The organism is bacterium (genome assembly GCA_019637795.1).
Classification (GTDB): domain Bacteria; phylum Desulfobacterota; class Binatia; order HRBIN30; family CADEER01; genus JAHBUY01.
Genome location: JAHBUY010000002.1, coordinates 286,686 through 344,356 on the forward strand (window position 1 = coordinate 286,686; position 57,671 = coordinate 344,356).

Annotated in this window: 42 protein-coding genes and 3 pseudogenes (2 of these 45 cut by a window edge); 24 read left to right on the forward strand and 21 right to left on the reverse strand. The window is 73.0% G+C overall.

The genetic code is table 11. The features are described 5' to 3' along the window. Positions 1 to 86: pseudogene (locus KF840_06585) on the reverse strand (tyrosine-type recombinase/integrase); it reaches 283 nt to the left of the window's first position. A 75-nt stretch (positions 87 to 161) separates the two neighbouring features. Beyond that, complete coding sequence (locus KF840_06590; protein ID MBX3024561.1) at positions 162 to 2,324, reverse strand: hypothetical protein; 2,163 nt, start codon at positions 2,322 to 2,324, stop codon at positions 162 to 164. Between the two features lie 431 nt (positions 2,325 to 2,755). Between KF840_06590 and KF840_06595 the strand changes: the two genes are divergently transcribed. The 4 genes from KF840_06595 to KF840_06610 are packed head-to-tail and all read left to right on the forward strand — an operon-like array spanning position 2,756 to position 7,776. Then, positions 2,756 to 3,475, forward strand: coding sequence for a hypothetical protein (locus KF840_06595; GenBank protein ID MBX3024562.1), 720 nt, complete (start codon positions 2,756 to 2,758; stop codon positions 3,473 to 3,475). Between the two features lie 10 nt (positions 3,476 to 3,485). Next, positions 3,486 to 4,523, forward strand: coding sequence for a polyprenyl synthetase family protein (locus tag KF840_06600; protein ID MBX3024563.1), 1,038 nt, complete (start codon positions 3,486 to 3,488; stop codon positions 4,521 to 4,523). 14 nt (positions 4,524 to 4,537) lie between these two features. After that, positions 4,538 to 6,715 (forward strand): NAD(P)-binding protein, encoded by a 2,178-nt coding sequence (locus KF840_06605; protein MBX3024564.1) that lies wholly within the window; start codon positions 4,538 to 4,540, stop codon positions 6,713 to 6,715. 2 nt (positions 6,716 to 6,717) lie between these two features. Further along, the gene (locus KF840_06610) at positions 6,718 to 7,776 is read left to right on the forward strand and encodes a saccharopine dehydrogenase NADP-binding domain-containing protein (protein ID MBX3024565.1); all 1,059 of its coding nucleotides are present in this window, start codon (positions 6,718 to 6,720) and stop codon (positions 7,774 to 7,776) included. Between the two features lie 54 nt (positions 7,777 to 7,830). Here the strand turns inward: KF840_06610 and KF840_06615 are convergent, their stop codons facing one another. From KF840_06615 to KF840_06640, 6 genes and pseudogenes are all read right to left on the reverse strand, one after another. Next, positions 7,831 to 11,031, reverse strand: coding sequence for an AAA family ATPase (locus tag KF840_06615; protein ID MBX3024566.1), 3,201 nt, complete (start codon positions 11,029 to 11,031; stop codon positions 7,831 to 7,833). A gap of 5 nt (positions 11,032 to 11,036) precedes the next feature. Continuing rightward, complete coding sequence (locus tag KF840_06620; GenBank protein ID MBX3024567.1) at positions 11,037 to 14,069, reverse strand: hypothetical protein; 3,033 nt, start codon at positions 14,067 to 14,069, stop codon at positions 11,037 to 11,039. A gap of 91 nt (positions 14,070 to 14,160) precedes the next feature. Beyond that, positions 14,161 to 14,431 (reverse strand): annotated as a pseudogene (locus KF840_06625) (hypothetical protein). A 53-nt stretch (positions 14,432 to 14,484) separates the two neighbouring features. Next, positions 14,485 to 15,696, reverse strand: coding sequence for an ATP-binding protein (locus tag KF840_06630; GenBank protein MBX3024568.1), 1,212 nt, complete (start codon positions 15,694 to 15,696; stop codon positions 14,485 to 14,487). A 42-nt stretch (positions 15,697 to 15,738) separates the two neighbouring features. Further along, a pseudogene (locus KF840_06635) lies at positions 15,739 to 15,822 on the reverse strand (type I restriction-modification system subunit M N-terminal domain-containing protein). Between the two features lie 361 nt (positions 15,823 to 16,183). Then, entirely contained in the window at positions 16,184 to 18,028 is a 1,845-nt protein-coding gene (locus tag KF840_06640; protein ID MBX3024569.1) for a DUF483 domain-containing protein, read from the reverse strand. A 59-nt stretch (positions 18,029 to 18,087) separates the two neighbouring features. On the opposite strand from KF840_06640, the gene KF840_06645 reads away from it, so the two are divergent. From KF840_06645 to KF840_06660, 4 genes are all read left to right on the forward strand, one after another. Beyond that, positions 18,088 to 19,944, forward strand: coding sequence for a hypothetical protein (locus tag KF840_06645; GenBank protein ID MBX3024570.1), 1,857 nt, complete (start codon positions 18,088 to 18,090; stop codon positions 19,942 to 19,944). A 119-nt stretch (positions 19,945 to 20,063) separates the two neighbouring features. Further along, entirely contained in the window at positions 20,064 to 22,061 is a 1,998-nt protein-coding gene (locus KF840_06650) for a radical SAM protein (protein MBX3024571.1), read from the forward strand. Between the two features lie 54 nt (positions 22,062 to 22,115). Then, positions 22,116 to 25,094, forward strand: a complete 2,979-nt coding sequence (locus tag KF840_06655) for a radical SAM protein (protein ID MBX3024572.1) — start codon at positions 22,116 to 22,118, stop codon at positions 25,092 to 25,094. Between the two features lie 209 nt (positions 25,095 to 25,303). Next, positions 25,304 to 27,148 carry a hypothetical protein gene (locus KF840_06660; protein ID MBX3024573.1) on the forward strand — a complete coding sequence of 615 codons (1,845 nt, stop codon included), beginning with the start codon at positions 25,304 to 25,306 and terminating at the stop codon, positions 27,146 to 27,148. Between the two features lie 493 nt (positions 27,149 to 27,641). Here KF840_06660 and KF840_06665 read toward each other — a convergent pair whose 3' ends face one another. Continuing rightward, on the reverse strand, positions 27,642 to 28,208 hold the full coding sequence (locus KF840_06665; protein MBX3024574.1) for a hypothetical protein: 567 nt from the start codon (positions 28,206 to 28,208) through the stop codon (positions 27,642 to 27,644). Continuing rightward, positions 28,205 to 28,483: a hypothetical protein gene (locus KF840_06670; protein MBX3024575.1), complete on the reverse strand. Its 279-nt coding sequence runs from the start codon at positions 28,481 to 28,483 to the stop codon at positions 28,205 to 28,207. The genes KF840_06665 and KF840_06670 overlap by 4 nt, the downstream gene beginning before the upstream one ends. Positions 28,484 to 28,706: 223 nt before the next feature. Here KF840_06670 and KF840_06675 point away from each other — a divergent pair, with 223 nt between their 5' ends. Genes KF840_06675 through KF840_06685 form a run of 3 tightly spaced genes read left to right on the forward strand, consistent with a single transcriptional unit; the run spans position 28,707 to position 29,949 of the window. Then, positions 28,707 to 29,066, forward strand: coding sequence for a hypothetical protein (locus KF840_06675; protein MBX3024576.1), 360 nt, complete (start codon positions 28,707 to 28,709; stop codon positions 29,064 to 29,066). A gap of 28 nt (positions 29,067 to 29,094) precedes the next feature. After that, positions 29,095 to 29,742: a hypothetical protein gene (locus KF840_06680; GenBank protein ID MBX3024577.1), complete on the forward strand. Its 648-nt coding sequence runs from the start codon at positions 29,095 to 29,097 to the stop codon at positions 29,740 to 29,742. 12 nt (positions 29,743 to 29,754) lie between these two features. Continuing rightward, complete coding sequence (locus KF840_06685) at positions 29,755 to 29,949, forward strand: hypothetical protein (protein MBX3024578.1); 195 nt, start codon at positions 29,755 to 29,757, stop codon at positions 29,947 to 29,949. A gap of 42 nt (positions 29,950 to 29,991) precedes the next feature. Here the strand turns inward: KF840_06685 and KF840_06690 are convergent, their stop codons facing one another. From KF840_06690 to KF840_06710, 5 genes are read right to left on the reverse strand one after another with little or no spacing between them, the layout of a single operon-like run. Further along, positions 29,992 to 30,963, reverse strand: coding sequence for a hypothetical protein (locus KF840_06690; GenBank protein ID MBX3024579.1), 972 nt, complete (start codon positions 30,961 to 30,963; stop codon positions 29,992 to 29,994). Between the two features lie 8 nt (positions 30,964 to 30,971). Then, on the reverse strand, positions 30,972 to 32,783 hold the full coding sequence (locus KF840_06695) for a hypothetical protein (protein ID MBX3024580.1): 1,812 nt from the start codon (positions 32,781 to 32,783) through the stop codon (positions 30,972 to 30,974). Next, complete coding sequence (gene asnB, locus KF840_06700) at positions 32,765 to 34,603, reverse strand: asparagine synthase (glutamine-hydrolyzing) (protein MBX3024581.1); 1,839 nt, start codon at positions 34,601 to 34,603, stop codon at positions 32,765 to 32,767. Before asnB ends, KF840_06695 begins: the two co-directional genes overlap by 19 nt. 7 nt (positions 34,604 to 34,610) lie before the next feature. Next, positions 34,611 to 35,486, reverse strand: a complete 876-nt coding sequence (locus KF840_06705; GenBank protein MBX3024582.1) for a glycosyltransferase family 2 protein — start codon at positions 35,484 to 35,486, stop codon at positions 34,611 to 34,613. Then, entirely contained in the window at positions 35,483 to 36,862 is a 1,380-nt protein-coding gene (locus KF840_06710) for a radical SAM protein (protein ID MBX3024583.1), read from the reverse strand. The genes KF840_06705 and KF840_06710 overlap by 4 nt, the downstream gene beginning before the upstream one ends. Before the next feature lie 454 nt (positions 36,863 to 37,316). Here KF840_06710 and KF840_06715 point away from each other — a divergent pair, with 454 nt between their 5' ends. Next, positions 37,317 to 40,877, forward strand: a complete 3,561-nt coding sequence (locus KF840_06715; GenBank protein ID MBX3024584.1) for a PD40 domain-containing protein — start codon at positions 37,317 to 37,319, stop codon at positions 40,875 to 40,877. A 358-nt stretch (positions 40,878 to 41,235) separates the two neighbouring features. Here the strand turns inward: KF840_06715 and KF840_06720 are convergent, their stop codons facing one another. Beyond that, positions 41,236 to 41,952: a hypothetical protein gene (locus KF840_06720; protein MBX3024585.1), complete on the reverse strand. Its 717-nt coding sequence runs from the start codon at positions 41,950 to 41,952 to the stop codon at positions 41,236 to 41,238. A 54-nt stretch (positions 41,953 to 42,006) separates the two neighbouring features. On the opposite strand from KF840_06720, the gene KF840_06725 reads away from it, so the two are divergent. Next, the gene (locus KF840_06725) at positions 42,007 to 42,693 is read left to right on the forward strand and encodes a TetR/AcrR family transcriptional regulator (protein ID MBX3024586.1); all 687 of its coding nucleotides are present in this window, start codon (positions 42,007 to 42,009) and stop codon (positions 42,691 to 42,693) included. 91 nt (positions 42,694 to 42,784) lie between these two features. Here KF840_06725 and KF840_06730 read toward each other — a convergent pair whose 3' ends face one another. After that, positions 42,785 to 43,684, reverse strand: a complete 900-nt coding sequence (locus tag KF840_06730; GenBank protein ID MBX3024587.1) for a hypothetical protein — start codon at positions 43,682 to 43,684, stop codon at positions 42,785 to 42,787. 185 nt (positions 43,685 to 43,869) lie between these two features. Further along, positions 43,870 to 45,057, reverse strand: coding sequence for an NADH:flavin oxidoreductase (locus KF840_06735; GenBank protein ID MBX3024588.1), 1,188 nt, complete (start codon positions 45,055 to 45,057; stop codon positions 43,870 to 43,872). Between the two features lie 90 nt (positions 45,058 to 45,147). Here KF840_06735 and KF840_06740 point away from each other — a divergent pair, with 90 nt between their 5' ends. The 8 genes from KF840_06740 to KF840_06775 all read left to right on the forward strand — a co-directional run bounded on the left by KF840_06740 (position 45,148) and on the right by KF840_06775 (position 52,864). Then, positions 45,148 to 46,926 (forward strand): family 1 glycosylhydrolase, encoded by a 1,779-nt coding sequence (locus KF840_06740; protein ID MBX3024589.1) that lies wholly within the window; start codon positions 45,148 to 45,150, stop codon positions 46,924 to 46,926. A 220-nt stretch (positions 46,927 to 47,146) separates the two neighbouring features. Then, positions 47,147 to 48,313: a Fic family protein gene (locus tag KF840_06745; protein ID MBX3024590.1), complete on the forward strand. Its 1,167-nt coding sequence runs from the start codon at positions 47,147 to 47,149 to the stop codon at positions 48,311 to 48,313. A 36-nt stretch (positions 48,314 to 48,349) separates the two neighbouring features. Then, positions 48,350 to 48,886, forward strand: coding sequence for a YaeQ family protein (locus KF840_06750; protein MBX3024591.1), 537 nt, complete (start codon positions 48,350 to 48,352; stop codon positions 48,884 to 48,886). An 82-nt stretch (positions 48,887 to 48,968) separates the two neighbouring features. Next, the gene (locus KF840_06755; GenBank protein MBX3024592.1) at positions 48,969 to 49,376 is read left to right on the forward strand and encodes a GFA family protein; all 408 of its coding nucleotides are present in this window, start codon (positions 48,969 to 48,971) and stop codon (positions 49,374 to 49,376) included. Next, positions 49,373 to 50,017 carry a GNAT family N-acetyltransferase gene (locus KF840_06760; GenBank protein ID MBX3024593.1) on the forward strand — a complete coding sequence of 215 codons (645 nt, stop codon included), beginning with the start codon at positions 49,373 to 49,375 and terminating at the stop codon, positions 50,015 to 50,017. Before KF840_06755 ends, KF840_06760 begins: the two co-directional genes overlap by 4 nt. Positions 50,018 to 50,210: 193 nt before the next feature. Then, a complete protein-coding gene (locus tag KF840_06765) occupies positions 50,211 to 50,828 on the forward strand; it encodes an FMN-binding negative transcriptional regulator (GenBank protein ID MBX3024594.1) in 618 nt (205 codons plus the stop codon). 68 nt (positions 50,829 to 50,896) lie between these two features. Continuing rightward, on the forward strand, positions 50,897 to 51,439 hold the full coding sequence (locus tag KF840_06770; GenBank protein ID MBX3024595.1) for a hypothetical protein: 543 nt from the start codon (positions 50,897 to 50,899) through the stop codon (positions 51,437 to 51,439). A 78-nt stretch (positions 51,440 to 51,517) separates the two neighbouring features. Further along, positions 51,518 to 52,864, forward strand: a complete 1,347-nt coding sequence (locus tag KF840_06775; GenBank protein ID MBX3024596.1) for an FAD-dependent oxidoreductase — start codon at positions 51,518 to 51,520, stop codon at positions 52,862 to 52,864. A 341-nt stretch (positions 52,865 to 53,205) separates the two neighbouring features. Here KF840_06775 and KF840_06780 read toward each other — a convergent pair whose 3' ends face one another. Genes KF840_06780 through KF840_06790 form a run of 3 tightly spaced genes read right to left on the reverse strand, consistent with a single transcriptional unit; the run spans position 53,206 to position 55,321 of the window. Then, positions 53,206 to 53,580, reverse strand: a complete 375-nt coding sequence (locus KF840_06780; GenBank protein MBX3024597.1) for a diacylglycerol kinase family protein — start codon at positions 53,578 to 53,580, stop codon at positions 53,206 to 53,208. 8 nt (positions 53,581 to 53,588) lie between these two features. After that, positions 53,589 to 54,110 (reverse strand): hypothetical protein, encoded by a 522-nt coding sequence (locus KF840_06785; GenBank protein MBX3024598.1) that lies wholly within the window; start codon positions 54,108 to 54,110, stop codon positions 53,589 to 53,591. Next, positions 54,110 to 55,321, reverse strand: coding sequence for a CoA transferase (locus KF840_06790; protein MBX3024599.1), 1,212 nt, complete (start codon positions 55,319 to 55,321; stop codon positions 54,110 to 54,112). Before KF840_06790 ends, KF840_06785 begins: the two co-directional genes overlap by 1 nt. 304 nt (positions 55,322 to 55,625) lie before the next feature. Here KF840_06790 and KF840_06795 point away from each other — a divergent pair, with 304 nt between their 5' ends. The 3 genes from KF840_06795 to KF840_06805 form a co-directional block, all read left to right on the forward strand. After that, positions 55,626 to 56,306, forward strand: coding sequence for a tetratricopeptide repeat protein (locus KF840_06795; GenBank protein MBX3024600.1), 681 nt, complete (start codon positions 55,626 to 55,628; stop codon positions 56,304 to 56,306). A gap of 17 nt (positions 56,307 to 56,323) precedes the next feature. Further along, on the forward strand, positions 56,324 to 57,397 hold the full coding sequence (locus KF840_06800) for a pentapeptide repeat-containing protein (protein ID MBX3024601.1): 1,074 nt from the start codon (positions 56,324 to 56,326) through the stop codon (positions 57,395 to 57,397). A gap of 80 nt (positions 57,398 to 57,477) precedes the next feature. Further along, a protein-coding gene (locus KF840_06805; GenBank protein ID MBX3024602.1) for an MFS transporter crosses the window boundary here: on the forward strand, positions 57,478 to 57,671 show its 5' end (the start). Its footprint extends 1,039 nt past the window's final position; 194 of the gene's 1,233 nt are visible here — the first part of the coding sequence; the start codon lies at positions 57,478 to 57,480; its stop codon lies off the right edge, out of view.

Sequence of the window (57,671 nt, forward strand, 5' to 3'; positions counted from 1 at the left end):
TAGCCGTCCTCCAGCAGATGGGTGGCGAAGCAGTGCCGGAGCGTGTGCGACCCGACGGTCTTCGCCAGGCCCGCACGGCGCGCGGCGGTAATGTCCGCCGCCGTCCCTGACCACGGGGCTGCGCGGAGCGGACTGGCCGGCGGGCTTCGGTGCGACGCGGATCAGGGCGCGCAGCCGAAGAGCGCGGCGTTCACCGCGGCCACCAGGTCGCTGATCTCGACCGCGCCGTCGCCGTCGCCGTCGGCGGGCGGACACGCCGCCAACGCCTCGGGGTCGAGCGCCGCCCGCACGGCGAGGATCAGCTCGTCCACGGTCACGCTGCCGCTGCCGTCGCAGTCGGCGTGGCAGGGTCCCGGGGTCGGCGGCGGCGGTGGGATGGCGAGGGCGAGGGCGACGGGCTCGTAGGGAAGTCGCGGCACCTGGCCGGTGAGGCGCCGTGCGACGAGGTCGACCTGCAGCGCCGTGCCCGCGTAATCGAGCAGGTACAGGAGCCGCCCATCGGGGTGCAGCTCGGCGTCACTGACCAAGAAGGCGCGCGACAACGGGAGCGTGGCGACGAATCCGTAGGTGGTCGCGTCCACCGTGTGCACGCGCACGTCGTCGGTGACGACGTACACGGAGCGGCTGTCGCTCGACACCAGGAGCTTGCGCACCGACTCCCCCGGCGTGCGGATGCGCTCTTCCACCGCGAGGCGGTCGAGGTCGACGGCGATGAAGCCGCGCGCCGTGGGCACGATCTCCGAGAGATCAGCCGGCGCGTACAGGCGCCGGCCGTCGGGACTGACGGCGAGATCGCCGATGATTGGCGCCCGCAGCGCCGCCGTCTCACCGCCGCTGGCCACGTCGGCGACCACCAGCTCGGTGACGGGCGCGGCGGTCTCGTCGCACTCCGCGGGAAGGCGCAGCGCGTACACCGTCCTGCCGTCGGGCGCCCAGGCGCTGTCGACGACGCAGCCGAGCGGTAGCACGCGGCGCAGCGACCAGGTGCGCAGGTCGACCTCGACCAGCCCCAGCCCCGGCGCCGTCAGATGCGCGAGGCGCCCGTCCGGAGCGATGGCCATCCGCGAGCCGGGAGCCGGAATGGTGCGTGCCACGCGGTGGGTCGCGATCTCGATCACCTGCACGGCGTATCCGAGCACCGCGTAGAGGTAGCGCGCGTCGACGCTGACCTGCAGGTCGGAGAGGGCGAACGCCTCGTGCGCGACCGCGAACGGCGCGCCGGCCCGCAGCGAGGACAGGTCGATCGGAGTGATCAGGTCGTCGAACTGGCTCGCGGCGTAGAGCCGCGGCGGATTGGTCGGCGGTCGCGGCTCCGGCGTGGGGGGGACGGGAACGGTGACGCGCAGCAGATGGTCCCCCTCGGCGTCGGTGATCCAGAAGCGTCCGTCCGTTCCGATGGCCACGTCTCTGGCGAAGTTGGCGGGCAGATCGAAGACGGTGATCTCGCCGCGCGGGGTGGCGCGGATGAGCTGACTGGAGAGCTCGCCCAGCAACCAGGCGTTGCCGTCCGGGCCGGCGAGAACCTTCAGCGGCCGGGGCGAGGGAAACGGGGTCAGGAAGCCGGTCAGCGCACCGTCCGGCGTGAGGCGGCTGAAGCGACTGGACAGCCAATCGGCGAACCACAGGTTGCGGTCGGGCCCCGTTCCCATGGCGGCGATGGCGTTGATGCGCGGTCGAAGCCCCACCGGATAGGCGCGCATCCCGTCGGCGGCGAGACGCACCACCGTGTTCTCGCCCGCGGCGGCGAACCAGAGCTCGCCGTCAGGACCGGCGGCGATGGCGGTCACCTGGCGTTCGGCGCCGACGTCCACGGCGCGCACGCTCCCGTCGCGCCCGATGCGATGGAGCACGTGGCCCTGCCGGGGGCGCGTCCAGACCGCGTCGCGCGTGGCCACCATCGCCACCGGCTCGTCGAACACTCCCGCCGGCGTGGGCGCGACCCGCAGCCACGGCCGCAGAACCTCGCCGGCCGGGGTGATGCGCCCGACCGCCATGTCGGGCGGAGACAGAAACCAGAGGTTGCCGTCGGGCCCCGTGATGAGGGAACCGTAGCCGATGCCTTCGGTCGGCTCCGCCAGGGGGCTGAAGTAGTCGATGCCGCGCTCGCCGCTCAGGCGGGCGATGGCGGCGCGGTCGGGCGCGGTGAACCAGATGTTTCCGTCCGGGCCGAGCGTGATGCTGAACGCCGCACTACCCGCGAACGGCCCGGGCTCGAGCGGGATCGACTCGACCTCGAGCGTCTGCGCCCCACCATCGGCGGCGAGCAGCAGCATGACGCCGGCCAGCAGCGTCGACACCGCGCTCACCGCTCTTCTGCCCGCCATGGGGCGAAGGCTACGGCACCTGACGCCGGGCATGCAAAGACGGCACTTGCGTCGGACGGACGCTCGCACCTGCGCGTCCCCTGACGACGCCGGCCCGTGGTCTGGCGATCGCGGCCGCTACGGCCGCTTCGACTGGCACGCCCGTCCATCCCATCCACCGGCATGCGCGCGCCGCGCCCGCCCACGGATGCGACGGCGCGCAGTCGGGCGACGATCGGAGGCGGCGCCGCTCGACCGCGCAGCCGTCATGCTCGGCGGATCACCACCGGTTGGCGCGACCGCACGGCGACACCGCCGCGCAGGCAGGTCCACGTCCGCGTCCTTGCGGGTCGTCGGCGCGGGGTGGTAGTGCCGCGACGCCTCGCCATGCACCCATCGATCGCCGCGACGCCGTGCTCGTCGACCCGACGCCCCGGGGACCGGGCCGCCCGATGAGCGAGCGCGAGCGGCTTCGCCGGCCGGATCCGGCGCGGACCGGGCCGATCCGCAACTGGTCGATGCTCTACCGCCGGGGGGACGCGTGGCGCGGCGAGGCGCCGGGCGGGTGCGCGCCACCGCCAGGCGACGACCCGGGCGGCGCCCGCGGCGATACGATCTCGCACGCGGTGGGGCTCGGCTACCAGGTGGTGCAGGAGCAGATCCAGCAAGGCCAGCGGATCGCCGAACAGATCAACAGCCGCGCCTACGATTCCGGGGCCATCGCCGGCGACCTGCGCGAGGTCGGCGACCGCGCCTGGCGCTACTTCGCCGATCTCGGCGCGCTGTGGGTGGACTACCTGAGCGCGATCGCCGGCGACGGCGAGCTGATGCGCAAGCTGTTCGAGGCCTGGCAGCCGGCAGGCGCGCCGACGACCGCGGCAAGCGGCGGCGCGGCCGGCATTGCCGTCGAGATCGCGTGCGACCGGCCGGCGCAGGTCGCGCTCGCCGTGCGCGACGTCGATGCGCGCGCGGCGTTGATCTGCCAGCCGCTGCGCGCGCTCGAGGCGGAGACGCCGCCGCTCACCGACGTCGCCTGCGAGCGCGCCGCCGACGGCGGCCTGACGGTGCGCATCCGCGTGCCCGCGGCGCAGCCGCCCGGCGTCTACATCGGCGCCGTGATCGACGCCGCGACCGTCCAACCGCGCGGCACGCTGCGCGTCAGCCTGACGTGACTGGAATCGCGTGACGCCGCCGCTGACGCCACCGTTCGTCGCCGAGACGCTGCGCGAGTACGGCGGGCTCGTGCGCGAGGCGCTCGCCGACTACCTGCCGGCGCGCGAGCCGCGCCGCCATCTCTACGATCTCCTCGCCGAGTATCCGCGGCGCGCCGGCAAGATGATGCGCCCCAGCATCTGCATGGCCTCGGCGCGCGCCTTCGGCGCGCGGCCGGGCGAGGCGCTGCGCACCGCGGTCGCCATCGAGCTGCTGCACAACGCCCTCCTCATCCACGACGACATCGAGGACGGCAGCGAGGAACGCCGCGGCCAGCCGACGCTGCACCGGCTGCACGGCATCCCGCTCGCCATCAACGCCGGCGACACGCTGACCCTGATGAGCCTGCGGCCGCTGCTGGAGAACGCCGTCACCATCGGCCCGCGCCTGGCGCTGCGCATCCTCGAGCAGACCGAGCGCATGGCGCGCGAGTCCGCCGAGGGGCAGGCGATCGAGCTCGGCTGGCGGCGCGACAACGCCGTCGACGTGGACGACGCCGCCTACCTCGCCATGGTGCTGAAGAAGACCTGCTGGCTGGCGACGATCTACCCGAGCTGGGTCGGCGCGATGATCGGCGCCAGGGGCGGCGTGGCGCTGGAGCCGTTCATCCGCTTCGGCTTCTTCCTCGGCGCCGCCTTCCAGATCCAGGACGACGTGCTCAACCTGGTGGACGACTCGGGGCGCTACGGCAAGGAGCTCGACGGCGACATCGCCGAGGGCAAGCGCACGCTGATGCTCATCCATCTCTTCCGTCACGCGACCGAGGCGGAGCGGGCCCGGCTCACCGACGTCCTGCGCCGGCGCCGCGACGATCGCACGGCCGAGGACGTGCGCTGGGTGCGCGAGCGCATGGACGCCTACGGCTGCATCGAGCACGCGCGCCAGATCGCGCACGGGCTGGCGGGCGCCGCGCTGCACGAGTACGGGCTGGTCTACGGCGGGCTGCCCGAGTCGCGCGACACGCGCTTCCTGGCAGGCCTCGCGACCTGGGTCTTCGAACGCACGTAGGGCGGGCGGCGGACATGAGCGACCAACCCCCGATCCGCGTCGCCATCGTCGGCGGCGGCTGCGCGGCCATCACCACCGCCTTCGAGCTGACCCATCCGCGGCACCGCGGCCGGTACGCGGTGACGGTGTACCAGGTCGGCTGGCGGCTGGGCGGCAAGGGCGCCTCGGGACGCGGCGTCGCGGGACGCATCGAGGAGCACGGCCTGCACGTTTGGATGGGCTTCTACGAGAACGCCTTCCGTTTGCTGCGCGAGTGCTACGCCGAGCTCGGCCGGCCGCCGGGATCGCCGATCGCCGATTGGCGCGACGCCTTCGCGCCGGGATCGTACGTCGGCGTCGCGGAGGCGCTGCCGGATGGGAGCTGGCGCGACTGGACCGGCCACTTCCCGCCCGCCGACGGCCTGCCCGGCGATCCGTTGAGCGAGCAGAATCCGTTCACCGTCACCAGCTACCTGGCGCGCACCGCCAGCCTCCTGCGCGCGCTGCTGCGCTCGTGCCAGGCGCGCCAGGCGGACCACCGCACGCCGCGCCCAGACCAGCCGGCCGACGCCGGCGCCGACGACCGCCGCGCGCCTGCCGATCTCCTGTCGGAAGCGCTCGACCGGATCGGGAAGTACGGCATGCTGGCGAGCCTGGCGAGCCTGGTCGAGGTCGCCGGCCTGCTCGAGACCGTCCTGCGCACGCTGGCGGCGGACCAGCAGCACACGGTGCTGCGGGTGGTGAACGCGCTGGCCGCCAACGCGCGCCGGCAGCTCGAGGCGCTCGCCGCGCGCGACGACGAGATCCGCCGACTGTGGGAGGTCATCGACCTCGCCCTCGCCATCATGCGCGGCATCGTGCGCTTCGGCCTCGCCTTCGACCCGCGCGGCTTCGATGCCATCGACGACTACGAGATCAGCGACTGGTTGCGGCTCAACGGCGCCTCGCGGCGCTCCGTCGACTCGGCGTTCATGCGCGGGCTCTATTCGCTCGCCCTCGCGTACGAAGACGGCGACTTCCGCCGCCCGCGCGTCGCCGCCGGCCAGGGCCTGCGCGGCGCGCTGCGCATGTTCTTCACCTATCGCGGCCAGATCTTCTGGAAGATGCGGGCCGGCATGGGCGACGTGATCTTCGCCCCGTTCTACGAGGTGCTGAAGCGGCGCGGTGTGCGCTTCGAGTTCTTCCACCGCCTGGAGAACGTCGCCCTCGCCGATCCGGCGCGGATGGCGCCGGGCGAGCGACCGCACGTCGCGGCGCTGGAGTTCGACGTCCAGGCCACCGTGGCGGACGGCGAGTACCAGCCGCTGGTCGACGTCGGCGGACTGCCCTGCTGGCCGGCCCAGCCCGACTGGACGCAACTCGTCGACGGCGAGCGCCTGCGCGCCGAGGGCTGGGCCTTCGAGTCGTTCTGGGACCGGCGCAAGACGGCGACCAGGACGCTGCGCGTGATCGACGACTTCGATTTCGTCGTGCTCGGCATCGGCGTCGGCGCGGTCCCGCACACCTGTCGCGAGATCCTGGCGCGCGACGCGCGCTGGCGGACGATGACCGAGCAGGTGAAGACGGTGGCGACGCAGGCCTTCCAGATCTGGATGCGCGAGGACATGGAGGCGCTCGGCTGGCCGATCCCGTTGACCACCATCTCCGCCTTCGCGCAGCCCTTCGACACCTGGGCGGACATGGCGCAGACGCTGCCGTACGAGCGCTGGCCGATTCCGCCGCGCGCGGTGGCGTACTTCTGCTCGGTGCTGCCCGACCTGCCCGGGCCGCCCAATCCGCGCGATCCGGACTACCCGCAGCGCCGGCGCGCCGAGGCGAAGCGCAACGCCATCGCCTTCCTGGACCGCGACATCGCCCACCTGTGGCCGGCCGCCGCCCGCCCGGGTGGCGGGTTCCGCTGGGAGCTGCTCGTCGACCCGGCCGGCGACGCGGCGGCGGGCGCGACCGCCGACGCCGCGCGCTTCGACTCGCAGTACTGGACGGTGAACGTGAACCCGTCCGACCGCTACACCCTGGCGCCGCCCGGCAGCCTGCGCCACCGCATCTCGCCGCTCGACAACACCTACGACAACCTCACCATCGCCGGCGACTGGACCGACTGCGGCTTCAGCGAGGGCTGCGTCGAGGCCGCCGTGATGTCCGGACGGCTGGCGGCGCACGCCATCGCGCAGTGGCCGCCGCTGGAGGAGATCATCGGCTACGATCACCCGTGACCATGCGCCGCGAGCTGATGATCCACGGCGCCACCGGCTACACGGGCCGGCTGCTGGCGCGCGCGGCGGCGGCGCACGGTCTGCGACCCATCCTCGCCGGCCGCGACGCGGCGCGCCTGCGGGCGGTGGCCGAGCCGCTACGGCTCCCCTACCGGGTGGTCGCCGCCGACGACGGCCGCCAGCAGCGCGACGCGCTGCGCGACGTGCGGGTGCTGCTCAATGCCGCCGGCCCCTTCGCCACGGCGCCGCCGTGGCACGACGCCTGCCTCGAGGCCGGCGCGCACTACCTCGACGTCGCCGGCGAGCTCGCGGTCTTCGCCGCGCTCGAGCAGCGCGACGAGACGGCGCGGCGGCGCGAGGTCATGCTCATGCCGGGCGTCGGCTTCCTGGTGGTCGCGGCGGACTGCCTCGCGGCGCACGTCGCGGCGCGGCTGCCCGGGGCGCGTCGCCTGCGCATCGGCACCTCGCGCTCGCTGCGGCTGTCGCGCGGATCGCTGAAGACCATGCTGACGCTCGTCGCCGATGCGGTCACGGTGCGGCGCGACGGCGTGTTGACGCGGGTCGCGCTCGGCGCCGTCGAGCACGCGTTCGACTACGGCGATGGGCCGCGCCGCAGCACCGCGATGAGCATGCCGGAGCTGATCACCGCCTTCCGCACCACCGGCGTCGGCACCATCGACGCCTGCGTCGAGGTGAGCGCCGTCGAGCGCGCCGCCTTTCAGCTCGCGGCGCGGATGGCGTGGCTGGTGCGCCACCCGCTGGCGCAGGTCGCCCTGCACACCCAGGCCGAGCTCCTCCCGGAGGGCCCGGCGCCCGCGCCGGGCGACGGCGCCGCGCGCGCGGTGGTCGTCGAGGCCGAGGATGCGCGCGGGCACGTGGTCGGCGCGCGCCTGCGCACGCCCGAGGCCTACCGCTTCACCGCCGCGGCGGCGCTGGCGATCGCCGGCCGCGTGTTGCGCGGCGAGCTGCAGCCCGGCTTCCAGACGCCGGCGCGCGTCTACGGCGCCGACTTCGCCCTCGCCATCGACGGCACGCGGCGCGAGGACCTCGCGCGCGCGTGACCCGGGGCCCCGCGTCGTCGGTGGCCAGCCCGCGCGACGCGCGCGGGTCGCAGCTCACGCCAGATCCGCGAGCAGGGCGCGCGCCGCGCGCAGATCGGGCGTGTCGAATCCCTCGCCGAAGCCGGCGTAGGCGCGGCGCAGCAGGTCCCCGGCCTCGGCGCGGCGGTCGCGCGCGCGCAGCAGCTCGGCCAGGCTGACGGTCGCGCGCAGCGCCAGCGACCGCGCCTGCTGTCGCCCGGCGATCGCGATCGCGCGCTCGAAATCGGCGCCGGCCGCGTCGTGCGCGCCGGCGTCGGCGGCCAGGGCGAGCTCGCCGCGCAGGCGATGCAGCTCGGCCTCGTAGAAGCGGTCCGGCCCGCTCGCGGCATGCGCGAGCGCCTCGGCGACGCTCGCCGCGGCGGCGTCGAGATGGCCGGCGGCGCGCTGCGCCTCCGCCAGGCCGGCGAGAAAGTACGAGCGCATGAACTCGGTGCCGCTGGCGCGCCACTCGGCGAGCGCCTCGGTCAGCCGCGCGATGCCCGCCTCGGCCTCGCCGAGCTGGCCCTCGGCGACGCCCAGGTGCAGCGTGCCGGCGCAGCGCAGCACGTCGAATCCGTGCTCGGTCGAGATCGCGATCGCCTCGCGGCTGTATGCGGCCGAGCGGGCGAAGTCGCGCCACAGCTCCGAGGCGGTGGCGGCGTAGGTGCAGCAATAGGCCAGGCTGAAAGGCGACGCGAGCGACCGCGCCAGCGCCAGGGCTTCCTCGATGCGCCGCTGCCCCTGCTCGGGATAGCCGAGCATCCACAGCGCTGCCGCCAGCAGCGACAGACACGCGACGGCCGGATCCTGCGGAGTCAGCGCCGCGAGCGGCGCTCCGCGGTGCGAGCGGTACAGCGCCACCCCGGTCTCCAGCAGCGCGCGCGCCGGCCCCAGCTCGCCGAGGTAGAACTTCGTGTAGCCGAGCGCGTTGTGCCCCTCGATGAGGTACTCGGGCGCCCGCGTCTCCTCGCCGATGCGCAGACACTGCTCCGCGAGCTCGTTGGCGACCACGTGGTTGTCGCGGACGATGTAGAAGGTGCAGAGCCCGCGCACCACGGGAAACAGCTCCGCCGTCTCGCCCAGCCGCCGGCACAGATCGTGGGCGGCGCGGTAGTTCTGTTCCACCTCGGGCGAGGCGTAGCCGCGCGCCGACGCCAGGCTGAGCCCGAGCAGGACGCGCAGGGTGAGCTCGGCGCCGTCGCGCGACGGATCCGCCGGCAGGCCCTGCAACAGCGCCAGCGCGGTGCCGTAGTGGTTGATCGCCTCCGCGTGCGCGGCGCGCTGGCTCGCCCGCTCCCCCGCCGTCTGCCACCAGCGCACCGCCTCGGGGATCATCCCCGCGCCCGTGTAGTGTCCGGCGACCACTTCCGGCTGCGCCTCGCTGGTCGAGTGGAACGGCCCCGCCAGGCATTCGGCGACCGCGCGGTGCAGCGCCGCGCGCGGCTCCTTGAGCAGCGAATCGTAGGCCGCTTCCTGGATGAGCACGTGCTTGAACAGATACGTCGTGTCGGGCAGCGCGCCGTCGGCGTAGATCAGCTCCGCGTCGACCAGCGCGGCGAGGGCGGCGGGCAGCTCCGACTCCGCGTGCGGCCAGATCGCGCGCAGGAGCTGATACGAGAACTGCCGCCCGATGACCGAGGCGACGCGCGCGACCTGCTTGCCCGTGCCGAGTCGGTCGAGGCGCGCCATCAGCGAGTCCTGCAGCGTGCCGGGCACGCGCGGCTGGCTCGCCGGCGACTCCACCACCATCCGCACCAACTCCTCGACGAACAGCGGCACGCCGCCGGTGCGCGAGACCAGCGTCTCGATCACCGGGCCCGACGGCCGCAGCTCGGCGGCGAGGTGGGTGATCATCGCGACCACCTCGTCGCGCGTGAGCTGGCTGAGGTTCATCTGCGCGTGATGCGGGCGCGACGGCCACGGCGGACGGAAGATCGGCCGCGTGGTGAAGAGCAGCAGCAGCGGCACGTCGGCGCCCTGCTCGGCGAGCAGCGCCAGCAGCTCGAGGGTCGACGGATCGACCCAGTGCAGGTCCTCGACCACGACCACCGTCGGCTGCAGCCGCGCGGTGGCGCGAATCCAGGCGACCAGGCTCGCGATCAGCTCGCGGCGTTGCTGCTCCGGCGAGAGCGTCGGCGGCGGATAGCGGTCGGGCACCGGCAGGTCGAGCAGCGGCGCCACCAGGGAGACGGCGGTGGCGGGCGGGAGGCCGACCTGCGCCACGGCCTGCTCGATCGCCTCGATCTTCTCGGCCGGGCTCGACTCGCCGCGCCCGGCGAAGCCCTGCTGCAGCATCGCGGTCACCGGGTAGAAGGCGCTGCTGACGTGATACGGCGAGCCGCCGCACTCGATGCGGGTGTGCGGCACGGCGCGCAGGTCGTCCTTCAACTGCTCGACCAGCCTGGACTTGCCGATGCCGGCCTCGCCGGAGATGAGCACCACCTGCCCTTCGCCCCGCTGCACCCGCTCCCAGCGCGAACGCAGCAGCGCCCGCTCGGACGCCCGTCCGACGAACGGCGTGAGGCCGCGCGCCGCCGCCGCGGCGAGGCGGTTGAGCGCGCCGCTCGCCCGTACCACGCGATAGATCCGGGTCGGCTCGGCGATGCCCTTGAGCGGCGGCGCGCCGCGATCCTCGACGTGGAAGAGCCCCGACACCAGGCGATGGGTCGCCGCCGTCACCAGGACGCTGCCCGCTTCGCCCAGCGTCTGTACGCGGCCGGCGACGTTGGTGGTATCGCCGAGCGCGATGGTCTCCACGTTGAGCCCGCCGCCGACGCTGCTGACCACGACCAGTCCGGTGTGGATCCCCACCCGCGCCGCCAGGCGCGTCCCGTCGCCGGCGACGATGGCGCCCACCTCCTCGGCGACCGCCAGCCCGGCGCGCACCGCGCGCTCCGCGTCGTCGCCGTGCGCCGCCGGCCAGCCGAAGTAGGCGACGATGCCGTCGCCCTGGTGCTGGGCGACGCTGCCGCCGTAGCGCGCGATCAGCGCATCGGCGCGGTCGTGGTACGTGCGGACGAGCTCGAAGTAATCCTCGAGATCGAGGCGGGCGCCGAGGTTCGTCGAGCCGACGAGGTCGCAGAAGAGCACGGTGAGCTGCCGGCGCTCGCCGGCGCCGGCCGCCGCGCGCGCATCGCGCGCCAGCGGCGTGCCGCAGCCGTTGCAGAAGCGGGCACCGCTCGGGTTGGTGGAGCCGCACGCGCGGCACGCGGCGGCGGTGGCCGGTTGCTCGGGCATGTTCGTCAGGCGTTCGCCTTCGTCCGCGGGGGCGGCGCCACGTACCACCAGGCATCCTCGAAGGTGGCGAGGCCGTGGCCGCGCGCGAACTGGTCGCGCAGCTCCGCCAGCGCGGCGCTGGTCCCGTAGACCGATCCGACCGGCAGCGACTGCGCCGGCTTCGGCGGCTTCCCGCTCCACCAGCGCGGGGCGCCCCAGTTCTCCCACTCGTCGCTGAGGATGCTCTCGACGACGAGCTGCAGCTCGTCGAGGCGCGCGATCGCCTCTCGCGCCTCGGCCACTGTGAGCCGTTCCAGGCACGACGCAGCGGGCTGCAGCCCGATCTGCAGGAGCGCGCGGGTCAGCGCCAGCAGCTCGTCGGTGGACGTCCCCTGACAGAAGGCGTCCAGCGGCTCCGCCTGCAGCCAGCGGGCGAACGCCTCCTGCTGCGCCGCCGGCAGCGCCTGCCGCAGTCGACGCTGTTCCGCCGCCTCCGGCAGCGCGCGGCGCAGTCCATCCAGCTCGCGGGCGAGCGCGGCGCGCAGGCGCGCCCGCGCCTGCGCCGCCAGGTTCTGCGGCTCGACGGTCGCGTCGGCGGCGACGAGCAGCTCGGCGCGCGGCCGGACGACCGTCCCGGCCGCCGTCGCGGTCGGGGCCGGCTCCGACAGCCACCAGTCGACGTCGTCGCGCGCCGTCCACGCCCCGTCGGCGTCGCGCCACGCCAGCAGCTCGCCGAGCTGCTCCTCGACCCCGAGCCGCATCCAGAACGGCCGCCACGGCTGCAGGTTCTCGACGACGACGCCGGGCATCGAATCGACGCTCTTCACCGCCAGGCCGAGCCGCTCGACGATCGGGTGGCTCACCGACTTGTGGACGCGGACGTGGACCCCGTTCTCGATCTCGCGGGCGTCGTAGATGTGGGTGATCGCGCGCCGGGTGCGGACCAGCGCCTGGTAGCAGGCGTGGCCGACGTGTTCCGCGTCGCGATACTGCTTGAGGCCGATCCAGTCGAACGGCCGCCCGAGGGCCAGCGGCTCCAGCGCCAGCGCCTTGGCGCGGTCGATGTCCGGCGCCTGCGCGGCGGCGGCGGCGGTCTTGCGCGCCAGCTCCTCCGCCATGCGCTCGCCCCAGCCCTGGGCGACGGCGTTCCACCCGACATCCGAGTTGTACGGCAGCAGCGGTCGCTCATCGATCTCCAGCAGCGTGCGCGATTCGGCGCGCTGCCGCAGGTCGAGGGCGGGGAACATCTCCGTCGCCAGGCGCAGCATGCTGCGCTCGGCCACCGGGCCCGAGCGCGTGAGCCAGGCGTCCGCTGGCTGGTCGATCGCCGCGGCCACCGCGGCCCGTCCGTTGACCTCGCGGTCCGAGATCACGGCGCGGCCGCTGTTCGCGTATACGAAGGGCGTCAGCAGGGCGAGGCTCACCAGCTCGTCGCCCTGGTACACCTTCACCGGCACCGCGAAGCTCAGCTCGCGCTCGCCCCACCAGCCGATGTTGTTGGTCGCCGACCACATGGAGCCGAGCTGATCGGCGCACGTGCTCACCAGCAGGTAGACGTACGACCCGCAGGTCTGGAAGCGCAGCCCGGATCCCGCCAACGGGGCGTTCATGGTGCGATCGACGAGGCGCGCCAGGTGCGCGGGGTCGGCGAGGAGCGGGTACACCTGGAGGGTGACGTCGGGGAAGGCGAACGGACCGCACACCGGCTGGGTCGCGGCGCCGAGCACGCTGTTGTACGGCACCGTAGCCTTGGGGCTCGCCGGGTCGAGCGCGGGCGTCGCCGCGGGCTCGGCCGCCGGCGCCGGCTGCTCGTCGCGCCATCGGCTGTCGGCCGCCATGCCGCCGGCGGCGCTGCGCGAGCAGATCACCCGCCCGCGGTCGTAGAAGAGGTCGACGTCGTTCCAGAACGGCAGCGTGGGCTTCAGCACCGCGATGGGCGCCCCGCCCCCGTCGTCGGATTCGCTGGCCACCTCGAGGCCGAGCGACTCGATGATCGGCTGCGCGGCGTAGCGATGGATGCGCACGGTGAAGCCGCCCGAGGGATCGCCGCGCAGCAGGTGCACGTCGCCCATCAGCCCGCCCTGGTTCAAGCGCTCGAAGCCCATGCTCGAGGACACCAGGGCCTGATAGCAGGCGGCGTTCGGGTCCTCGACGGCGCGGAACTGCTTGAGGGTGATGTTCTCGATCGTCGCCCGCGCCGAGGCACCGGTCGCCGCCGGCGCCCCGCGGGGCGACCACCACGACGGATCGGGCAGCAGCGCGGCGAGGGTGCCGAGCGCCTTGCCGCACATCGCGCGCAGCGACTCCGGGCTGCGCGTCGCGTGGTAGCCGCGGATGCCCGGCGCCAGCATGATGTCGATCGCCTCGCCGGTCAGGCTCAGCCAGCCGCGCAGCGCGTCGCCGAGGCTGGCGAGCGGTGTCCACGGGTTGCTCGGATCCGGCGGAAACACGGAGTACGTCGGCGGCGGGGCGCGATCGATCTGCACCAGCACCCGCGGCACTTCGCGCTGGCCGGCGTACAGCCTGGGGAAGAGCGGCGTGCTGACGGTGAACACGCGCTCGCCAGCCAGGGGATCCTGGGTCCACAGCGGGATGTCGGCGTCGACCTCGGCCAGCACCTTGGGCCAGCCGTAGACCTCGCGGCCGGTGGTCAGCGAGAGCTGGTCGTCGACGAAGATGAACGGCGACACGCACGCCCAGTTCTTGAACACCAGCCGGCCGCCCTCCTCGCGCCACCACTCCAATGGCACGGTGAAGGTCATCTCGTGCTGCGACACCCAGCCGAGGTTCTGCGCCCGCACCGACGCCGGCGACATCGAGCCGTAGTTCAGCACCATCAGGTAGACGTACGGCAGCGACGGCCGGAAGCGGGCGATCGTCGGCGGGATGTCCATGTTGAGGTACTGATCGCAGAACGCCGACAGGCGCGACATGTTCGCCCTGAGCGGAAAGACGCGACTGGTGACGCCGCGGAAGATGAACGGCGGCGCGGTCGGCAGCGCCCCGTCACCAGGGTCGCCGGAAGGGTCGACGTAGCGCGGCTTGTGCGCCGGGCTCATCGATCGCGATCCTCCCTGCCGTCGCTCGCGCGGATGATCCATGCGCGCGCGGCGCGGCAGCGCCGAGCTCCACGCGGAGCGGTTTGCCCCCCTCGATGATTACCGGCAGCTCGGGGACGTGGCTGTCGGCGAGCCGCTCGCCCGCGATCGTGCGCCAGGGCTTGAACCACTCGCAGCCTGTGCCGAGCGCGCCGACGCGCGCCTCGACGCCGTCGGAGACGACCAGCACGCCGTTCGTCGCGAAGAAGCGAGGGGATCTCGGCCTGGTAGGTCTGGAGCTGCTGGAAGGCGCTCCAGATCGTCGCGCTCTCGTCGGCCGCGTTCTTGAGCTCCAGCGCCGCCAGCGGCAGGCCGTTCACGAACGGCGCTACATACTCGAGCGCGGCGTCTTCGACAACGGATTCAGTGAAGGCGCTCATGACGCGATCCAGTGCGCCACGGGACGCGCGAGGAACTCCTCGAGCGCGATGCCATCGCCGCCGACCAGCAGCGTGCGCTTCGGTCCGAACGCGTCGGTGAAGGCGGCCATGCCGGCCGGAATTTCGCGCGCGCGGCCGCTCCTGACCTCGATGGCGGCGAGCCGGCGCCCCGACTTCACGACGAAGTCCACTTCGCGGTTGCGCTCGCGCCAGTAGTAGAGCGCGCAGTCGCCGGCCGCGGCGGCGTTGGCGAGATGCGCGCCGACGGCCGACTCGGCGAGCCGCCCCCGGAACTCGCGATCGCCGCGGGCCTCGTCGAAGGAGAGCCCGCTCGCGGCGCTGAGCAGCGCCGTGTTCAGCACCTGGAGTTTGGGACTCGAGCCGCGGCTGCGGGCGGCATCGCCGGCGACTTTCTGCAGGCCGACGACCAGTCCCGCGCCCGCGAGCAGATCGAGATAGTGCGCGAGCGTCGTCGTATTGCCGGCGTCGTGGAGCTGCCCCAGCATCTTCGTGTACGACAGGATCTGTCCCGAATAGCGGCAGGCGAGATCGAACAGCCGCCGCAGCAGCGCCGGCTTGTCCACGCGCGTGAGGAGCAGCACGTCGCGCGAGACCGAGGTTTCGATCAGGCTGTCGGCGATGTAGCGACGCCAGCGCTCCGGCTCGCCGATCAGCGGCGCCGCGCCCGGATAGCCGCCGAAGTACAGGAACTCATCCAGCCCGAAGCCGAACGCCGCGCGCATCTCGGCAAACGACCAGTGCGGCAGGTGCAGCAGCTCGAAGCGGCCCGCCAGGCTCTCGCTCATGCCGCGCGCGATCAGCAGCGGCGCCGATCCCAGGAGCACCGCCTTGAGCGGCACGCGCCGGCGCGTGTCCTCGTCCCACAGGCGCTTCACCGTCTCGGACCAGCCGGGGATTTTCTGGATCTCGTCGAGCACGAGCACCGCACCGGTCTTGCCGGCCCCGCCGGCGGTGAGGCGCGCCGCCTCCCATTGCTGCGCGATCCACTCCGCCCCGCGCAGCGTCGGCTCGTCGGCGCTGGCGTAACGCACCTCGGCGGCGAGGTCCTCGGCGACCTGCTGGACCAGCGTGGACTTGCCCACCTGCCGCGGCCCGGCCACGACCTGGATGTGGCGCCGCGGCCCGGCGAGCCGACGGGCCAGCTCCGCCGCCTGGGGCCGGCGGTAGGGAGAACCGGAGGTGCTCACGACACTGAGTATTTTTACTCAGTGACCTGAGTCGCGCAAGGACGCGACGTACTTGAGGAAGACGAGGCCGAGGACGACGTCCTTGTACTCGGCGGCGTCCATCGAGCCGCGTAGCGCGTCGGCCATCCTCGATACGACACAACACCTTCACCACGGAGGCACGGAGACACGGAGGGTGCAGCGTCGGAATGGCGGGTGGGTGCGAATGGTCATTGCTGATGGCGTTGGGGATCTCGCCCCCACCCCTCTTGTCCAGGTTGCTCCGTGTCTCCGTGCCTCCGTGGTGAAATGCCTTCGTCACTTCGAGGCTGACTACCGTTGTCGAGGCGTCGAGGCCAGGCGCGCTTCGCGATCCGCGCGCGTCGACCACCAGCCGCCCGTCCGCATCTCCGGCGCGCGGAAGACCGCGCAGGCGACACCGGAGGCGCGAGCGGGGTGTTGCCGCGGCGCTTCGCCCGGGTCGTCGCGTGGATCTCGTCGCGGCGGTTCAAGGAAGCCCGAACGGGGCGATGAAGCCGAGGCCGGGGTCGGTGCGTTCGAGGCGCAGGATGGTGGTCGGGCCGCGGGTGACCAGGAGCTGGGCGTCGTCGAACGTCAGCCGGTCGCCACGCGCCAGGGCGCCGGCGAGCGCGGCCATCGCCGGCGCGGCAGGCGACGGCAGGAGGACGGAGTGGTAGTCGACCGCCCCGCCGGCGACGACGCGGCCGGCGAGCACGACCTGGTGGTCGTGGTCGAAGTAGAGAACGGGCCGCGCCAGCGCCGTCCGCAACTCGGCGACGAAATCCGGGTGCGCGCTGGCGAGCTCGGCGAGCGAGCGGCGCGCCCAGGTCAGGGCCGCCGCGCAGCGGTAGGAGCAGGGGTAGAACGGCACGATCATGGTGTGCAGGTTGTTCAGCTCCCACGGCCAGGGCGTCGCCGCGACGTCGTCGGCCACCGCGGTGCGGGCGAAGCTGTGGTAGCGGTTGGCGCTGTTGTTGGCGCGATCGTCCTGGTGGGCGAACGCCTCGACGCAGCACGGGGGATAGCCGACCAGCTCGCCCAGCTCGCGCAGCCCGGCGCTCGGATCGCCCTCCGCCTGCAGGTGGGCGGCGCGGCGGGCGAGCCGCGGATCGCGCGACAGGTAGAGCTCGACCATCGGCTCGCCGGCGTCGCGCTGGTCGCGCCAGCGATCCTGCGCCTCGACCTGGACGCGCCGTTCGCGGCGCTCGCTGTGCACGTCGCCGAACCACGCCAGCGTCGCCGCCTCCGCCGCCGGCGGCACGGTGAGGAAGGTCACCGGCTTGAGACCGGCGCGGAAGGCCCACAGCTCGAACGGCTCGCGCGGCGCGGCGAGGGCGAGCGGTTGGGGAACCGGACCATCGCCGGCCGGCAGCACGCCGCGCAGACCGAGGCGGGCCAGCAGGTCCGCCGGCCGGCGGGCGGCGATCGACGCCGACTGGCGCAGCGGCCGCGCCGCCGGCAGGTGCCGGCAGCGCAGCGCCGCCAGGCCGTCGCGCGCCAGGCGCAGCGCCGCGGCGGCCTCGGCCAGGCCGTCGCCGGGCGCGGCGCCGGGGATCAGTTGCGCCAGGGCGCGCAGCGGTCCCGCGGGCACGGCGCGCGGCGCGACCAGATGGCGCTCGCCGAGCCGCACCTGCTCGCGCTCGCGCTCCCAGGTCCACAGCACCGGCGCGTCGCCGGCCTCGACGCGCACCGCGCCGCGCTCGCCGCGGGGCGCGACCCGCAGGGCGATCGTCCACGCGCCGCCGCCGGCCGTCAGCTCGAGCGCGAGACCGGCGCCGGCGAAATGGGCGTGGCGCAGCGCGGCGCCGGGGCGCAGGGCGTTCACCAGGGCGAGGGCGTGGACGAGGCACTCGCCGAGATCGCCGTCCGCCGCCTCCGGCAGCCCGGCGGTCTCGACCGTCAGCCGGCCGCCGGCGGCGCGCGCCAGCAGCGCCGACACGGCGCGCAGGCCCGGCAGCGTCACCCAGCCATGGGCCACGCGCACGCCGGCGGCGGCCGGCACCGGGCCCAGGTCGCACAGCGCCTCGTGCAGGGGAGCCTGCACCACGGCAGCGCGGCCGAGGGCGGCGAGGCGGAGCGCCGCTTCCAGCCCGGCGCGCGGCGGCAGCGCGACCGCCGCGGCCGCCTCGGGGTGCGCGGCCAGCGCGTCGTCGAGCGTCGCGTGGCGGGGCAGATCCGGCGCCAGCGGCTCGCCGCGCGCCACGGTGGCGACCACCCGCAGACGGCGCGAGCGGCGCAGCGGCTCGAGCCACGCGCGGGCGCGGGCGCCGGCGCCGACCAGCAGCACCGGGCGCGGCGCGGCGGCGTCAGCGGAATCGACCGGGTCTGCCATACCGGCGGCGGCGAATTTGTCTGGGCATCGCGAATTCCATCCAGTATACGGCACTTTGCATGTCGAATCAGCGGTGCGCGCCCGACCGCCCCGTCGCCATCCTCAGCTTCCACAGCCACAGCGATCGCTCCTTTCTCGACGACCGCGAGCTGGCGCTGCTGTCGGGCACGCTGCGCGAGCACGCGATCGACAACGACCTGATCGTCGTCGCGATCACCCCCGAGATGGAGGCCGAGGACCGCGAGCTCGAGCCGCGCCTCGTCGACGCGCTCGCGGCCTACGACCCGATCGTCTACGAGCGCGTCTGGAGCCCCCGCCTGGTCGAGCGCCTGCGCCGCCGCCTGCCGGGCAGGACCTTCATCGGCCTGCGCGGCGAGCACGAGCTGCTGCAGTCGGCGCCGGCCGACATCTTCTGCAACGGCGAACCGCGCCATCTGCTGGTGCCGCTGGTGCAGTGGCTGCGCGGCGAGCGCCCCAGCGCGCCCGCCCAGGTGCTGTTCCGCGGCAGCGACGGCGGCGACTGGCGCGCGCCCGCCGACGGCGTCGCCAGCGAGCCGCTGCCGCTGCGCTACGCGCCGAACCTGCGGCCGCGGGTCATCAATCCCGAGCGCCTGCCGGCGCAGCGCACCTTCTCGGTGGTCGGCAACGTCGGCTGCCCGTTCCAGCTCGACGCCCGCGACAACCCGCTCTACGCCGGGGTCGCGATCCCCGAGCGCTTCGGGCGAGGCTGCGCCTTCTGCACCACCGGCAACTCCTACGAGCACCGCCCCAACGCCGAAACCGCGGCGTCGGTGTTCGAGCAGATTGCCTACATCCGCCGGCAGGCGCCGGAGATCACCCGCCTGGTGCTCAAGGACCAGAACCCGTTCGCCTACCTCACCGAGGTGATCGAGCGCTGCGCCGCCGAGGGCGTGTCGGGCTTCACCGTCCTGCTCGAGACCCGCGCCGAGTGGTTCCTGCGCAACGCCGGGCGCTTCGATCGCGCCCTGGCGATCGCGCAGCGGATCGGCGTCCGCCTGGCGCCGTTCCTGGTCGGGATCGAGAACTTCTCGCAGCCGGAGCTCGACCGCTTCAACAAGGGCATCACCGCCGACGTCAACATCCAGTTCCTCGAGACGCTGTGGCGCTGGCAGGAGACCTACGGCGAGGCGCTCGACCTGACGCACGCGGCCTTCGGCTTCATCCTCTTCTCGCCGTGGACGACGATGGCCGACCTGGCCACCAACCTGGCGGCGATCAGGCGCACCCGCTTCGACCGCCTGCGCGGCAGCCTCCTGCTGTCGCGGGCCCGCCTCTATCCGGACACGGCGCTCTACTACCTGGCCGAGCGCGACGGCCTGCTGGTCGCCGACTTCGCCTCCGAACGCGACAACGCCTCGCGCCGCTACGGCTACTACCCGTCGCATCCGTGGCGCCACGCGCACGCCGACGTCGCCCACTTCGCCCGCCTCGCCACCGAGCTCGCCGAGCGCAACGGCAGCCGCGACATGGTGAGCCTGTTCGCGGTGCTGCTCGACGCCTTCGCCGCCGCCGGCGACGCCTGGCCGTCGCTGACCGCCGACGCCGTCTGGAGCCGCTACCAGCAGCCGCGCCAGAACGAGCGGCCGTCGCTGGCGCCGGCGAGCGACGCGCTGCGCCAGCGCTTCGCCCGCCTGGTGCGGCCGCTGGCGGTCGACGAGGTGTTCGCCGGCGGCTGGCGCTTCGGGCCGCTGCGCGCCCAGCCCGGGCGGGTCCAGGTGGCGCTCGAGCACGCGGTCGAGTCGCCGCTGCTGGTCGAGATCGTGCCGCACGGCCCGGGCGCCCGCTTCCAGCGCTCGCGCCACTACGACATCCGCGCCACCGGCAGCGACTTCACCGCCGCGCAGCGCCAGGCGTTGACCACCCTCTGCCAGGCGATCAGCGCCAACGATCGCTGAGCGCGGCGGGCGCCCCGGACCGGGCCCGGTCGGCACGCGTGCCGAACCGTGCAACTGCGCTACGGCGCAGTATTTTTCGTTGGTTGATAAAACGCGAAGGGCGGTTGTAGAGTGCGCGCGTGAAAGAGGTCAAACTGACCGCCTTCCCGGACTCCCTGGAGTACCGGTTCCTCACCGCGCCGGGATCCCACGCGCACCCGGCGGCGCCGCTCGACGACGTGCTGGCCGACGCCCGCCGCGTCGACGCCGCGCGCGTCCAGCGGGTGACCATCGCCGGCGGCTCGCCGCTGCGCCACCCGCGCTTCGTCGAGATGGTCAACGAATGCCGCGCCCTCGGCCTGAACGGCCTGGCGCTGGAGACCGACGCGGCGCCGTTGCAGCGGCGCGGCGTCTCGACGCTGCTGGCGCGGCTCGGATTCCGCGAGCTGTTCGTCGTCATGGGCGGCCTGCACGCGCCGGCGCACGAGGCGGTGCTGCGCGAGCGCGACACCCTGCCGGCGGCGCTCGAGGGACTGACCCGCGCCCTCACCCAGGCGCGCGCCGGCGGGCCGCGGGTCTACATCGTCGTGCCGCTCCTCCGCGCCAACCGCGACGACGTCGCGCCGCTGCTCGAATGGGCGATCGGCGTCGGCGGCCTGCAGGGCTTCCTGCTGGCGCTGCCCGAGATCGCGCGCGTGCCGGCGGCGCAGCGCGATCAGCTCCTCTCGTACTCGGCGCAGGCCGAGGTGGCGGCGCGCATCTTCCAGCGCTGCCACGCGAAGAAGATCGAGTACGGCTTCTCCACCAAGCGCGGCATCCTGCCCTGCGCCAGCGGCGAGGCGCTGGAGCCCTTCGCCACCGTCTTCTACGACCGCTCGCAGTTCTTCCGCCACGCGCCGCGGCCGCGGCGCGAGGCCGAGCTGGCGCGCATCGAGGCCTGCGCCGAGTGCTCGCTGAGCCACAGTTGCGACGGCGTCGAGATGCCGTACCTGGAGCACTTCGGCACCGCCGAGTTCCACGCCGTGCCGCTCGAGCGCTCGATGGGCTGGAAGCTGCGGCGCATCAATCGGCTCGAGGAGTTCGAGTATCGGAACATCTCGCCGTTCACGAACGACTCGCCGGTCAATCCGCGCGGCCTGATCCGCATCAACGGCCACTGCAACATGTCGTGCGCCTTCTGCTTCGTCGACCGCACGGCGCCGGACTTCGACGTCGACCAGCTCGAGCAGGAGATCGCCGAGATGGCGCGCGGCGGCACCCGCCACCTGGTCATCTCCGGCGGCGAGCCGACCCTGCACAAGCGGCTGCCGGAGCTGATCCGCTTCGCGCGCGACCAGGGCGTGTTCGACGTCATCGAGATGCAGTCGAACGGCGTCAAGTGCGCCGACTTCGACTACGCCAGGGAGCTGGTGGAGGCGGGCCTCAACAAGGTCACGTTCTCGCTCCACAGCGTCGACCCGGAGCACTCCGACGCCATCACCCGGCTGCCGCACGCCTTCGGCCGCACCATCCAGGCGATCCACAACTTCCGCCAGCTCGGGGTGCTGACGCAGATCGCCCACGTGCTCACCAAGGCGAACTACCGCGAGCTGCCGGACACGGTGCGCTACCTGCGGCGCGAGTTCCCGGCCGAGAGCGGCCACCTCAGCATCTGCCTGGCGATCGCCCAGGGCATCAGCGACCTGGTCTTCCAGTGGGTGATCCCGACCTTCAGCGAGATCAAGCCGTACGTCGCCGACGCGCTCGACTACTGCCTCGAGCACGACGTCGGCTTCGGCGGCATGATCGGCCAGGGCGGCTATCCGCCCTGCATGCTCGACGGCGAGCTCCGCTACTACCGCGGCGTGCTCGACAAGGTGTTCCGCAGCAGCGACTCCTCCGACCAGTTCTACAAGTCGGAGAAGTGCAAGGAGTGCAGCTTCGACGCCTTCTGTCTCGGTCCGCGTCGCTCGTACGTCGAGCACTACGGCGAGGACGAGATCCGCCCCTTCCGCGTCGACCTCGATCAGTTGCCGGTCGCGCCGGCCGGGGCGCGGGTCGACTACTCCGCCGAGGCGGCTTCGCTCAGCCTGGCCGGCGCCGTGGCGCCGGCGCCGACCGCCGCGCCGTCGCATGGCCCGCTGCCGATCCTCAAGTAGCGGGGCGCCGGCCGGCGCCCCGCGGGCGCGCCGGAGCGATCGGCGGCGCCCCGCATGAGCGCGCCGGCCGCCGGGGCGTCCGCCCGGCGATCGCACCGCTCGTCGCTGCTGCACTGCGGCGGCGCCTGCGACCTGCGCTGCGCGGTCTGCGACTGCACCGCGCCGCCGTCGTCGCGCGACGACGTGGAGCGGGCGCTGCGCGACGGCGGCGCCCGCCTGCTGATCCGCGGCGCCACCGAGCGCAGCCCCACCGTCGCCGCCGTCGTCCGCCGCGCCCGCGCCGAGGGCTATGCCGACATCGTGCTGCGCACCAACGCGGCCTGGTGCGCGACGCCCGCCGCCGCCGCGACCTTCGCCCGCCTCGGCGCCGACGCGGTCCTGGTGCCGATCTCGTCGCAGATGCCCGGCGTCCACGATCGCATCGCCGGCCGCCACGGCGCGCTGCGCGACACGCTCACCGGCATGGGGCATCTCGCCCGCATCGGCCTGGCGGTCGAGATCGAGGTGCCGATCCTGCCCCTGCGCCTGCAGAACCTGGCGGCCACGGTCGACCTGGCGCGCCGCGTCGTGCCGGCGCTGCGCGCCGTCCGCTTCTACGTGCCGTCGCGACGGCTGCCGCCGGTGCTGGCGCCGCCGTCGTGGAACAAGGCGGGCCCGGCGCTCGCCGCCGCCCTGCAGCGCTGCCGCGAGCTCGGCATCCGCGCCCGACTGGCCGCCGACTCCGGCGTGCCGCTGTGCGCGCTGCGCGATTTCCCCGATCTCTACGACGCCTACTCGCTCAACCCGCGGGCGCGCTCGTCGACCCGCGGCGGCTCGACCCTCGGCGCGGTGTGCCAGTCGTGCGCGGTGAAGGCGCAGTGCCCCGGGCTGATGTCGGCCTACCGCGCCGCCCAGGGCGAGCAGGGGCTGGCGCCGTTCCCGCGCAAGCCGGCGCTGATGTACGAGCAGCGCACCACCCGCCGCCGCGTGTGGACCGACGAGCAGCGCGCCGCCGCCTCGAAGGCCAATCTCCTGGTGCTGCGGCCGACGGTGAACTGCAACCAGGACTGCACCTTCTGCAGCGCCAACGAGACCTCGGCCAACGTCTGGACGCAGCACGACGAGATGCTGCGCGCCATCGCCCGCGCGGCGCGGCGGCGGGTGCTGCGCCTGTCGTTCTCCGGCGGCGAGCCGACCCTGTCCCGGCATCTCGTGACCTACGTCCGCTGCGCCTCGCGGCTCGGCATCAAGGAGATCGAGCTGGTCACCAACGCCGTGCTGCTGGCGCGCAAGGAGAAGGTCGACGAGCTGGTGGCCGCCGGGCTGACGCACGCCTTCGTGTCGCTGCACGCCCACGACGAAGCGCTGTCGCTGCAGTCGACGCAGAAGGTCGGCGACTTCGCGCGCACCGTGCAGGGCATCAAGCACCTGGTGGCCGCCGGCCGGCAGACGGCGCTCAATCACGTCATCACGGCGCGCAACTATCCCTACCTGCGCGAGTACGTCGACTTCGTCCGCGCCGAGCTCGGCGGCCGGGTGAAGATCTCGTTCGCCTTCGTCACGCCGCAGTTCAAGGCGCTCGACAACATCGAGGTCATGCCGCGGCTGTCGCTGGTGATGCCCTACCTGAAGCGCGCCCTGTACCGCGCCATCGAGATCGGGCAGCCGTTCAGCATCGGCTCGCGGCAGGGCATCCCGTTCTGTTTCCTCGACGAGTTCCGCGCCTGGTCCGACGGCTACGTGCTCCCCAACTCGGCGATCGCGGAGGACGCGCCGCAGAAGCAGCGCGGGCCGATGTGCGACGCGTGCCGCTTCGGCCGCTACTGCACGGGTCTGTGGCGGCCGTACGTGGCGCAGTACGGGTTCGACGAGCTGCGGCCGGTGCCCGGCCCGCCGTTGACCGAGGAGGAGCGGGTGTCGCTCAACGCCGGCTCGATGCCCGAGCCGTGGGGCGTGCCGCGCAGCTTCGACGAGGTGCCGGAGGTGGTGCGCGAGCGCGCCCTCGAAACCGGCCCGCCGGAGATCGGCACGCCGCCGCTCGCCGACCGCCTGCCGGCCTTCGTGCCGCAGCGCACCCGGCCGCTGCGCGTCGCCATGTTCGGCAGCGGCCGGCAGGCGCGGCGCCTGGCGCGCGCCGCGCGCACCGTGCCGGGGCTGTCGATCGACGCCGTCGCCTCGCCGCACGCGCTGCAGGCCGACCTCAGCGACTTCGGCGGTTGCCCGGCGTACGCCGACCCGGCGGCGGTGTTCGACGACATCCGGCCGGACGCGGTGATCATCGCCGCCGCGACGCCGGCGCACGAGCCGCTGGCGCGGCTCGCCATCGCCCGCGGCGTCCCGGTGCTGCTCGAGAAGCCGCCGGCGCCGAGCGAGGAGCAGGCGGCGGCGCTGCAGGCCGCGGCGGCGGCCGCCGGATCGGTCGTCGTGATGGCGCACAACGCCGTCCACGCCCCCGGCCTCGACCGCCTGCTCGCCCGGCCGCTGACCGCGGGCACGCTCTCGTACGTCGTCCGCCGCACCCCGGGGAGCCCGGACACGATGCGCACATGGAACCGCTCGTTCCTCTACGAGACCGCCTACCACCTGGCGTCGGTCATCGGACGCGCCTGCGGCGGCGGCATCGGCGACGTCGCGCAGGCGTCGTACCGCGGCGAGGGCCGGCCCGAGTACCTGCGCCTCGAGCTGCGCTACGGCGGCGCCGTCGCCGAGCTGGTGCTCGACTTCACCGCCGCGGTGGAGGAGGACACGCTGGCGCGCCGCGCCGCCGACGGCGAGCTGGTGTGGCGCCGGCAGGGGCGCGAGGTGACGCTCACCGACGCCGCCGGCGCCCACCCGGTCGAGCGCCAGGGCAACGACGTCGAACGCATGCTGACCAACTTCCGCGACGTGGTGCTCGGCGCCGCCGCGCCCGCCGCGACGCTCACCGAAGCCCTCGACGCGATGCGCACCGCCGGCCGCATCGTCGCCGCCCTGGCCGCGGCCGGGGCGCCGTTCGAACGCGCGACGGCGCCCAAGCACGTCGCCTCGCGCGCCCTCCAGCAGCCGCTCGCCTGATCCCGAGATCGATCTCCGACCGCGCGGGCGATCTGGTGTGCTGACGAGGCCTCGGCGCTCCCCCCGCCTCCGCCCGCTCCATCGACCTGGCGGAGGCGGACCTTGGGACTGTCGGTCCGGGACATCGTGCGCCCGATGCGCGCGCTTGCGAGCGTCGCGCGCCGCGCGCTAGACCTCGCGCCGACCGGTCGGGGGCGCGCACGCCGGCAATGTCCGATACTGCCAGTCAGGAGACATCGCCGGCTCGTCCGCGCCGCCCGCGCGGCCGGCGGGCGGACGCCGCGCTGGGTCTCCTGCTCTTCGCCGGGACGGTTCTCTATCTCGCCGCGCACCCCCTGAACCTGGGCACGCCGGACGAGGCCCACGGTCTCCTCTCCGCCATGCGGGTGTTGCACGGCGAGGTGATGTACCGCGACGTGTTCGAGCCCGCGACGCCGGGCTTCGTCCTGATGATGGCCGGGCTCTTCCACCTCTTCGGGGCGAGTCTGGCGACCGCGCGCCTGGCAGCCGCGCTGCTCCACGGCGCCACGGCGCTGCTGCTGTTCCTCGTCTGCCGGGGGCTCGGCGTGCGGCGCTCGCTGGCCTGGACGTGCGGCTTCGCCTCTCTCGTCGTCTGCCAGCCGATGTTCCCGATCGCCAGCTATCACTGGCTGGCGACGTTCCTGTGCGTGCTCCTGCTGGCGCTCTGCCTGCGCCCGGGGGCGGCGGCATCGCGCGCCCTCGTCCTCGGTCTCTGCGTCGGTCTGCTGATCGCCGTGCACCAGCAGCGCGGATTGAGCATGGGAGTCGGGGTCGCGGCCGTCTTGATCGCCGAACCGCTGCTCGCGCCGCGCGACCGGCGCGGGCCGGCCGGCGCGGCCGCGCGGCGAGCGCTCGTCGTCTTCGCCGCGGGCGTGACGCTGATCGTCGGCCCGCTGCTCGCCGCGCTGATCGCCACGGCCGGCTTCCAGCCGGTGTGGAATGCCCTCGTCGTCGTGCCGCTGGTCAACTACCGGCAATCGATCGGGTGCGCGTGGGGACTGGACATCGCTGGCGGCAGCCGATCGCCCGTTTCACCGTACCTGCGGTACCTGCCGGCGACGCTGATCCTCACCGCGCTGCCCCTGCTGGCGCGGTCGCGGCGCCAGCGGGACGGCGAGCGGCGGCGCGTTCTCGCCGTGCTGACGGCGCTCTGTGGCGCCGCCATGCTCTCGATCCTCTACTATCCCGACAGCATCCATCTCGCGCTCATCGCGCCGCTGTTCCTGGTCGCCTGGTCCGATGCGATCGAGCACGGCCTGCGACGGCTCCCGACCGCGGCGGGGCGCGCCGCCGCCGCCCTGGTGACCGTCGCCGTGTTGCTGGCCGGCGGCGCCGAGCTGTCCGACAACCTGATCGCCCTGCGCGCCCGCTACACGATCCCCTACCAGAGCGCGTTCGGGAGGATCGATCTCGACCGACCCAGCCCACGGGCATGGGCGGAGATCAGCGAACGCCTCGACGCCGACCCCGCGCGGGCGCTCTACGTCTACCCGCTCGCCAACTACCTGCATCTGCTGCTCGGCGCCCACAACCCCGTGCGCTTCGCCTTCATCGCGCCCGGCTACACCTCGCCCGATCAGTTGGATGAAATCGTCGCGGTGCTGACCGCCAGACGCCTCCCCTACGTCGTCGTGACGCCGAACGTGGCGCGCGCCGATGATCCGGTCGCTCGCTTCATCCGCGAGCACTACGCTCCGGATCCGACGCTGGCGCCGTCGCTCTGGCGCCGCAAGGCGGACGGCGCGAGTGGCCCGGGGGCCGCGACGCCCGGGCCGCTCTCACAGCGCCGAACCGCCGCCCGGCAGCCGGACGCGCAGGAAGTGCGTGCGCTCGGCCATCGGCAGACGCAGCAGGCGGCGGATCTGATCGCGCAGCGCCGCCGCGCTCTCCCGCTCGAGCGCGGCGAGCTTACGCTCGCGGCTTCCGCGACCGCCGCGCCGGCGGCGGCGTCCGGGCTTCCGCACGGGTGGCCTCCAGGATGGGTAGGACCGCCCGATCGCGAGGCCGATCGGCGGCGCGTTTGCTGCGAATGACGTCGTCGAGGCTGGCGACCAGCAACACCGCGCCGTCCAGCTCGAGGCGCTGCGCGCGGGCGCGCAGGGACGCGAACGAGCGCACGCCGTGGATGGTGGTCATGAAGTCGACCTGCACCCCGCCGTCGTCGTCGACGACGCGGAAGAGCGACGAGGCGGGGTAGTACGGACGCAGGATGGTGGCGCGCAGGCGGTCGGCGAACGCCTTCAGCTTGCGGATGTTGGTCGGGTTGGTGCGGAAGAGGAAGTCGAAGTCGAGGGTCGTCACCGGCGCGCCGTGCAGGGCGGCCGCCGCGTTGCCGATCAACACCGCCTCGAGTCGGCAGTCGGACAGCGCCGTGGCGATGCGGCGCAGAAGTGGCGCGGCATTCATCGCCGCGACGCTACCAGAAGCGCGCCGCACCCCACCAGCCGGCGTTGGTTGGACCGCGCCCGACACGACGAGACCGGCAACGGTCGATCGGGCGCCTCCGTCGGAATCGCCGGCGCTCGCTCAGGCGGGCGGCAGCGCCGCGCAGAGCTCGTCCCAGCGTCTGACGCGCGCATCATCCGCGCCGACGCAGTCGATCAGCCAACGGCGAACGTAGGCGCGGTCGAGCTGCTCCCCCTGCACGGCCAGGATGCGCTCGATGTCCACCAGGTCCTTGCCGCGAAAGAAGAGCAGCTTGAAGAGCGTCAGATCCTCCGCCGACAGGATCCGGATGGGCTGACCGAGGAGCGAGACCTCGACCGTGCGCCGGGCCGCCGACTCGTGCAGCGGAATCGAGACGACGAAGAGATCGACCGGCATGTCGCCATAGCGGGCGCGCACGTCCCCGCGCTCGCGCGCCGATCGCTCGGCTTGGGCGCGATCGAGCTCGACCCCGGCAGCCTGCAGCGCGTCGAGCGCCGGACCGATCCCCTCGGCTGGGAGGAACAGGTTCAGGTCGAGGTCCTGTGTGCCACGCGGCGCGCCCCAGAATCCGTATGCCACCGCGCCGCCGACGGCGTACGGAATTCCGACCCTGGCGAGAGCGCTGCCCAGCGAGACGGCCAATTCGGCCGGCGTCTCGACGCTCATGACCGCGACTGACGCCAGCGTGCCATGAGCGCGCTCCACTTGGCCTCGAAGTCCGGCGCCGGCGGATCGCGCCGCGCCACGATCGCGGCGCGATCCGGCCGCGCCGCCAGGATCGCGCGCGCACTGGCGCAGGCGCGGGCAACCCACTCGCCGCGCTCGGCCAGCGTCAGGTGGCGCACCGGGGCGACGTCCGGCTCGACCTCGTCGCGCAACGTCGCGCGCGCGCGGTCCAGGCGCTCCACCCACGCCCGAGTGCGCCTCCGCACGTCGTCCATGCGGGACCGTTAGCACGGCGGCTTCCCGGGCGCACCGGACGGCGCGCTCGCCGGGGCGCGCGCCTGGCCCAACGAACGAACCGCAGCGCCTCGGACCCGCCGCATCGGCCGCGCACCGCCGGCGACCGCGATGATCGATGGTCGAGGCACGGACGGGGGTTAACCCTGATGGGGAAAGTCCGAACTATCGCGCGCCATCGCGCGACGACTAGAGACGGTCGGCGTGCGGGAGGTGTCGGCATGGTCGATGAGGCTGCTGCTCGTGATCGCGTGCGGCGGATGCGCCATCCCGGTGCGCACTTCGTCGACCACGACCTACCATCTCATCGTCGCCATCGGGGTGGTGGCGGTCAGTGACCCCGAGCACACCGCTGCCGTCGTCACGCGGGCGCAGTCGCTCGGCGTCGCGGTCAGCGACCGTCCCGGCTTGAAGCTCGGCGTCGGCTACGCCTCCAGCACCGTGACCAGCGTCAGCGAGGGGGCTGAGGACGTTCGCATCGAAGCCGCCGATCGTCCCTTCGGGCCGCTCACCATCACCGTCGACAAGGCCGCGCTCGCGCCGCCCGCGACGCCGGCTCCCTGACTCATCGCCGACCAACTGGAGGTCCACCATGCGCGCCACGCCGCTTCCCCTTCTCGTTGCCTGTTGGCTTTGGCTGCTCGCTGCCACCGGCTGCGCCGGACGGCACGCGATCGTCGCCGCCACCGGCACCAACATCGGCGTCGAGATCTCGGAGAACCCACAGACCCAGGCGCCCTATGCCAAGCTCGGCTACCAGCGCACCGAGTGGGCGATCGTGCCCACCAACCGCACCGGCGAGAAGGGCCCAGGAGATACGGAGCACAGCGCCAAGGACCACGGCGAGGTGCTGATGGAGCTGCGCTACGGCGGCATCTTCGATACCGGGCCGAGCAGCGGCATCTACCAGCGCCTGGCGATCGGCCGGACCGCGGTGACGCAGCCAGGGGCCGCCTTCATGTTCGCGCGCGACGCCGACGGCGGCATCAATTCCACGACCGCCGCCGCCCTGCAGAGCGCGCTCACCATTCCCGTGGTCGAGAGCGACGTCGTTCGGAAGCAACTGGAGATCGGCCGCAAGCACGACTGCAAGGCGGCGAACGCGGCGGTGGTCGATGCGGCGATCATCGCCACGGGAAAGTGGACTACCTACGACGACTTCCGCGACGGCATCCCACCAGCCACCGCCAGCGACGTCGATGCGATCCTCGCCGCGATCGCCGACGTGAGCTGCACTTGAGGAGACGCCCACATGGCAGTCACCGTCCGGACGCTGACGCGTCGCATCCCCCTCGATCCGCCGACTGATCTCAAGGACCGCATCGAGACGCTCTGCGATCAGATGGCGACCGGCAACCAGGGGCGCCGCCTGGTGGCCACCTTCACCGTCGGACCGCAGCTCATCCTGGTGTTCCAGATCGCGCCCGACAACCAGACGCCGGCCTGACGCCGCACCGCGCGATCCCTCTGTCCGCTGTGCGCGGAATGCTCAGCGCGGCGCGGCGGCGACCGTTGGTGGCGGCAGCCCACGGCGGGCGGCCAGGCGCGGGCCGTTGAGGATCGGCTCGAGGCCGTCCGCCAGGCGGGCGGCGAAGAAGCGATGGCCCTTGGGCGTCGGGTGGCCGTCGCCCTGAATGCAGAGGTCGCCGCGGCGATAGGTCTCGAAGTCCAGGCCGGAGGAGACGCGCGCCGCCCCCAGCGCGGCGGGCGCGATGTCGTCGAGTCCCTGGAAGCCTTGGGCCCAGAACTCCCAGAAGACGACGGCGAGGCCGCGCTGTTCCACGTCGCGCGCCAGGGCGCGCAAAGGCTGGCGGAGGTACTGCTCGCGATCGGCGTCGCTGGTCCAACCCGCCGTGCGCACCTGCCAGGCGTTGAGGAGCCAGCGGCCGGCGGCGAAGGGCAGCAGCGCCTGGGCGAGCGGCGAGCGATGGATCTCCATGAGGCGGTAGTTCATGTCGCGGTGGCCGGTGAACAGGTACGAGAAGACGACGATGTCGGGATCGAAGCCGCGCCCGTAGGCGTCGTAGGTGCGGAGGTTCGAGGGCAGGTAGTTCATCGGGTTGCCGAAGTTCTGCACCTCGAACACGCGCTCGGGATGGCGCGCCGCGAGCTCGCGCGCCAGCGCGCCGGACAGGTCCTCGCCATCGTCGACCCCGGTGCCGAAGACCATCGAGTCGCCGTAGAGCTGGATGCGAATGGTGTCGGGGCGGGCCCGCGTCAGGGGCACGTCGGGGCCGCGGAACCCCATCGCGTTGAGCTGGACGTCGTGCTCGCGGCCGGTGGCGTCGCGCTGCCGCGGATTGGTGAGGACGCAGATATCGCCGGCGCCGCAGCGGTAGGCGTCGTAGCTCAGGTCGGCGCGCCAACTGTCGCGCCCGTGGCCGGTCAGCAGCAGGACGATGGCGAGCCCGGCGAGCCCGCCGCCCACCGCCGCGACGGCGCGCAGGACCGATCGCCGCACGCGCCACGTCATCCGGCCGGCGGCGCGGCCGGGCCGGTGATCTCGTACAGCGTGATCGGCATCGACGCCATGTACCACGGGGCCCGGGTGACCGCCGGGCCGGTGACCAGGCGGTGGTGGCGGAATTCGATCGACCGCGAGGCGATCGGGCGCAGCGCGAAGCGTTCCTCGATGCCCCGGCAGGCGATGGCCGGATGGCCGTCGAAGCCGTGGTAGCAGTACGGGCCGCGCAGATACGTCCAGCAGCCGGCCGGCGCCCCGGCGGCGTCCAGCAGGTGGCTCGCCGGAACGATGCGCAGCTCGGGAAGATCGCCGGCGGCCGCCGCCTCGGCGGCGATGTAGCGGTAGCGGTCGGCGATCTCGATGCTGACCCGCTCCGGGCCGTCGTCGGGCACCGCCACGCCGCACCCCGCCGGCACCTGGCGCAGGAGGTCGCGGATCGCCGACTCGGAGGCGACGTGGCCATAACGGCGGGCCAGGTACTCGCGCGCGCCAACGGGCACCGCCGCCAGCGCCAGCACGAGCGCGGCGTATGCGGGCCAGCGGCCGATGGCGCGGGCCGGCAGCCGCGCCAGCGCCCGGTCGAGCGCCACGCCGGCCATCAACGCCAGCCACCCGAACGCCGGGATGCCGTAGCGCACCGTCTCGAGGTGCGTGCCGGCGGGGTCGGGGAACAGGCCGCGCAGGTAGACCGGCACCAGTGCCGCCGCCAACCCGGCGAGCACCACCGGCAGGGCGCGGCGGCGATACAGCGTCCAGACGGCGAACGGCGCCGGCGCCCACAGCCACGGCGGGATGAGCAGCGGCGACCACGCCAGGTCGCCCCAGGGCACCCAGCCGAGCGCGTCGAACGGCGGCACGCTGCTCGACCCCAGGCCGGCGGTGGGGCTGGTGACGATGGCGTAGGCGCGGAACCCGACCGCCACCAGCAGCGCCGCCGTGACCGTCCACACCGCCGGCCGCGCCCACCAGCGGCGGGGAAGGCGCAACGCCGCCACCGCCACCGGCAGCAGGCCGAGCGCGCCCTCCGGCCGGCACCACATCGCCCACGCCGCCAAGGCCAGACCGGCGGCGTAGAGGTCGACGCGCCGGGTCCGCCCCGCCGCCAGCACGCAGGCGACGGCGGCGAGTTGCAGGCTCGACAGGACGCCCTCCAAGTGGTCGCTGCTGGTCAGCACGGCGTGCGCCGGCAGCGCGGCGAGCATGACGCCGGCGAGCAGCGCCGCCCCGAGCGTGAGGTCCAGCTCGCGCGCCAGCCACACCAGGAGCGCCGGCGCGAGCAGCGCCAGCAGGCGCGGCACGAGCATCGCCTGCCACATGAAGGCGGACCACGCCGGCGGCAGCAGGTGGACCAGGACGGCGACGCCGCCGTAGCCTTCGACGTAGCGCATCAGGCGCGTGTAGCCCGAGCCGCCGTCGGTGAGGATGTTGGCCTGGGTCAGTCCGAAGCGGACAACGGCGCTCCAGGCGAGCACGGCGGCGCCGGCGAGCAGCCAGGCACGCCCCGACCCGTCCGCGGTCGGCGTGGCGCCGCCGCCGCCCCAGCCGGTGGTGCAGAACGCCACCGTCAGCAGCGCCAGCACCATGCTGGCGGTCGCCGCCGCCTCGCCGGCGGTGAACGGACCGTCGCGCCACGAGTCCGCCAGGCGCTCGATGCGTCGCTCGCGTCGCGCATCCGGGCTCGCGCCCGCCGACTGGGCGGAAACGACGCCGGCGAGCAGCAGCCCGAGCAGGGCGATCGCCGCCGCCGTGGCGACCTGACGGCGCCGCCGGCGCGCCGACCCGGCGAGCGGCGGCCGACTCAGGTTGTGGCCAGCCATCGACGCTTCCAGGCCAGCAGCACGGCCAGGTTCCACAGCGGCTTGTAGAGATTGGTGGCGCCGTCGCGATACTGTCGCAGCAGGCGCTCGACCGCGCCACGGTCGAGCAGCCCGTCGCGATACGACGACGGATCGAGCAGCAGCTCGTTGAACCAGTCCGCGAGCTCGTGGCGGATCCAGCGCGACACCGGCAGCCAGAAGCCGTGCTTGGCGACCCAGCGACGCCCGCCGAGCGCCCGGCGCAGGATCCACTTCCGCCGCAGGCCGTGCAGCTTGTACGACGACGGCAGGCGCGCCGCGAGCTCCGCCAGGCGCCGATCGAGGAAGGGGCTGCGGATCTCCAGCCCGCGCGCCATGCCGGCGCGGTCGAGCTTGGTGAGGATGTCGCCCTCGAGATAGATCGCGGTCAGGACGCGCAGGGCGCGGTCGACGGCGTCGGCGCCGTCGACCGCGCGGACCTCGGCGAACAGATCGCCGCCCGGCGCCGCGGGGAAGAGGGCGCGGATCTCGCTCGGCCGATGGCTCATCGCCCAGGCGAGGCTGCGCACCTCCGCCGGCTCGCCCAGCGCCCGCGATGCCTGGCGCAGGCGGAAGCTGGTGCTGAAGTGCCGCTCGCCGACCGGCCAGCGCGCCGCCAGCCAGGCGGCGGCGTGGCGCTTCAGCGGATCGAGGACGCGCGTCGCGGCGTCGAGGCGATCGGCGAGGAAGGAATCGTAGCCGGCGAACATCTCGTCGGCGCCGTCGCCGCTGAGCACGACCTTGACGTGCTCGGCCGCCAGCTCGCTGAGGACGTAGGTGGGGAGGACGGCGGCGTCGGCCAGGGGTTCGTCGAGCTGGTCGGCGAGCCGCTCGAGCGTGTCGACGAGATCGCCGGCGCGAAAGCACCGCACGTGGTGACGGCTGCCCACCGCCGCCGCCGCGCGGGCGGCCTCCTCGCTCTCGTCCCAGCCGCCGTCCTCGAAGCCGATGGTGAAGCAGTCCGGCGGCGCCTCGGGCATCGCTCGCGCCGCCGCCTGCAGCACCAGCCACGAATCGTTGCCGCCGGACAGGAAGACGCCGATCGGATCGTCGCTCATCAGGCGCGCCCGCACGGCGCGCTCGAAGGCCTCGCGCACCTGCGCGCACGCGGTGTCGACGTCGATCGGCTGGCCGGCCGGCGGCAGGCGCCAGTAGCGCTCGAGGCGCAGGGCGCCGCCCTCGGCGACCAGGCGATGCGCGGCCGGCAGGCGGCGCAGGCCGCGGAAGATCGACCAGGGGCTGGGGACGTAGTCGAGCAGGAGATAGCGCGCCAGGGCCTCCGGCTCGACCGCCGGCGCCGCGCGCCGCGCGGCGAGGATCGCCTTCGGCTCGGAGGCGAAGAGCAGGCGCCCGTCCTCCTCGCCGTAGTACAGCGGCTTCTTGCCGAAGCGATCGCGCGCCAGCAGCAGGCGCCGGCAGGCGCCGTCCCACAGGGCGAAGGCGAACATGCCGTCGAGGCGCTCGACCACGTCGACGCCCCAGGCGCGGTAGCCGTGCAGGATCGCTTCGGTGTCGCAGCGGGTGCGGAAGACATGGCCCGCCGCCTCCAGCTCGCGCCGCAGCTCGAGGTGGTTGTAGATCTCGGCGTTGGCGACCAGCCACACCTCGCCGGCCTGCATCGGCTGGGCGCCGCCGGCGACGTCGACGATCGCCAGCCGGCGATGGCCGAGCGCGATGCCGCCGTCGACGTGCTGCCCGGCGCCATCCGGACCGCGATGGCGCAGGCGGGCGGCCATCGCCTCGACTGTCGCCGCCGCCACCGGAGCGCCGTCGAGGCTGAGGACGCCGCAGATGCCGCACACGCCGGGTCTACTCCACCGCCGGACGCGTCGAGCGCAGGCGCAACGCCACCACCGCCACCATGCCCAGCCCGACGATCACCAGGCTGGTGCACGCCAGGATGACGCAGGCGAGCAGCGCCGCGCCGCGGCTGGCGCCCCACCAGGGCACCGCCAGCATCCCCAGCAGCGGCACGACGGCGGCGAGCAGGAAGAGCTTGAGCGGGTTGTGGCGCAACACGACCTCCGCCAACCCCTGGCCGACCTGCAGGGTCTGTCGCAGCACCCGGATCTTCGAGCGGCCGACGCGCGGCCGGTACTCGATGGCGCGGTAGTGGATGAAGGCGCCGCTCAGCGTCATGATCAGCGTCTGGGTGGTGGTGAAGGAGAAGCCGCGCGGCAGGTCGGGAAAGAGCGGCAGCACGTCGCGGCGGCGAAACAGGCGCAGCCCCGAGTTGGGGTCGGGAATCCACTGGCCGGCGACGAAGCTGGCGAGCCAGAGAAAGGGCGAGCGCAGGCGGCGGGCGCGATAGTGCACGCCGGTGCGGGCGCCGACCACCAGGTCGTGCTCGGCCATCAGCGGCAGCAGCTCCGGCAGGACCTCGATCGGATACGTCCCGTCGCCGTCGGTGATGGCGATCAGCTCGTGCCGCGCCGCGACGATGCCGGTCTTCAGCGCCCGGCCGTAGCCGGCGCGGGTGGGATGGCGGAGGACGCGCGCGCCCGCCGCCTCGGCCTCCGCGGCGGTGGCATCGGTCGAGCCGTCGTCGACGACCAGGATCTCCAGCGGCGTCGCGCTGCCGGCGAAGGCGGTGGCGATGGCGCGGACGGTGGCACCGATGCTCGCCGCCTCGTCGTGGGCGGGAACGATGACCGTCAGGCCGTTCGCCGGCGGCAGCGCGCTCACACGTGCGCTCCCACGACGCTGCGCAGCACGCCGCCGCCCTGTCGGGCGAGCGTCGACCAGGGCGTGTGGGTCAGCAGCCGCGCGACGCGCGACGGATGGAGGAAGAAGGACAGCACCGCCCAGCGGAACAGGCGCCGCAACTCGGCGGCATCGACCTGGGCGAAGCTCTTGGCCTGCGCCGACACGTCCTGCTGCGACAGATCGCCGGCGGTCACCCTGCCGGCCGCGATCAACTGATCGCGCAGGTCGGTCGCCAGCCGGGGCGCGTAGAGATTGAACGACGCGTAGTCGAGCGGCAGGCCGCGGGCGAAGCGGATCGTCGCCGCGATCTGCTCCCGCGTCTCGTCCGGGCTGCCGAGCACGAAGTGGCCGCAGGCGCGGATGCCGAGATCGCGCGCCGTCTGCAGGATCTGGCGCGTCCGCGCGTGCTGGACGGTCTTGCCGAGCTTGCGCCCGACCGCGGCATCGCCGGTCTCGACGCCGACCAGGATCACCTCGCAGCCGGCGCGCGCCATCAGCCGCAATGTCTCGTCGTCGAGCACGTCGAGCCGGCATTCCGCCGACCAGCGCAGCCGCAGCCCGGCGTCGACGATGCGCTGGCAGAGCTCCTGGGCGCGGCGCCGCGTCGGACCGAAGGTGAAGTCGCGCACGTACACCTCGGCGACCCCGAGCTCCTGGATGAAGCGCAGCTCGTCGATGACGTCGTCGAGCGCCCGCTCCTGCCCGGGGAGATTGCGCGAGGCGCAGAAGGTGCAGGGAAAGGGGCAGCCGTAGCGGGTGAGCACGGTGGTCGAGCTGCGCCAGCGGGTGAACGGCAGGCGATAGCGGGTGAGCGGGAAGAGATCGTGCCGCGGCCGGCCGTAGCGCAGGGGGCCGTCGGTGCGGACCGGGCGGACGGTCGGCGAGCCGCCGTTGCGCAACACCACGCTGCGCGCCGCGGTCGCGTCGCCGGCCGCCAGCTCGATCAGCGTCGGCTCGGCGAAGTGCTGCAGGAAGCCGTCGAAGGCGCGGCTCTGCGCCAGGGTCTCCAGCGGCGCGAAGGAGGCGACGTCGCCGAGGCCGTAGACGCGGGCGCCGGTGCGCTCCTTGAGCGCGGCGAGGAAGCGGTCGTCGTGCTGCAGCGAGACCGCGGAGGTGAGCGAGAACACCGTCTCGGGCTGGCAGGCGACGGCGCGCTCGAGGGCCGCGGCGGCCGGCAGGTCGTCGGCGATGGCATCGAGGACCTGCAGCTCGTGGGCGGCGTCGAGCAGCCCCGAGAGGACCAGCAGGTCGACCGGCGCCCACAGGTAGTCCGCCTTGGTCACCTCGCCGCAGGCGTAGTCGCGCAACACCGGCCGCCCCGGGGCCGGCGGATTGAGCAACAACACCCGCGCCATCGCCCAACACCTACTGCGCGGCTCACGGTTCCGCAAAGCGGAATTCTGCCCCGCAGGCCCCTGCCCGCCGGTGATCCCGGGCGCCTCGCTCCGAGCCCCGGGCGCGGGGAACGACGGCCCTCCCAGCCGTCTCCCGGCGGCGCGCGGACCGGCGGTCGCATTCGCGCCCGACCACGCCCACGCCCGCCCCGTCCGGATGCGGCGCCTGGTGATACGACCGACTTAGGGTAATCCCTAATTGAATTATCATCTCTGCCTTCGCTACTGGTGCGGTCCGATCCGCTGCGGGTGTGGGTGACGCAGTCCGTCGCGGCGGCATCGCATCGGGGGATCGCTCGCGAACATCAGAGGCTGTCTGGCTGCGAACGAGCGGCGTTCGCATCCATTTTCGCGCGGAGGGGGAGCGAGTCCGCGCATTTCTTTCTTTCCATCTCATCAAGGGAGGTCGGCAACGATGCGGCAGTGGCAGACTATTCTGGCAGGAATCGGCTTTGGCGCGGTGTTGATCGCCGGCACCGTCGGCCATGCGGCCGGCGCCGTCGACCTGGTGTCGGCGCGCGCGGCGGCGGGCAGGGGAAACGGCAACGTCGTTGCCGGCGACTACAAGATCAGCGGCAACGGTCAGTTCGCGGTGTTCACGAGCTATGCGACCGATCTGGTGAACGGCGTCGCCGACAGCAACGGCACGCAGGACGTGTTCGTGCGCGATCTCGTCGCCGGCACCACCAAGTTGGTGAGCGTCAACAGCGCGGGGACGGCGAGCGGCAGCGGCTATTCCTACGCCCCCGCGATCAGCGCCGACGGCCGCTACGTCGCCTTCGGGAGCTACGCCAGCGACCTCGTCGGCGGCGGCCTCGATAGCAATGGAACGCTCGACGTGTTCGTGCGCGACATGATGACGGGCACGACCGCCCTGGTGAGCATCAACAGCGCCGGCACGGCGAGCGGCAACTCGGCCTCGCCGTATTCCGCGATCTCGATCAGCGCCAACGGTCGGTACATCGCCTTCGATAGCTGGGCGAGCGACCTCGACGGCGGCGGAATCGATACCAACGGCACGGTGGACGTCTTCGTGCGCGACATGGTGGGCGGGACGACGACCCTGGCGAGCGCCAATGCGACCGGCACCGCGAGTGGCATTTCGTACTCCTCTGCGCCGGCGCTGAGCGCCGACGGCAACGCCGTCGCGTTCCTCAGCTATGCCACCGACCTCACCACCGACACGGATCTCAATGGCAATCAGGATGTCTTCGTGCGCCAGCTCGGGCTCGGAATCACCAAACTCGTCAGCGCCAACAGCGGCGGCTCCGATACGGGCAACGGCTTTTCGTACAGTCCGGCGATCAGCGGCGACGGCAGTTACGTCGCCTTCGCGAGCTATGCGGACGACCTGGTCTCTGGCGGCATCGACACGAACTTCAGCTCCGACGTCTTCGTCCGCGACGTGCTCGCCGGGACGACCGCGTTGGTCAGCATCAACAGCGGCGGCACCGCGAGTGGAAACTACTGGTCGCCGAATACCGGTAACGCGATCTCGATCAGCGCCGACGGGCGCTACGTCGCGTTCGACAGCTATGCGAGCGATCTCCACGCGGCGGACACGAACGGCACGGTCGACGTCTTCGTGCGCGACCTGGCGTTCGGCACGACCGCTCTCGCCAGCCTGAACAGCGCCGCCACCGCCAGCGGCAACTCGTTTTCGGGCGCGCCGATGCTGAGCGCCGACGGGAGCACGGTCGCCTTCGTCAGCTATGCGTCGGATCTGGTCGCCGGCGGGCTCGACAGCAACGGCAACCAGGACGTCTTCGTCCGCGACCTCGGTACCAATACGACGAAGCTGGCCAGCATCAACCACGCGTCGAGCGCGAGCGGAAACGGCTATTCCGCCTCCCCGCTCGCCGTCAGCGCGGATGGCCAACAGGTGTTGTTCTTCAGCTACGCGCCGGACCTCGACGCCTTCGGGACAACCGGCGCGGGGGATCTGTTCGTGCGCGATGACGGCGCGGCGTCCACCAAGGTGGTGAACGCGACGGCGGCGGGGGTCAGCGGCAACGCCGCGGCGGCGGGCGCTGGAGTCAGCGCGGATGGCCGGTACGCCGTGTTCGTCAGCGTCGCCAGCGATGGCTCCCCGAGCGACCACAATGGAGCCACGGATGTGTTCGTCCGCGACCTGTTCACCGGCGCGACGAAACTGGTCAGCGTCGACGCCAGCGGCACGGAGCCGGGCAACGGCGCCTCGGACACGCCCACGATCAGCGCCGACGGCCGCCTCGTGGCGTTCCGCAGCTCGGCGAGCAACCTCGTATCGGGAGGGATCGACACCAACAACACCACCGACGTCTTCGTCCGCGACCTGGTCGCCGGAACCACGACGCTGGTCAGCGTGAACAGCGGCGGCAGCGCCAGCGGCAACAGCTCGTCCTCCGCGCCGACGATCAGCGCCGACGGCAAGCATGTCGCATTCGCCAGCTACGCCGGCGACCTGGTCGGCGGCGGGCTCGACAGCAACGGCAACCAGGACGTCTTCGTCCGCGACCTGGCCGCCGGCACGACGGCGCTGGTCAGCATCAACAGCGCCGGCACGGCGAGCGGCAACGGGTACTCGCTCTATTCTCGGCTGTCGATCAGCGCCAACGGCCAGCGGGTCGCCTTCGACAGCTACGCGAGCGATCTCGTCGGCGGGGGAATCGACACGAACGGCACCGTGGACATCTTCGTGCGCGACCTGGTGGCCGGCACCACGACCCTGGCGAGCATCAACGCCGCCGCCACGGCGAGCGGCAATTCGTTCTCCTATGAGCCGGCGCTCAGCGCCGACGGCAGCGCGGTCGCGTTCGTCAGCGTTGCCAGCGACCTCACCGCCGACCCGGACGGCAATGGGACCTACGATGTCTTCCTGCGCCAGCTCGGCCCGGGGACGACCAAGCTCGTCAGCGTCAACAGCGGCGGCACGGGAACCGGCAACGGCTATTCGGCCAGTGCGGCGGTCAGCGCCGACGGTCGCCAGGTCGCCTTCGTGAGCTACGCCAACGACCTGGTGTCGGGCGGAATCGATACGAACTTCAGCCAGGATGTGTTCGTCCGTGACGTGAGCGGCGGGACCACGCGCCTGGTCAGCATGAACAGCGCGGGCACCGCCAGCGGCAACAGCTACTCGGGGAATGCCGCCCCGCGCATCAGCGGCGACGGCCAGTTCGTGGCCTTCGACAGCTACGCCAGCGATCTCGTGGCTGGCGGCATCGATGCCAACGGGACGTTGGATGTGTTCCTGCGCGATGTCGTGGCCGGAACGACCGTGTTGGCGAGCCTCAACGGGTCCGGCACCGCGAGCGCGAACGGACAGTCGCGGGAACCGGTGATGAGCCCGAGCGGACTGTTCGTGATCTTCAACAGCGACGCGACCGATCTCGTCCTGAACGATCGCAACGGCCGTCAGGACGTGTTCCGGTTCACCGGCGAGCTGTGCGCCGCCGCGCCGCGCCCCTCCTGCAAGCAGCCGGCGGTGTCGGCAAAGGCCCTGCTGCAGCTCAAGAAGAACCTCGACAGCGGCAAGGACAAGCTGGGATGGAAGTGGCTCAAGGGCGACGTCACGCCGCTGGCGGAGTTCGGCGATCCGCTCACCGAAACGTCCTATGCGCTGTGCGTCTACGACCGCACCGCCGGCGTGCCGGCGTTGAAGCTGAACCTGGTCGCCCCGGCGGGCGACACCTGCGGCGCGAATCCGTGTTGGAAGGCGGTCGGCGGGGGCTTCGCCTACAAGGACAAGGCGGCGACCAATGACGGACTGTCCAAGATGCTGCTCAAGGAGGGGGCGACGCCCGGCAAGGCCAAGATCCTCGTCCTCGGGCGGGGCGCCGGTCTGGGAATGCCCGCGCCGGTCGGCCCGGGGCTGCTGGCCCAGGACACCAGCGCCACCGCGCAACTGGTGAACAGCGCCGGCGCCTGCTGGGGCGCCGAGTTCTCGGCTCCGGCGACCAAGAACTCCGCGGCGGCGTTCAAGGACAAGGCCGACTGAGCGAAGGCGAGGGCGGCACGCCACCAGCGCGTGCCGCCCTCGCAGCGCCGCACGGGGACGCAGCCGGGGATCGAGCCTGGCGGGCCTGGCACGGAAAGCCCACGGTCGAAGCCAATCAGCGCCGATCGGCTGTCAGCCTCGATACGACAAAACACCTTCACCACGGAGGCACGGAGACACGGAGGGCGCAGCGTCGCAATGGCGGGTGGATGCGATCCCTATGGCCATTGCTGATGGCGTTGGGGATCTCGCCCCCGAACCCCCTCTTGTCCAGCTTACTCCGTGTCTCCGTGCCTCCGTGGTGAAATGTTTTCGTCAGATCGAGGTTCGCTTCTGGGGCCCGATCCCGGCATCCCCTCTACGCGGCGCTGCTCAACTGCGGCGCGCCGGCGGAGCGGATCGCTTCGTAGGGCGGCGCCGGCTCGACGCGGAGCTGGCGGCGGACCTCGTCGAGCGGCAGCGACAGCGCGGCCTCCCAGTCGTGGGCGGGCAGCCAGGCGGCGCGGCGGCCGCGGCGGAAGCCGTCGACGATCAGGCGCCGGGCCTCGCCGCGACCCGCCTTCAGCCAGGCGACGGCGACGATGAAGCCGACGCCGGGGTTGCGGGTCTGGGCGAAGCTGAAGGCGAGCAGGGCCGCTTCGCCGACCAGATCGCGGCCGAAACCGGTGACCACGTGCCAGAGGTCGTGCGAGTCGCGCAGCCGCTCGCCGAACAGCCGGCGCTCGGGGCCGTTGTCGACGCGGCTCTCCTGCATGCTGGCGGCGACCAGGCCGTCGGCGGTGATCTGCTCGCGGTGGACGAAATCGGCATAGATGCGGCCGAGGGTGCCCGGCGGCAGCGCCACCAGCGCGGCGCGGTCGCTCAGCGTCGCCAGCAGCGAGCGGCGCTCGCGCAGGATGCGGGCGCCGACCGGGTCGCGGCGGAAGCGCTGGAAGATGCGCTCGCCGGAATTGCCGGACAGGGCGTCGATGATGCGGAACACCTGGCCGGTGTCGTCCGGATTGCTGATCAGGGCGCGGATGGCGCGCCAGGCGTCGAGCGGGCGGATGCGTCGCTTGCTGGGTCGCTGCTCCATCGGCTACCTCCCGGATGCGCCTCGAGGATTAACTGACAGAGCTGTAAGTAGTTGATGCCCCTGCCTCGGTCAAGAACGAAGAACGGCAGGCGCCGCGCGGCCGCCGCGCCACGCCGCCGGCGCTCCGCGGACGACGCCAAGCGGGCGATTCTCGACGCCGCCGAGGCGCGCGTCGCCTCGGGCGGCCCGGCCAGCGTGCGCCTGCAGGACATCGCGGCCGACGTCGGCGTGTCGCATCCCGCCATCCTGCACCACTTCGGCAGCCGCGAGGATCTCCTGCGGGCGGTCATGGAGCGCGCCCTGGCGGCGCTGCGCGCCGATCTGCTCGCCACCCTGACCACCACCGGCGAGGCGCACATCGACGTCACGGCGCAGATCGAACGCGTCTTCGACGTGCTCGGCGGACACGGCCAGGCGCGGCTGATGGCCTGGTTCGCGCTGTCCGGCGCGCCCCCCGAGCGGGGGCGCGATCAGGCGTCCGATTTCTTCATCCGCGAGCTCGCCACGCTCGTCCACCAGCGACGGATGGCGCGCTATGCCGAACAGGGGCGGCGGCCGCCGGCGGACGAGGACACGCTGTTCACCATCCTGCTGGCGGCCCTGGCGCTGCTCGGCGACGCGCTGCTCGGCGCCTCGGCGCGCGAGAGCAGCGGCCTCGACGATCCGGCCGCGGGGCGGCGCTTCCGCACCTGGTTCGCGCAGTTGCTGGTCGCCCACCTCGACGGCGGCGACCTCCCCTGACCCTCGGGGCGCGCGACCGCTGGGCGAGCCGCCGGCGGCGGTGGGATGCCGCGCGCCATCCCACCGCCGCGAACGTCGCGGCCGCGTCAGCTCAGCCGCACTTCTTCAGCTTGGCGTCGGTGCAGCTCCGGAACGTGTCGTCGACCGAACCGTCGCCGCCGTAGTCGACCTCGATGCCGCCGCTGCTGGTGAAGCTGACCACCGCCTCTCCCTCGTCGACGACCACCCGCAGCGCGCCGCCGATCGCGCAATCGCCGTTCGCCGGGTAGCTGAGCGGCTCGATGGTCTCGAAGGAAACCGGGCCCGTGCACTGGGTGTCGACCGACCCGGCCGCGTCGACCAGCGAGCTGCCGTCGGCGGCCAGGGTCACCGTCTCGGTGACATTGAACGAACCTTTGACATTGCGGCCGCCACCGCTGGCCTCGATGGTGGCGTCGACCACGACCCCGAACGGCTGCCCGACCGGCAGCGGCACCCCGGGACAGCTCCCCGGCGAGTCGATGCCGATGGTGCCGTCGATGAAGGTGCGCGCGCCGCCGGCGCTGGTGGTGCAGCCGGCGAAGGTGAAGCTGAGCTGACTGCCGTTGGCGCCCGGCGTGCAGCCGGTCTGGATCGTGCCGCCGCTCAGGCAGGGCACGGCGATCGGCGGCAGCGAAATCGCGGCCCGTCCGGCCGTCACCGCCCGGCTGCCGCCGCCGGCGAAGTCGGACAGCGAGGCGACGCTGCCGAGCACGCCGGAGAGGAACTTCTGCACCTTCGGCGCGCCGCTGAAGCTGCCGCCGCCGGGGGTGTTGGTCGCCTGCGGCACCCGGGTCGCCGTCGGGGTCAGGGTCGGCCCGCCCGGCGTCACCGTCGGCGCCGCCACCGTCGGGGTGCGCGTCGAGGTCCGCGTCGCCGTCGGCTTCGGCGTGCCGCCGCCATTGTTGTTGCTGTCGCCGCACCCCGCCGCGCTCACCAACAGCGCCGCCAGCACCGGTACGGCCCATCCCATCTGTCGCATCCGCTCCCTCCAATCGGGCGGGCTCCCCGCCACGCAGTGATTGCCGCAGGAGTCTCCCGCGGCTTGCGTCTGCTGCGTTCGATGCGAGTGAACGGCGTTCAGGACTGCTGAACGGAGGTGGCGGAGCGTGGGGGGCGATGGGCTCCCTGGCCGCGGCCGGGCGCGACCGGCCGCTCTCAGAGGACGCAGCGGACGCCGCCGCGGTCCATCTCGGCGACGCACTTGTTGCAGGAGATGCAGCGCGATCGGGTCGCCTCGCCGCGCTGCATGCGGGCGATCAGGTCGGGATCGGCGATCAGGGCGCGGCCCATGGCGACGAAGTCGAAGCCCTCGCGCATCGCCGTCTCGAGATTGTCGAGCGAGAGGATGCCGCCGAGCAGGATCAGCGGCACCCGCACGGCGGCGCGCACGGCGCGCGCCTGCTCGAGGAAGAACAGCTCCTCGAACGGATACTCGCGGATGACGCGGCGGCCGAACCAACGCAGCACCTGGCGCTGCAGGGGGCTCTTCTCGACCTCGATCATCTCCCGCAGCGGCCGCTGGCCGCGGAAGAGGTAGAACGGCGTCCGGCTGGTGAAGCCGCCGCTCAGCTCGATGGCGTCGACGCCGGCCGCTTCCAGGCGCTGGGCGACGCCGACCGCGTCGTCGAGCTCGAGGCCGCCGCGGAAGCCATCGCGCAGGTTGGTCTTGGCGATGATCGGCACCCGCGGACCGACCGCCTCGCGCACCCGCGCCAACACGGCCAGCGGCAGCCGCATGCGGTTGTCGAGGCTGCCGCCCCACTGGTCGCGGCGGCGGTTGATCGCCGGGCTGAGAAACTGGCTGAGCAGGTAGCCGTGCCCGAGGTGCAGCTCGACGGCGTCGAAGCCGGCCAGCATCGCCAGCTCCGCGGCGCGTCCGAACTCCTCGACCACGGTGGCGATGTCGGCCGCCGTCATCGCCCGCGCGAACGGCATGCCGGCCATGGCGCCGTAGCCGTTGAAGGTGCGCGACGGCCCCAGCGGCCGCCGGCCCATCGCGCGGTTCTTGCTGAAGTAGCCGCAGTGGCCGAGCTGCAGCGAGGAGGCGGCGCCGGCGCCACGCACCGCGGCGGTGAGCTCGCCGAGCGCCGGGACGATCGCCTCGCGCAGGTACATCTGCTCGCCGAAGGTGCGGCCGTTCGGGGACACCGCGCAGTAGGCGACGGTGGTCATGCCGACGCCCCCGGCGGCGATGGCGCGGTGGTGCTCGGTCAGCGCCGGCGACGGCACGCCGCCCGGCGTCATGCCCTCGTAGGTCGCGGTCTTGATCACCCGGTTGCGCAGCGCCAGGCCGGCGAGCGTCGCCGGACCGAACACCCTGGCACGAGCAGCGGCGGCATCCATCGAGCGGAGAGCACTACCACAGAGGGCCACGGAGGAGCACGGAGGGCGCGCGGTGGCACCGGGAGCGGGGCGGTGCTAGCGACTCGCCGCATGAAGGGGAACCTCGGACGCGGGCTTCTGTGCGTGGCCGTGCTGCTGTCGGCCGGCTGCGGGAATGGCGGCGATCATCGCGCCGCCGCCACCGCGACGGCGGTCGCAACCGGCACGCCGCCGCCGACGGCGACCGCGACCATGCCGCCGAGCGCGACGCCGTCACCCCCGCCGCCGGCCACCGCCACCGTCGCCGCGAGCGCGACGGCCACCGCCAGCGCGTCGGCCACGGCCACGACGACGGCGACGGTGACGGCTCCGCCGACGCCGACCGAGACGGGGTCCCTCGTGTTCGGGCAGCCCGGCGCGATCGCCGCGCCGGCCGGGCGTGGCAGCTTCCGCTTCGGCGCCGCCACCGCGGCGACGCAGATCGAGGACCAGAACCCGACCACCGACTGGTACCTGTGGACGGCGCCGGCGCCGGACGGCCTCGGCCACGACACCTTCGTCGGCGACGCGGTCCAGGGCTACTCGCGCGCCATCGACGACGTCGAGTTGCTGCGCAATCTGCACCTCGACTCCTACCGCTTCAGCATCGAATGGGCGCGCGTCGAACCGCGGCGCGACGTCATCGACGAGTCGGCGCTGGCGCATTACGACGCCGCGATCGACGCCCTGGTCGCTGCCGGCATCCGACCGAACGTCACCGTGCACCACTTCGCCAGCCCGGTGTGGGTCGACGATCCCCGCCATCTCGACTGTCCGGGCGGCCCGACCGACGCCAACCTGTGCGGCTGGGCCGATCCGGTCGGCGCCGAGCAGATCATCGCCGAGCTCGCCGCCCACGCCCGCCTGCTCGCCCAGCGCTACGGTGATCGCGTCGACGACTGGGCGACCTTCAACGAGCCGGTGAACTACCTGCTGGCGAGCTACGGCATCGGCCAGTTCCCGCCCGGCCGCACGCTGCTGATCGCCGACTTCGGCGCGGTGATCACGGTGGTGCGCAACGTCCTGCGGGCGCATGTCGCGATGTACGATGCCATCAAGGAGGCGGACCAGATCGACGCCGACGGCGACGGCGTCGCCGCCAACGTCGGCCTCACCCTGAACGTCGCTGAGTGGCTGCCGAGCCACGCCAACGCGCCGAGCACCCGCCCGGAGGACATCGCCGCCGCCGAGCGCATCCGGTACGTCTACCACCACGTCGTCCCCGACTCGCTGCTGTTCGGCGGCTTCGACGCCGATCTCGACCAGGTGCGCGAGGAGAGCCACCCCGACTGGACCGGGAAGCTCGACTGGCTCGGCGTCCAGTACTACAGCCGCCAGGGCGTCAGCGCCGAGCCGCCGCTGATTCCGGTGCTCAACCTCATGGTGTGCATCGGCGACCTCGACTTCGGCACCTGCGTGCCGCCGCCCGACCCGACGCACTGGGTCCCGGCCATGCGCTACGAGTACTACGAGCCCGGGATCTACAACGTCCTCACCGACTTCGCGCGGCGCTGGCCGTCGCTGCCGCTGACCGTCACCGAATCGGGCCTGGCGACCGAGAACGGCACCCGCCGCGCCGAGCACGTGGTGCGCTCGCTCGAGCAGATCCACCGCGCCCTCGACGAGGGCGTCGACGTGCGCGGCTACTACCACTGGAGCCTGATGGACAACTTCGAATGGGCGCAGGGGTTCGTGCCGCGCTTCGGCCTGCACCGCGTCGACTTCGCCACCTACGCGCGCACCCCCACCGAGGGCGCCACCGTGCTGGGCGAGATCGCCGCCGCCCGCCGCATTCCCGCCGCCATGCGGGCCCGGTACGGCGGCCTCGGCCCGATGTCGCCGGAGCCGTGAGCGGCGCCCCCCCAGCGAGGGCCACGCCGGCGCAACGGACCCGCTCGAGATCGCGCCCCGCGTTGCGAAGCCTCGGCCGCCGTCGAGCACGGGCGAGACCGTCCGCCTCCACTCGGGGGGCGTCGCCGCGTTGCCACCACTGGAGCGCTTGGTTAATCTTCGGCGCTGAAGTTTTAATAGGCGATCGGCCTATTAAGCATTGCTGAGCGAGGCCACGGGCGTGCGGCGAGGCGAGAGCGGCCACTACGAGGTGACATCGGTGGGGGGAGAGCAGGTTCGGGCCTTCGTGCCCGCCCCGTTGCCCCCGACGCCGCCGCTTGCGCTCGACGGCGGGTTGCAGCGCGCGCTGGAGTCGGCGGTGCTCGGCCTCGGCCGGCTCGACGGGGTGTCGTCTCTCCTGCCCGACAAGTCGCTCTTTCTCTACTCGTACGTGCGCAAAGAGGCAGTGCTCTCGTCGCAGATCGAAGGCACGCAGTCGTCGCTCTCCGACCTGTTGTTGTTCGAGCTGGAGGAAACGCCCGGGGTGCCGCTCGACGACGTTGTCGAGGTGTCCAACTACGTCGCCGCGCTCGATTTCGGTCTCGCGCGCCTGCGGGAGAACTTTCCGCTCTCGAACCGGCTGATCCGCGACATCCACGGCGTGCTGCTGTCGCGCGGACGCGGCGGCGGCAAGGACCCTGGCGCGTTTCGCCGCTCGCAGAACTGGATCGGCGGCACGCGCCCCGGTAACGCGGCCTTCGTGCCACCGCCGCCGAATTTGGTCGCCGATTGCATGGGAGCGCTCGAACACTTCCTCCACGCCGCCGACGACCATCTACCGGTGTTGTTGCGGGCCGGGCTCGCGCACGTGCAGTTCGAAACGATCCACCCGTTTCTCGACGGCAACGGCCGCGTCGGCCGCCTGCTGATCACCTTCCTCCTCTGCCACAATGGCGTCCTGCGCGAGCCGCTGCTGTACCTCAGCCTGTACTTCAAGCAGCACCGCCCCGAGTACTACGCGCTGCTCGACCAGGTTCGCCGCGACGGCGACTGGGAGGCCTGGCTCGGGTTCTTTCTCGAGGGGGTTCGGCAGACGGCAGACGCCGCGGTGTCGGCGGCACAGCGACTCTCCGATCTGTTCCGCGGCGACCGCGGACGCATCGAGCCGCGCGGCCGGCGCGCCGGCTCGGCGCTGCGCGTCCATGATTCGCTCAAGACACGCCCCATCGTGTCGATGCCGCAGGTCTGCCGACAGACCGGCCTCTCCTTCCCCGCCGCCTCCGCGGCCATGGATTTGCTCGCTGAGCTGGGCATCGCCCGCGAGCTGACCGGCAAGCGGCGCAATCGACTGTTCGCCTACGATCGCTATCTGGCGATCCTGAACGAGGGGACGGGGCCGCCGCCATGAGCCCGCAGCCGCCCTGTAGGCAGTGACCTCCGCCCCATGGCGACCGCCACCGTCTACGCGTTCGACATCCAGCTCTCCGACGTCGATCGCGGCGTCTACGAGGCGGTGTCGCTGCGTGCCGCCTGCCAGCCGTCGGAAACCGCCGAGTACCTGCTGACGCGCGTCCTCGCCTACTGTCTCGAGTATCGCGAGGGCCTGGCGTTCACCGGCGGCCTCGCCGAGCCGGACGAACCGGCGCTGGCGGTGCGCGACCTCACCGGTGCGTTGCAGACCTGGATCGACATCGGCACGCCCGACGCGGCGCGCCTGCACAAAGCCAGCAAGGCAGCGGCGCGCGTGGTGGTGTACACGCACAAGGATCCGGCGCCGTGGCTGCGGCTGCTGGCCGAGGCGCGCATCCACCGCGCCGACGCGTTGGAGATCTACGCCGTCGACCGCGCGCTGGTGGCGGCACTCCGCGAGCGCCTCGAACGGCGGATGACGTTCGCGCTCGTGGTCACCGACCGCCACCTGTACGTCACCATCGACGAGACCTCGCTCGCCGGCGTCGTGACGCGGCTCCCACTCACCTGAGCCCGGCGCTCGCGTTGCCGCCGCGCGGGCGTGGCACTATGGTGCCGTCGACTCCCACCCCGGCGGAAAGGAAGGACAGGCGATGGAGATCGAGGGCGGATGCTACTGCGGCGCCGTGCGCTACCAGGCCACCGGCGACGCGCTGTTCAGCGGCCAGTGTCACTGCCGCGAGTGCCAGTACATCTCGGGCGGCCACCCGAACGTCGTCATGGGCATGCCGGAGGCCGGCTTCGCCTACACGAAGGGAACGCCGAAGCAGTTCCGCCGCGACGATCTGCCGCGCCCGGTGACGCGCGAGTTCTGCCCCGAGTGCGGCACGCACCTGCTCGCCAGGAGCCCGAACCTGCCCGGCGCGGTGCTGCTCAAGGTCGGCAGCTTCGACGATCCGAGCCGCTTCCCGGGCCCGCAGATGGTGATCTTCACCATCGACAAGCAGGCCTTCCACCACGTTCCCGAGGGCGTGCCGGCCTTCGAGCGCGCGCCCGGTTGAGCGCCGTCGTCGTCCGCCCGTACGAGCCGGGCGACCGCGCCGCCGTGCGCCGGATCTGCCATCAGACCGGCTTCATGGGCGATCCCGCCGACTGGTACTGGCGCCACGCCGACAGCTTCGCCGACATCTGGTCGGGCTACTACACCGACCGCGAGCCGGACTCGTGCTTCGTCGCCGTGCGCGACGAGGCGGTGGTCGGCTATCTCGCCGGCTGTGTCGACAGCCAGCGGGCGCCGACGACCGCGAAGGCGCTGGGCGGCGCGGCGCTGCGCTACGGCCTGTTCGTGCGCCCCGGCACGGCGCGGTTCCTGTGGCGCGGCGTCGTCGACTCGCTGCGCCAGGGGGCGCCGCGCGAGCTGGCCGGCGATCGACGCTGGCCGGCGCACCTCCACATCAACCTCGCCCCGGCGGGGCGCGGCGCCGGCGCCGGCAGCGCGCTGATGACCGCCTGGCTGCGCCGCCTCGCCGCGCTCGGTTCGCCCGGCTGCCACCTCGGCACGATGCTGGAGAACCGCCGCGCCGTGGCCTTCTTCCAGCGCCACGGGTTCGCGGCCCATGGCGAGCCGCAGCTCGCTCCCGGCATGCGCACCCGTTCGGGCGAGCGCATGCACGTGCTGTTCATGGTCCGTTCGCTCGCCTGAAGCGACCGGGCCCCTCGAGTCACCGCCTGCGGAACCGCGCACCGGCGCGGCCGCCTGGCGCAGGAACCGCACGCCCGCCGTCCCGGCGCGCCGCTGACGCGCCGTCCGGTCCGGGTCGCCAGTTCCCCCGTTCGTGGGACGAGCTGGTACAGCCGTCGCGGCCGCGGTAGCAGGCGGGCAGGAGGCCGGGACCGTGATCCACTACGACTACTACGCCGACATCCCGCGCGAGGTGCTCGAGGCGTTCGTGGGCGAGCAGGAGATGGGACGCCTGGTGACGGTCGGCGCCGACGGCGCGCCGCGCATCGGGCTCTATCCGTTCGCCTACGACGGCGACGCCGTCGAGATCCATCTGCATCGCGCCGACGCGCAACTGGCGGACCTGGCGGCGCGGGCGCGCTGCCTGTTCGAGGTCGACGAGATCCTCGCCACCATCCCGTCGTACTGGGTGCATCCCGAGAACGCGGTGATGGCGACCGCCTATCACCGCACGGTGATCTTCGAGTGCGCGGCGGCGGTCTCGCTCGACGGCGACGCGCTGGCGGCGCAGCAGACGCGCCTTCTGGCGCGCTACCAGCCGGAGGGGGGCTTCCGCGCGGTCGCGCCCGACGATCCGCTCTACCGCGGCGCCATCGGGGTCATCGCCGCCGTGCGCCTCGCCATCACCGGCGCGCAGGTCAAGTTCAAGCTCGGCCAGAACCGGCCGCCGGCGGTGCGCGCCCAGGTGATCGAGGCGCTGCGGCGGCGCGGCCGTCGCAACGACGCCCGCGCCGCCGACGCGCTCGCCGGGACGATCGACGCCGGCAGGTAGCGCGGCGCTTCCCTCCGGGGCGTCGCCCGCGCTAGAGGACGTTGCCGCCGCGCGAGAGGAGGATCGCCGTGCCGTCCGTCCACCTGCGTCTGCTCGTCTCTGGTCTGCTCGTCCTGGGACTGTTCGCCGGCGCCGCCGCCGCCGATGACACGGCCGGCGTCGCGCTGCTGTTCGCCAAGAACCCGGGGACGCTCAGCGCCGGCGACCGCCTGGCGATCTACCGGAAGCTCGACCTCAAGGTGGCGAAGGATGGCAAGAGCCTGGTCGACGATGCCTGCGGCCAGGAGGTCTCGTCGGAGGTCGAGGTGAAAGACCTCGACGGTGACGGCGTCGACGAGGTGCTCATCACCTACGGCAACACCTGCCTGTCGGGCATGGCCGGCACCTCCGTGATCATGTTCATCAAGGACAAGTCGGGCCGCTACCAGAGCCAGCTCGGCTTCCCCGGCGTGATCGCCGAGGTGCGCCCGGCCAAGGGGGGCAAGGGCTATCCGGACCTGCTGATCGGCGGACCGGGCTTCTGCTTCCCGCTGTGGCACTGGAACGGCAAGGCCTACGTCCACCTCCGCGACGAGCCGCAGAGCGCGGGAGGCTGCGATCGGCAGCAATAGCGCGCCGGCCGGCGTCGCGCGGCGCGGCCCACCAGGGCGCGCGCCGATGCCGGGGACCGCCCGCGTCGAGAAGCGGCGATGAACGCGGACCTGGCCGCGCCGTTCCTGGCGATCAGCGGCTCCCTCGAGGCACCGTCGGATCGCGCCCCGGCGCTGGCCGGCGACACCCGCGCCGACGTCGCGATCGTCGGCGGCGGCCTGACGGGCCTGTCGACGGCGCTGGCGCTGAGACGGGCCGGGGTCGACGTCGCCGTGCTCGAACGCGAGTTCTGCGGCTTCGGCGCCAGCGGCCGCAACGCCGGACATCTGACGCCGACCATCGGCAAGGACCTGCCGACGCTGCTGATGCTCCACGGCGAGGCGCGCACGGCGGCGATCGTGCGCTTCGCCGACCACTGCGTGCGGCGCACCGAAGCGCTGATCGCCGAGCACGGCATCGACTGCGACTACGCGCCGTCCGGCAACGTGATGGCGGTCGTGCATCCGAAGCAGGAACGGCGGTTGCGCCGCGCCGCCGCGCTCGCCGGCCGCGTCGGCGCGCCGCTGCGGTTCCTCGAGCCCGACGAGATGCGGGCGCGCGGGCTGCCGCCGGCGTTCCGGTCCGGCGTGCTCGAAGGCGCCGGCGGCACGCTCGAGCCCGGCAAGCTGGTCCTCGGTCTGCGCCGCGCCGCGCGCGCCGCCGGGGTGCGGCTGCACGAGGGCACGCGGGTGGTCGAGGTGAGGGCGGGCGCGCGGCCGGCCGTGCGCACGCCGCACGGCACGCTGCGCGCCGAGCACGTGGTGATGGCGAGCAACGCCTGGACGCGCGAGATCGGCGCCCCCGGCGCGAAGATCCTGCCGCTCTACGTGACGCTCTTCGAGACCGCGCCGCTGAGCGACGCACAGCGCGCCGCGCTCGGCGGCTGGCCACGCCGCGAGGGCATCTACACGGCGCACGAGATGCTGGAGAGTTATCGATTGAGCGCCGCGCGCACCATCATCGGCGGCTCCAAGGCGCCGCGTTACGCCTGGGGCGCCCGGCCGGGCACTCACGGCGGGCCGCACGCGCGCAGCCAGGGGGAAATCGCCGCCGCCTTCCGCGCTCGCTTTCCGGTCCTCGCCGAGCTGCCGATCGCCCACTTCTGGGGCGGCTGGATCGCGATGACGCTGAGCTTCCTGCCGTCGATCGGCCGCGTCGGCCGCGACGGCACGCTCTGGCACGCGCTCGGGTACAACGGGCACGGGGTCGCGCAGGCGACGGCGGTCGGCGACATCCTGGCCGACGGCATCCTCGGGCGCGACAACGAATGGGCGCGCGTCTTCCCGAAGCCGGCGCCGACCCTACCGCCCGAGCCGTTCCTCTGGCTGGCGGCGCGCGGCCTGCTCGCCGTCTTCCGCACCATCGATCGCATCACCGACCGCCAGCTCCGCGAGGGCCGCCGCTAGCAGCCCGTTGAAAAACAGGTCGGCTACTGCGGGCAGGTCTTGTGCGCCAGCTCTTTGTTGCCGAATCCTCGACAAAACCGACCGGTTTGCCTCCGGTTCGGCGCCTCGATCTGGCGCACAATCCCTCGCCCTCGCTACGCCGCCTGTTTTTCAACGGACCGCTAGGGCTGGCGCGGTCTGGGCGAGCGGAGGGGCCGTACGACCCAGGTGGGACCCGCGGCGCGGCGGAGGTGCCCCGGGGGACTCCAGACCAGCCGCGAGACGGCGCGACGAGGTCGCATCGGCACGCCGGGACCGATTCCACTGGTACGGACCCCCCGGCTGGGCCAGGGGGCGCCGCGTCAGCCGACGAGGTGGGGGCCGAGCACCAGCGCGGCGATGACGGCGGCGCCGATGGCGGCGATGAGCACCGCGCCGGCGGCGACGTCCTTGGCGTGCTTCACCAGCGGGTGGAACTCCGGCGAGGCGACGTCGGCGAGGAACTCGAAGGCGGTGTTGAGCGCCTCGGCGGTCCACACCGACATGATCGCCAGCACGATCCAGCACCACTCGGCGGTGGCGAGCCGGAGCAGCAGGCCGATCGCGCACACCGCCACCGTGGCGGCGGCGTGGATCCAGGCGTTCTGCTGCGAGCGCAACATCGTCCAGATGCCGGTGAAGGCATGGGCGAAGGAGCGAATGCGACCGGCGACGGAGAAGGCGCGCGGGGACTCCATCGCCGGCGTCACTGGCGGCTCGGCACCTGCCAGGTGGTGGCGCCGTCGGCGGCGCGCAGCAGGCCGCGGCCGCTGCCGTCCGCGACGCTGATCCGCACCCGCTCGCGTTCCTGGCCATCGAAGAACACCAGGCCCGGTTGGTCGTTCACCAGGCCGAGCACGGCGCGCAGCGCGGCGCGCCCGCCGGTGAGCGTCAGCGCCGGCCCGTCGCCGGTGACGTTGAGGATCATGCGGCTCGCCTCGCCGTTCAGCACCACGGCGGGCGTGCCGTCGGCCTCGAGGCCGATGTTGGCGCGCGGGCGACCGGCGCCGTCGAAGAAGCTGAGCCCGCTGTTGGTGGTGAGCAGGGCGCGCACGCGGCCCTGGTCGTCGAGCAGCTTGAGCGTGCGCCCGCTGAGCACGCCGTCGTCGCCCGCGCCGACCAGCAGGGTGGCGGCGAGCACGAGCGTCAGCCCGACGAGCAGGATCCGGTGCCGACGCTGTGCGCGCTCGAGCGCGGCGAGCCGGGCGGCCAGCGCCTCGGGGGCCATCAGATGACCTCGCGATCCTTCAGCGCCGCGACCTCGTCCCACGAGTAGCCGAGCACCTCGGTGAGGATCTGCTCGGTGTGCTCGCCGAACTCCGGCGCCGGCAGGCGGACGCTGCCCGGCGTCTCGCTCAGATGCACCGGCAGGCCGATCACCTGCGTCGGCCCGAAGCGCGGGTGGTCGAAGTCGACGACGTAGTCGTTGGCCTGCACCTGCGGATCGTTGGGCAGGTCGTCGACCGCGTTCACCTGGCAGAAGATGAAATCGCCGCCGGCGCGCAGGATGCGCAGCCATTCCGCCAACGGCTTGCTGGCGAACACCGCGTCGAGGATCTCGATGGCGGCGCCGGCGTTGGCGGCGCGGACGCGCAGATCGACGAAGCGCTCGTCGGTCGCCAACTCCGGCCGGCCGACGGCGCGGGCGAAGTCCGCCCAGTAGCGATCGGGCTGCAGCATGCCGAGGCAGATCCAGCGCCCGTCCTGGCACTGATAGTGGTTCCACAGCGGATTCGCCTGGTACTTGCGCGGCATGCGCGGAATGGCGAAGCCCCACATCAGGCGCGCCGAGACGCTCAGGCCCTGCAGCGCCATCATGCTGCCGAGATGCGAGCCGTCCACCGCCTGGCCGACCCCGAAGCGCTCGCGCGCCAGCAACGCCGCCAGCACGCCGTAGGCGAGCATGATCGCGCCCATCTGGTCGGCGATGCCGCCGGCGATGGCGAGCGGCGGCATGTCGGGCTCGCCGGCGGCGAGCATGATGCCCGAGCGCGCCAGACCGAGCTGGTCGAACGACGGATCGCCGCTCTCCGGCCCCTCGGGCCCGTACCCGGTGGCGGTGGCGTAGATCAGGCGCGGGTTGCGCGGCTGCAGTTGCGCATAGCCGAGGCCGAGCCGCTCGGCGACGCCCTTGCGGAAGTTCTGCACGAAGACGTCGGCGGTCTCGACCAGCTTGTAGACGATCTCGCGGCCCTCGGGCTTCTTGAGGTCCAGGGTGATGCCGCGCTTGTTGCGGTTGTTGGCCTCGAAATAGAAATTCGGCTTGTCCGACATGTCGATGCCGCTCATCTTCGCCATGCCGCGGCCGGGATCGCCGCCGACCCGTTCCTCGATCTTGATCACGTCGGCGCCGAGATCCCCGAGCATCGCCGAGCAGACCGGACCCTGCTGCCAGATCGTCCAGTCGATCACCCGTATTCCGTCGAGCGGCATCGCCATCCCAGCACTCCTGTTCGCCGATTCGATCGGCCCGGCCCCGGCCGATCGCGCGCACTCTATGGGGCCCCGTGGCGGGCTGACAAGTTACGGGCCGCCAACATTGCGGGCCGTCAACGCGGTCGGGACATGCCACCTCGCATGCGAGCACAACATTTTCGTTGACTTCGCGCTGGCGACGACGCTACCGAACACGTAGCACAGCAGAATCCTCAGTCGTTCATCCTTTCTGGCAGACGCAGGGAACGGCGCGCCTCGGCGCCGGCAGGGTGCCGGCGACGACGTGGCCCGACGGTGGTGGCAGCGCATGGCTCGACCCGACGAGACTCGCGGCGGTTTCTGGCAGCGGTGGTTGCGCGGCAGGCCAACCGCGCCCGCGCCGGCGAGCGAGGGACTGGAGGCCTTCCAGGAAGGGCGCCATGGCGATGCCGAGCGCCTGCTGAGCGCCGAGCTCGCGCGCAGCGAGCGCCAGGCCCCCGGAACGCTGGCGGTGGCGCGGGCCATGGTCGACCTCGCCGAGCTCTATCGCGGCCAGGCGCGGTTCGAGGAAGCGGAGGCGCTCTTCAATCGCGCCATCGCTCTGCTCGAGGCCCTGCCCGGCGCGCCGGCGCGCGCCCTGGTGCGGCCGCTGAACAGCCTGGCGCTGGTGTATCGCGCGCAGGGGCGGTACGCGCAGGCGGAGCCGCTCTGCCGGCGCGCCCTGACGCTCGCCGAGGGCAGTCACGGACCCGAGCATCCGGCCACCGCGAGCGTCGTCGGCAATCTGCTCACCGTCTATCTGGCGCAGGGCCGCTACGGCGAAGCGGCGCCGCTCTTCCAGCGCTCGGTGACGCTCAAGGAGCGTCTGCTCGGGCCGAAGCATCCGGATCTCGCGGCGAGCCTCAGCAACTACGCCGCCTTTCTGCGCAAGACGCAGAACGAGCGCGAGGCGGCGGCGTGGGAAGCGCGGGCGCGCGCCATCAGCGGCGAGCCCGCCAGCCGCACCTGACGGCCGCCCCGACCCCCATGCGACGATTCGGGCACGCGCTCCTCGGCGCCGCCGCGGCGCTGCTCATCGGGCTGGTGCTGTGGCAGGTGCCGCAGTGGCAGACCGCGGAGTGGCGCGGCGTGCTCTCGCCGCGCGAGCAGCTCGAGCTCGAGAACCAGGTGCGCCAGACGCTCGCCATCCTGCTCGGCGCCGGCGCCTTCCTGACCGGGCTGGCGCTCCTCTGGTGGCGGGTCGGCGCCAGCGAGCGCGCCGCCAGCGACGCCGTGCGCCTGGCCGAGGACAGCCAGCGCCGCGAGCGCTTCACCCGCGCCGTCGGCCAGCTCGCCGACGATCGGCTGGAGGTCCGACTGGGCGCCATCTACGCCCTCGAGCAGGTGGCGAACGAGTCGGCGCAACAGCACCAACCGGCGATGGAGGTGCTCTGCGCCTACCTGCGCGAGCGCGCCGCCTGGGAGCCCGAGCGGCCGGCCCCGTCGCGCCTGGCGACCGACGTCCAGGCGGTGCTCACCGTGCTCGGCCGGCGCGCCGTCGCGCACGAGGCGGGCGGCGGGTTCCGCCTCGACCTGCGGCGCACCGACCTGCGCGGCGCCGACCTGAACGGCGTCAACCTCGAGCGCGCCAACCTCTTCGAGTCGCACCTGGAAGGAGCGACCATGCAGGCGGCGCGTCTGGCGCACGCCGACCTGCGCGGCGCCTGGCTCGACAACGCCGATCTCGTGGAAGCCGACCTGCGCGGGGCCGACCTGCGCGAGGCGCATCTCGACGGCACGTACATGGTCGAGGCCCGCCTCGAGGGCGCGGATCTCGGCGGCGCCCACCTCGCCGGCGCCTATCTCGGCGGCGCCTCGCTGCAGGGCGCCGACCTCGGCGGCGCCCACCTCGACGGCGCGTATCTGTACAAGGCCAACCTCGAGGGCGCGTCGCTGCACGCCGCCCGCGTCGTTAGCACCATCGGCGTGCCCCGCGACGAGCGCGAGCGGGTGAATCGCACGGCCGCCGCGCTCGACGCCCCGCCCAGCCCGAGCGCGGCGCGGCCGCGCGCCGGCGAGCCCGCCGCGAAGCCGGCCGTGCTGCGCCGCGCCCGCCGCTGAGCGCCGCGTCGCGGCGAACGGCCGCGCCGGCAAACCCGTGCTTGTGGGCGCGCGGGGGCTCCGATAGCTTGCCGCCGGCGATGCACACGGTACCGGCGAGCAACGAGCGCAACGTTCTCCTGCTCACCGGCGTCGGGCATTTCGCCACCCACTTCTTCGAGCTGATGTTCCCCACCCTGGCGGTGGCGCTGGCCAGGCAGAGCCAGGTGCCGATCGACGAGGTGCTGAGCTGGAGCTTCCTCGGCTATCTGGCGTTCGGGCTCGGGGCGCTGCC

Coding starts and splice junctions, on each gene's coding strand:
- KF840_06775 (MBX3024596.1), top strand. CDS start 51,518: ATGAACGCGGACCTGGCCGCGCCGTTCCTGGCGATCAGCGGCTCCCTC.
- KF840_06620 (MBX3024567.1), bottom strand. CDS start 14,069: ATGAGCCCGGCGCACAAGCCGCGCTACGTCGACCCTTCCGGCGACCCT.
- KF840_06785 (MBX3024598.1), bottom strand. CDS start 54,110: ATGGCCCCCGAGGCGCTGGCCGCCCGGCTCGCCGCGCTCGAGCGCGCA.
- KF840_06615 (MBX3024566.1), bottom strand. CDS start 11,031: ATGCCCGAGCAACCGGCCACCGCCGCCGCGTGCCGCGCGTGCGGCTCC.
- KF840_06715 (MBX3024584.1), top strand. CDS start 37,317: ATGCGGCAGTGGCAGACTATTCTGGCAGGAATCGGCTTTGGCGCGGTG.
- KF840_06735 (MBX3024588.1), bottom strand. CDS start 45,057: ATGGATGCCGCCGCTGCTCGTGCCAGGGTGTTCGGTCCGGCGACGCTC.
- KF840_06680 (MBX3024577.1), top strand. CDS start 29,095: ATGCGCGCCACGCCGCTTCCCCTTCTCGTTGCCTGTTGGCTTTGGCTG.
- KF840_06780 (MBX3024597.1), bottom strand. CDS start 53,580: ATGGAGTCCCCGCGCGCCTTCTCCGTCGCCGGTCGCATTCGCTCCTTC.
- KF840_06590 (MBX3024561.1), bottom strand. CDS start 2,324: ATGGCGGGCAGAAGAGCGGTGAGCGCGGTGTCGACGCTGCTGGCCGGC.
- KF840_06730 (MBX3024587.1), bottom strand. CDS start 43,684: ATGGGATGGGCCGTACCGGTGCTGGCGGCGCTGTTGGTGAGCGCGGCG.
- KF840_06790 (MBX3024599.1), bottom strand. CDS start 55,321: ATGGCGATGCCGCTCGACGGAATACGGGTGATCGACTGGACGATCTGG.
- KF840_06710 (MBX3024583.1), bottom strand. CDS start 36,862: ATGGCGCGGGTGTTGTTGCTCAATCCGCCGGCCCCGGGGCGGCCGGTG.
- KF840_06670 (MBX3024575.1), bottom strand. CDS start 28,483: ATGGACGACGTGCGGAGGCGCACTCGGGCGTGGGTGGAGCGCCTGGAC.
- KF840_06755 (MBX3024592.1), top strand. CDS start 48,969: ATGGAGATCGAGGGCGGATGCTACTGCGGCGCCGTGCGCTACCAGGCC.
- KF840_06720 (MBX3024585.1), bottom strand. CDS start 41,952: ATGGAGCAGCGACCCAGCAAGCGACGCATCCGCCCGCTCGACGCCTGG.
- KF840_06695 (MBX3024580.1), bottom strand. CDS start 32,783: ATGGCTGGCCACAACCTGAGTCGGCCGCCGCTCGCCGGGTCGGCGCGC.
- KF840_06665 (MBX3024574.1), bottom strand. CDS start 28,208: ATGAGCGTCGAGACGCCGGCCGAATTGGCCGTCTCGCTGGGCAGCGCT.
- KF840_06685 (MBX3024578.1), top strand. CDS start 29,755: ATGGCAGTCACCGTCCGGACGCTGACGCGTCGCATCCCCCTCGATCCG.
- KF840_06645 (MBX3024570.1), top strand. CDS start 18,088: ATGTCGAATCAGCGGTGCGCGCCCGACCGCCCCGTCGCCATCCTCAGC.
- KF840_06640 (MBX3024569.1), bottom strand. CDS start 18,028: ATGGCAGACCCGGTCGATTCCGCTGACGCCGCCGCGCCGCGCCCGGTG.
- KF840_06605 (MBX3024564.1), top strand. CDS start 4,538: ATGAGCGACCAACCCCCGATCCGCGTCGCCATCGTCGGCGGCGGCTGC.
- KF840_06795 (MBX3024600.1), top strand. CDS start 55,626: ATGGCTCGACCCGACGAGACTCGCGGCGGTTTCTGGCAGCGGTGGTTG.
- KF840_06800 (MBX3024601.1), top strand. CDS start 56,324: ATGCGACGATTCGGGCACGCGCTCCTCGGCGCCGCCGCGGCGCTGCTC.
- KF840_06660 (MBX3024573.1), top strand. CDS start 25,304: ATGTCCGATACTGCCAGTCAGGAGACATCGCCGGCTCGTCCGCGCCGC.
- KF840_06655 (MBX3024572.1), top strand. CDS start 22,116: ATGAGCGCGCCGGCCGCCGGGGCGTCCGCCCGGCGATCGCACCGCTCG.
- KF840_06610 (MBX3024565.1), top strand. CDS start 6,718: ATGCGCCGCGAGCTGATGATCCACGGCGCCACCGGCTACACGGGCCGG.
- KF840_06595 (MBX3024562.1), top strand. CDS start 2,756: ATGAGCGAGCGCGAGCGGCTTCGCCGGCCGGATCCGGCGCGGACCGGG.
- KF840_06740 (MBX3024589.1), top strand. CDS start 45,148: ATGAAGGGGAACCTCGGACGCGGGCTTCTGTGCGTGGCCGTGCTGCTG.
- KF840_06750 (MBX3024591.1), top strand. CDS start 48,350: ATGGCGACCGCCACCGTCTACGCGTTCGACATCCAGCTCTCCGACGTC.
- KF840_06725 (MBX3024586.1), top strand. CDS start 42,007: ATGCCCCTGCCTCGGTCAAGAACGAAGAACGGCAGGCGCCGCGCGGCC.